Here is a 57,671-nt window from a genome sequence, read left to right as displayed (position 1 = left end):
CGCGACCATCTGTTCCTGTCACAACGTCAGCAAGGGCGCGGTGTGCTGCCAGGTCGAGGCCGGCGTCACCGATCTCGGCGAACTCAAGGCCGCAACCAAGGCAGCTACCGGCTGCGGCGGTTGCAATGCGCTGCTCAAGCTGGTGTTCGATTCCGAACTGGCGGCGCGCGGCGTGGCGGTGGACAAGAGCCTGTGCGAACACTTCGCCTACACCCGTCAGGAGCTCTACGGCATCGTCCGCGTCGAGGGCATCCAGAGCTTCGCCGAACTGCTGGCCAAGCACGGCCGTGGCCATGTCGGCTGCGACATCTGCAAGCCGACGGTGGGTTCGATCCTCGCCTCCTGCTGGAACCAGCCGATTACCGATCCGGCGCTGATTCCGCTGCAGGACACCAACGACACCTTCATGGCCAACATGCAGAAGAACGGCACTTACTCGGTGGTGCCGCGCATCCCGGGTGGCGAGATCACCCCGGATGGCCTCATCGCCATCGGTGCCGTGGCGAAGAAATACGACCTCTACACCAAGATCACCGGCGGCCAGCGCATCGACCTGTTCGGCGCCCAACTGCACGAACTGCCGGACATCTGGGGCGAGCTGATCGCCGCCGGTTTCGAAACCGGCCACGCCTACGGCAAGAGCCTGCGCACCGTCAAATCCTGCGTCGGCAGCACCTGGTGCCGCTACGGCGTGCAGGACAGCGTCGGCATGGCGCTGCGCCTGGAGGACCGCTACAAGGGCCTGCGTGCGCCGCACAAGATCAAGTTCGCGGTATCCGGTTGCACCCGCGAATGCGCCGAGGCGCAGAGCAAGGACATCGGCGTGATCGCCACCGACAAGGGCTGGAACCTCTACATCTGCGGCAACGGTGGCATGCGCCCACGGCATGCCGAGCTGTTCGCCACCGACCTCGACGACGAAGCGCTGATCCGCACCATCGACCGCGTGCTGATGTTCTACGTGCGCACCGCCGACAAGCTGCAGCGTACCTCGGTCTGGCGCGAGAGCCTGGAAGGCGGCCTGGACTACCTCAAGGCAGTGGTCCTCGACGACAGCCTGGGTCTTGCCGCCGAGCTGGAAAGCCAGATGCAGCACGTGGTCGACAGCTACCAGTGCGAATGGGCCAATGCCATCAGCGACCCGGAAAAGCTCAAGCGCTTCCGCACCTTCGTCAACGACGGTCGCGGCGACCCCGACATCCACTTCGTCAAGGAGCGCGGCCAGCGTCGGCCGGTGCGCGCCAGCGAACTTCACCTGATCCCACTTACCCAGGAGGTGCTCTGATGAGCCAGTCCAACGTCGTTCGTCTCGACTCCCGTTCCGCAGCCCCGGCGGCCTGGCAGGCACTGTGCAGCCGTGCCGATCTGGTCGCCAATTCCGGTGTGGTGGCCTGGCACGAAGGCGCCCAGGTGGCGCTGTTCCACCTGCCCGACAACGCCGAAGGCGAGCAGCTGTTCGCCATCGACAACCGCGACCCCAAGTCTGGCGCCAACGTCATCGGCCGCGGCATCGTCGGCAACTTCAAGGGTGAGCTGGTGATCGCTTCGCCGTTGTACAAGCAGCATTTCCGCCTGCAGGACGGCAGCTGCATGGAATACCCCGAACAAAGCCTGCGCGTCTGGCCGGTGCGTCTGGAGGGAGACGAGGTGCAAATCGCCGTTGGCTGATCGCCGCCGTTCACTCGCGCGGCTCACCGCTCCCAAATCGTACCGATCCATGGGAGCGGCCTTGGCCGCGAACCTGACCTCAATTCGCCAGCAATTCACATCGCTCAGCCAGCGCCCCGCGACCGCCGTCGGGGGCTTGGCCCCTTACTGCCATTCAGAGAGACCGCCATGTCCTACATCATCCCCTCCGAGTTCGTCACCAAGATGGTGGACGCCGGTGAATCGAAGATCTTCATGTCCACCCGCGACACACTGATCCGCGCCTTCATGGCTGGCGCCATCCTCTCCCTCGCCGCGGTGTTCGCCGTGGCCGTGACCGTGCAGACCGGCTCGCCGCTGGTCGGCGCGATGCTGTTTCCGGTCGGTTTCATCATGCTTTACCTGATGGGCTTCGACCTGCTCACCGGGGTATTCATGCTCACTCCGCTGGCCCTGCTCGACCGCCGTCCTGGCGTGACCGTGAGCGGCATTCTGCGCAACTGGGGCTGGGTATTTCTCGGCAACTTCGCCGGTGCGCTGGTGGTTGCCTTCATGATGGCCTTCGTCTTCACCATGGGCTTTTCCACCGACCCGGGGCCGATCGGCGAGAAGATCTCGCACATTGGTGAGGCTCGCACACTGGGCTACGCCGAGTTCGGTGCAGCGGGCTGGGCGACCATCTTCCTGCGCGGCATGCTGTGCAACTGGATGGTCTCGATGGGCGTGGTCGGCGCGATGATCTCCACCTCGGTCAGCGGCAAAGTCATCGCCATGTGGATGCCGATCATGCTGTTCTTCTTCATGGGCTTCGAGCATTCGGTGGTGAACATGTTTCTGTTCCCCTCTGCGATGATCATGGGCGGCGACTTCTCGGTGATGGATTACATGCTCTGGAACGAGATCCCCACCGCGCTGGGCAACCTGGTCGGCGGCCTGGCCTTCACCGGCCTGACGCTCTACACCACCCACGTGCGCACCGCACCCAAGCGCACCGTCTACTGACCCTGGAGTGAACGAAGGCCCCGGCTCGCATGCGCGCCGGGGCTTTTGCGCAGATGAAGATGCCCAGCCAACTCGCCATTTCCCTCGGCCAGCATTCGGACCGCGGACGCAAACCGGCCAACCAGGACTTTCACGGCGCCTGCGTGCCCGCTGACGCCCAGCTCGCCAGCAAGGGCATCGCCATTGCGCTGGCCGATGGCATCAGCAGCAGCGAGGTCAGCCATGTCGCCAGCGAAACCGCGGTGGCGAGCTTTCTTTCCGACTATTTCTGCACCTCCGACGCCTGGTCGGTGAAGCAGTCGGCGCAGCGGGTGCTGGTGGCGATCAATTCCTGGCTGCATGCGCAGACCCGCCACAGCCCGCACCGCTATGACCGCGACCGCGGCTATGTCTGCACCTTCAGCGCGCTGGTGCTCAAGTCGGCCAGCGCGCACCTGTTCCACGTCGGCGATGCGCGTATCTATCGACTGCGCGACGGCGGCCTCGAACAGCTGACCGAGGATCACCGCGTGCGCGTGTCCGCGGATACCAGCTACCTCGGCCGCGCGCTGGGCATCGACCGGCACCTGGAGATCGACTACCGCACCCTGCCGCTGGCGGTCGGCGATCTGTTCCTGCTCGCCACCGATGGCGTCTACGAGCACATCGGCGCGCGGGAGGTGGCGCAGCTCGTTGCCGAGCATGGCGACAACCTCGACCTGGCAGCGCGACGGATCGTCGAGCGGGCATTGGCCAACGGCAGCGACGATAACCTCACCGCGCAGCTGGTGCGCATCGACAGCCTGCCGGAGCAGGCGGTCGACGACGTGCAGCGTCAGCTCGGCGAACTGGCGTTGCCGCCGCTGCTGGAGCCGCGCATGCTGTTCGATGGCTATCGCATCGTTCGCGAGCTGCATGTCAGCAGCCGCAGCCATGTACACCTGGCCGTCGACGAAGCCAGCGGCGCCACCGTGGTGCTGAAGACACCCTCGATGGATCTGCGGAGCGACGCGGCCTATCTGGAGCGCTTCCTCCTGGAAGAGTGGATCGCCCGCCGCCTGGACAACCCCCATGTGGTCAAGGCCTGCCCGCCGCTACGGCAGCGTCGCTACCTGTATACCGTGAGCGAATTCATCGACGGCCAGACGCTGGCGCAGTGGATGCTCGACCATCCACAGCCGGACCTGGAAACCGTGCGCGGCATCGTCGAGCAGATCGCCCGCGGCCTGCGCGCCTTTCACCGCCTGGAAATGCTGCATCAGGACCTGCGCCCGCAGAACCTGATGATCGACGCCACCGGCACGCTGAAGATCATCGATTTCGGCTCGACCCGCGTCGCCGGGCTGGCCGAACGCAACGCACCGGGCACGCAGGACAACCTGCTCGGCACCGCCGCCTATACCGCGCCGGAATACTTCCTCGGCGAGGCCGGCACGCCGCGCTCGGACCAGTTCTCCCTCGCGGTGATCGCCTATCAGATGCTCAGCGGCCGCTTGCCCTACGGCGCCGACGTCTCCAGGGCACGCACCAGCGCAGCGCAGAAGCGCCTGTGCTACCAGCCGCTACGCCACGCTCAGCGCGACATTCCGGCGTGGATCGACGAAGTGCTGGGCAAGGCGCTGCATCCCGATCCCGCGCGGCGCTATGCCGAACTGTCGGAGTTCGTCTTCGAGCTGCGCCAGCCCAACCCGGCCTTTCTCAGCCGCGCCCGCCCGCCACTGTTGGAGCGCAACCCGCTGCTGTTCTGGAAAGGCCTGTCGCTGCTGCTGGCCGGTACAGTCGTCGCGCTGCTGTTGCGCTGACCTAGCCCCGCGCCAGGCGCTCGGTGGCACCCTGCGCCTTGCGCGTGAACCAGAGCACCCGGCTGACGCCGCGGGTGATCGCCACGTACCCCAGGCGCAGGCTTTCATCGGCCATGGCCTGGTCATAGCTGTTGCGGAAGAAACCCGAGTAGCCATACAGCGCGTTGCGCAACGGATGCGGCTGCACCGGGGCGCAGTCGTCGACGATGATCGCCACCTCGGCCTGCAGTCCCTTGGCGCGGTGAATGGTGTACGCCTTGACCGGTAACTTGCGGTCCAGCTGCGCCTGGATGGTCCGCAGTGGCTCGTTGCGCCGGCTGAGCAGCAGCACCGCGGTGCGTTCGCGGCTTTGCCGCTCGGCCACATGGGCACATTGCGCGGTGATCGCCTCGATCAGCTTCGGCAGGCCCTTGTTCAGCTCGAAACCGGTGACCAGCTTTACCCCGTGGTCGCCCGGCTGTGTCGGCTTGCATGGCCGGCTGGTCTTGGCCTGCTTGAACTGCACCCCGGCCAGCACCGCCTCGCCATCGCGAATCACCGGCTCGATGGAGCGGTAGTTGGTTTCCAGCAGCAGCGTCTCGCTGCCCTTGGCGCCGCGCCGCGGGAAGTATCTGTCGAAGTCCATGAACAACTCCGGCGAACTGCCGCGCCAGCCATAGATCGACTGCCAGTCGTCACCGATGGCCATCAGGCTCGGGCCGGCCTTCTGGCGCGCCAGCTGGCGATGCAAGGCCTGCAGCCATTGGACGATCTGCGGGGAAATGTCCTGGAATTCATCGATCAGCAGGTGCTCGAACGGCGCAAGGCTGGCCTGGGGCACATCCGTGCCCGAGCCCAAACGCTCGGTGAGCTGTTGAAAGGCCTCATTGAAGGTAATCAGCCCCTGCTCACGCAGCGCGGCCCTGAAGTAGCCATGGAAGCTCACCAGCGCTTCGACGAAATCCCGTTCGCGCGCCGCGCACTGCCGCTTGCCTGGCTGCAGCTGATCAATGCGAATGCCAATGCTCTCGATAAAGCCTGCCTGGGCATGGAAGGCCTCGTACAGCGGCAGCGGCGTGAACTCGCCGGCCAGGGTGAAGGTATCGCCTGGCGCTTTCGGGGCAGCGCGCTTGCCCTGTTCGCTTTCGGTTGGCGGCGCAGGCAGGTCGAGCAGTCGATGCACCAACTCACGGAATGTCGCTTGTTCGGCGTAACACTGCTGATAGGCCTGCTTGAGCAGGCGAACTTGCGCCGGGCGCAGGCGTGTGGCGGCTAGCGGGTTATCCGGTTCGTCCGTCGCGGCGGCCTTGTCGTCCAACTGCTCGAACCACACCGGTCGCTCCAGCACTTCACGCGCCAGCTGCGCCATGGCCGAGTGGAAGGGGCGCACGCACTGGCGTGCCTGCTGCGCATCGAATGGCACCTGCCAGAAGCCGAGCACGCGCACCAGCTGTTCGCGCAGCTGCGCGCAAGAGGCGTTGGTGAACGAGATGACCGTCAGGCGTCCGGGCTCGATACCCATGTGACAGAGCATGAACACCACGCGCAGCAGCAAGGTGGTGGATTTGCCGGAGCCGGCACCGGCGAAGATCCGCGTCACCGGGCTGCGGCTGAGGATCATCGCCCATTGCTCTTCCGACGGTGCACTGATGATGCCGGCGGCCACCGCCTGCTCGACGCGTTCGCGCATGGCCTGGACCTGAGCGTCATCCACTTTCAGTTGTGCCGCGGCGTAGATCCCCTGCGCTGCCGTCCCGCGCGGCTTGGCGGCAGCGCGAGCCGGCCCCTCCGACTTGCTCTTCGGCTTGGCCTTGGCTGCAGGTTTGCCCTTGCGCTTGGCGGCCGCAGCCTTGTTCGTCTTGCCAGGCGCACCGCCCCAGCGACGAAACAACAACTCGTCCTCTTCGCGCAGATGGGCCGAGGTACGTGGAAAACAGCGCTGCAGCACCCCGGCGACCAGGGCCCTGTAGCGCTTGACGGCAGAAAGCATCGGAAATCACCGTGAGCATTGCATATCGTTGATATGGTACGGGTTTTTCCCTGTACCCTGGCCGCTGCAAGGACGAACTGCAGCGAATGGCACCATCAACCTCCTGCCTCGCCGGCACGACTTCCCGGGCAATCGGTTGTCCGAGCTGAACCAGCTCTCGTATGAACCACCCTGCCCTGCCTTCACACCGGATACGGATCGCTACTGATGGACCCAGCAGCACACCTCTCGCCTGACGACTCGAACCACGCATTCCTCCCCGCCGGCGGCGAACTCGGCGCGCTGATTCGCCGCTTCGACTGGTCGCAAACAACGCTGGGGCCTCTGGCTGAGTGGCCGTCGAACCTGAAGACCGTCACGGCCATGCTGCTGCTTTCGCCTACGCCCATCGCGCTACTCTGGGGTGAGCGCGGCATCATGATCTACAACGATGCCTATTCAGAGCTCGCTGGCAGCCGACACCCGCATCTGCTCGGCTCTGAAGTGCGCGAGGGCTGGCCGGAAGTCGCCAACTTCAACGACAACGTGATGAAGGCCGTTCTGGCGGGTGGCACGCTGTCGTACAAGGATCAGGAACTGGTGCTGTACCGCAACGGCCGCCCCGAGCACGCCTGGATGAATCTGGACTATTCGCCGGTGTTCGATGATCAGGCGCAGCCGGCCGGTGTCATCGCCCTGGTCGTGGAAACCACCGAACGGGTAATGGCCGAACGCGAACTGCAAGGCCAGCAGATACGCTTGCAACAGATGTTTGAACAGGCACCCGGACTGATGGCGATGCTGCGCGGCCCCGAACACGTCTTCGAAATGGTCAACCCGGCCTATCTGCGGGTGGTGGGCGAGCGCGACGTCATCGGCAAGCCGGTGCGCGAGGCGCTGCCGGAGGTCGAGCGTCAGGGCTTCATCGATATTCTCGACCGGGTCTATCGCAGCGGCACGGCCTTTGTCGGCACCGGTATTCGCGTCGGGCTGCAGCGCATCCAGGGAGAGGCCGAGGAAGAGCGCCTGCTAGATTTCGTCTTCCAGCCGGTGACCGATGCGAATGGCAATGTTGCCGGGATCTTCGTCGAAGGCTATGACGTGACCGAGCGCGCCGAGGCCGAACAGGCGCTGCGCGAGAACGAACAACGCCTGCGCTTTCTCGATACCCTGGCCAAGGAGACCGCGCGCAGCGTCGACGCCGACGCCATTCTGAGCATCACCACGCGCATGCTCGGCGAGCATCTGGGACTGTCGAGCTGTGCCTATGCCGACATGGACCCTGACCAGGACGGCTTCACCATCCGCGGCGACTGGGCCGCGCCCGGCTGCACCAGCATTGTCGGACGCTATCGGTTGGAGGCATTCGGCAAACTGGCAGTAACCAAACTGCGTGGCGGTGAAGCCTTCATCGTCGACGATCACTGTGCGCAGCTGCCACCGGACGAGGCTGCCACCTTTCAGCAGCTCGATATTGCCGCCACCATCTGTTTGCCACTGGTCAAGGAAGGCCGGCTGACCGCCCTGATGGCCATCCATGATCGCGCGCCCCGTGCCTGGAGCGCCTACGAACTCGCCCTGCTCACTGAGGTCACCGACCGCTCTTGGGCACATATCGAGCGCGTGCGCTCGGCGGCAGCGGTCAGGCAGCGCGAGCAGTGCTTCCTGGAACAGCTCGAAGCCAAGGTCGCCGAGCGCACGGCGGCGCTGGCACGCAGCGAGGCGAACATCCGCGCGGTGCTGGAAACCTCGCACCTGTACAAGGCGATGCTCGCACCGGACGGCTCGATTCTCTACGTCAACGCCACGGCACTGGCCGGCATCGACGCACGCTTCCATCAGTTGGCGGGCACGCCGTTCTGGGACTCGCCCTGGTTCAGTGCCACCCCCGGCATGCAGGAAGCGATGAAGGCAATGACCCTGCGCATCGCTGCCGGCGCCACCGAGCACGGCACCATGACACTGAACATGCCGGGCGGCACGCGCACGTTCGACTTCTCCATGTGCCCGGTGCTGGGTGACGACGGTACTGTCGTCGCCCTGGTCCCGGAGGCGCTGGATATCAGCGAGCGCGTCGCCGCCGAGCAGACGCTGCAACAGCTGCACAAGATGGAAGCGCTGGGCAACCTCACCGGCGGCATCGCCCACGACTTCAACAACCTGCTCATGGCCGTGCTCGGCAGCCTGGAGCTGCTGCGTCGGCGCATGCCGGCCGATCCGGCCCTGCTGCGCCTGGTGGACAACGCCCGCGCTGGTGCCGAACGCGGCGCCTCGCTCACGGCACGCATGCTCTCGTTCGCGCGCAAGCAGGAACTGCACAAGACGCCGATCAATCTGCGCCAGTTGATCCAAGGCATGCAGGCACTGCTGCTCAGCTCGCTCGGCCCGACCATCCAGCTGGAGGTGGAGCTGCCGCAGCGACTGGCGCGGGTCAAGACCGATCCCAACCAGCTGGAAACCGCCCTGCTCAACCTCGCCGCCAACGCGCGCGACGCCATGGCCGGCGAGGGCCGCATTCTCATCGTCGCCGAACAGGTGACGCTGCCCAGCGAGCAACACGGCCTGGCAGCCGGGCGCTACGTTCGCCTGAATGTCAGCGACAGCGGCACCGGCATGGACGAGACGACGCTCAAGCGCGCGGTCGAACCCTTCTTCACCACCAAGGGCGTCGGCAAGGGCACCGGTCTCGGTCTGTCGATGGTGCATGGCCTGGCCGAGCAATCCGGCGGGCGACTGGTGCTGCGCAGCAGCCCGGGCGCCGGCACCACCGCGCAAATCTGGCTGCCAGCACTGGAGGACGAGCCAGCCGCGGAACCGACTCACAACCCGTCACCGCATGACCTCCCGCGCAGGACCACGCGTCCGCTGTCCGTGCTGGCAGTGGATGATGACGAACTGGTGCTGTTCGGCACCGCCGGCATGCTCGAAGCCGCCGGCCACCACGTCTTGACGGCGCGTTCCGCTGCGCAGGCGCTGGAGCTGCTGCAGGTGGCGCAGATCGACATGCTCGTCACCGACCACGCCATGCCGCTGATGAGCGGCGCGCAACTGGCTGCCGAGGTACGGGCAAGCCGGCCGGAGCTGCCGATCCTGCTGGTGTCCGGTTATGCCGAACTGCCATTGGCCACCCCGGCCCTGCCGCTGCAGCGACTGGCCAAGCCCTTCACCCAGGACCAGCTGCTCGATTCCATCGAGCAGCTGCGTGGCACCTCCTGAACATATGGCGCCGGCACGATCCTCAGCTGCCGATCACGCCGCCGTCGTCCTTGGTGATCAGCACCGTGGACGAGCGCGGGCGTGACTGGCCGTCGCTGGCCGGAAAGCTCAGCCCCGGGTGCTGCACGTTGATCCACATGGCACGGTAGTCCGGGCTCCAGGTGATTCCGGTGATCTCGCAGCCCCGTGGCCCGACCAGGAAACGCCGCACCTCGCGCGTTTTCGGATCGGCGCAGAGCAGCTGATTGGTGCCCATGGCCTGCATCACCGATTCGTCATCGTCGAAATCGGTTTCGATCCACAAGCGCCCGTCACGATCGAAGGCCAGCCCGTCCGGCGAGGAAAAGCAGTCGCCGTCGATGGTGCCGATCAGGTTGGCGGCAACCGGCTGGCCCTGGGCATCGCGCGCTCCGCGACGCTCGCCGGCGAGCAGGAAGACTTCCCACAGGAAACGCGTCGCCGTCGGGTCGCCGCCCTCCTCCTGCCAGCGCAGGATCTGCCCGTGCAGATTGTTCGGTCGCGGATTGGCCTTGTCCAGCGGCTGCTTGGTGCCGCGCGCGTCATTGTTGGTCAGGGTGACGTAGACCTCGCGGGTATCGGGATGCACTGCGACCCACTCCGGCCGGTCCATCGGCGTTGCGCCGGCACGGTCGGCGGCGGCGCGGGCGTTGAGCAGCACCTCGGCCTGGCTGGGGAAGCCGTTTTCCGCGGTCAGGCCATGCTCGCCGTGCACCAGCGCCAGCCACTGGCCACTGCCGTCGGCATCGAAACGCGCGACATACAAGGTGCCCTCATCCAGCAAGCGGCGGTTGGCCGCGTCCGCACCGGGCACGAAACGGCCGCTGGGAACGAACTTGTATACGTACTCGCCCTTGGTGTCGTCGCCCGAGTAGAACGCCATGCGCCCGTCCTCGCCCAGCGACAGCACCGAGCACTCGCGGCAGTAGCGGCCGAAGGCGGTGCGCTTGACCGGCGCGCTCTGCGGGTCGAACGGATCGACCTCCACCACCCAGCCGAACCGGTGCGGCTCGTTGACGAAGCCGCCATGGGGCTGACCCGCCTTCGGCGTGGCATCGAAGCGCGGATCGACCGTGCCCCAGCCGTAAAGCTTGCTCATGCCGCTGCCGGCGATGCCGTAGCGGTTGTGCGAGACGCGTGCGGCGAGGTCGTCGGTGTCGTGGTTGACGAAGTAGTTGTGCCAGTTCTCCTCGCAGACCAGATAGGTGCCCCAGGGGGTGAAGCCGCTGGAACAGTTGTTCAGCGTGCCGAGCACCGTCTTTCCTTCCGGGTCGTCCATGGTCTGCATCGCCGCATGGCCGGCCAGCGGCCCGGCAATGGCCATCGGCGTCATGCCGGAAATGCGGCGGTTGTAGGGTGAATCCATCACCCGCCGCCATTCGCCCTGGGCATCCTTGCGCACCTCGATGACACTCAGACCATGGGCCGCCTGCTCCTTGCGCACCTGTTCCAGCGGGCGTCGGCCATCGACCACGGCGATGCCCTTTGGATGCAGCGTCGGGTTGACGTATTCGTGGTTGATAGCCAGCAGGCCGCGGCTGTCGGGCGCGTCGGGGAACGGGAAAAAATGCATGCCATCGTGGTTGTCGCCGGCCTGCCTGAGCTGGGCTTGCCAATCGTCGCTGGCATCCGGCTGCCACTCGGGTGCGTCGGCATGCACCGGATCGCCCCAGGAGAAGAACACCCGGGCGCTGTAGCCCGGCGCCACCTCGACACGGTCGAAATGCGGGTCGAGCTGGGTCGGAATACCTTCGAAGCCGAGCAGCGAATCGCCCCGGGTCGCGGCTCGCGCGCCGGCCATCCCGCCGCCGAGAAAGGCGATGCCGGCCAGGCCGAGCCCACCCTTGAGCAGCCCGCGCCGGCGGTGATCGATCGCCTGCTGCAGCGGCATGTTGCCGCTCGGATTGACCGGTTGGTCGTCATGAGCGCCCACGCTCGCGTGAAAATCGGTGAAATCCTGATTCATCGAAAACGGTTCCTGAGTCGTAACGGCATCATTCGATGCGGTAATGGAAGGTGTTCTTTACATCGGGCACGGCAACCGCGCGGCCTTCGACGATGCGCGGCTGGTAGCGAAAGCTCTTGGCGGCGGTAAGTGATGGGCGGATGAACAGCGGATGGCAGTCGCCGACCACTTCGGGCGAGCGCACGCGACCCTGCACATCAACCGTGTAGCTGACCGTGCAGGAACCCTGAAGCCCAGAGTCCAGCGCCCGTTGCGGGTAGACCGGCGGCTTCTTGGCAATCGGCAGGTATTGCCGGCTGGCCGCTTCGGCCGCAGCAGCCTGTCGTGCGCGCTCAGCCGCTTCCGCGCGTGCCGTTGCCTCGGCTTCGCGCGCCGCCTGCAACCGTGCCTCTTCCTGAGCCATCCGTTCCCGCTCCTGTGCCTGTTCCTGGCGGCGTTGCTCGTCGCGCTGACGCTGCTGTTCGCGCTGGCGTTCCAACTGCTCGCGCTGCTGCTTCAGCTGCTCGGCCTTGCGCTCCTCTTCGGCGCGCTTGAAGGCCAGCTCGGCCTGCTCGAGTCGCTGCTGCTGGGCGTGGGTATCGACCTGCGGCTCGCGCGGCGGCGGTTCGACCGCGGGCTCGACGGGCGGTTCGACCGACACTGCGCTCTCGGTTGGCGCCGGCGGCGGCAGGCTGATCAACTGGGTCTGCATCACCTGGGTGGCGACCGGCATTTCCAGCGCTGGCGACCAGCTGCCGAGCAACAGCGCGAACAGTCCGGCGTGCATCCCGAGGGTCAGCAATGCAGCCCCGGCCGGACCGATCCACTGTCGCGGGACAACTTCGCTGCCATGCGCGGCGGGCGTGCTGAAGGTCATCATCACGGCTGCCCGGCTCCGGCCGGCGCCTCGGTGATCAGCCCCAGGTTGACCACCCCGCCGCGCTGCAGCTCGGCGATACCGGCAACCACGCGACCGTAGTCCGCCGCCTCGTCGGCACGGACATAAACCTGGGTGTCGCCGCGCTCGGCGATGATCGCGCCGACCTTGGCCTGCAGCTCGGCAAGGTCGACGGCGCTGTCGGTCTGGTTGTCGATGTCCAGCTCGCTGCCCAGGTTCCAGTAGAAGCCGCCATCGGCCTTTACCGAGAGCGTGAGGATCTGCCGCTCGTTCTCCACCGGCAGCGCTTCGGCTGCGACCTTGGGCAGCTCGATCTTGACGCCCTGCACCAGCATCGGCGCGGTGACCATGAAGATCACCAGCAGCACCAGCATCACGTCGATGTAGGGCACCACGTTCATTTCCGCCTTGGGCCCGTGTTTGTGCTGTGGTTTGACCAGCATGAAGGCGTCCTCCTCAGGCGGCTGCGGCGACGTTGGGTGAAGCGGCGTGCAGGCGCCGATGCAGGCGCGCCTGTAACTCGTTGCCGAAGGCGTAGTAACGACCGACCAGCGTCTGCCCACGGGCAGCGAAGCGGTTGTAGGCCATCACCGCGGGAATCGCCGCGAACAGGCCGATGGCCGTGGCGATCAGCGCTTCGGCGATGCCCGGCGCGACGGTCGAGAGCGTCGCCTGCTGCACCTGCGACAGGCCGAGGAAGGAGTTCATGATTCCCCACACGGTGCCGAACAGGCCGATGTAGGGACTCACCGAACCCACGGTCGCGAGAAACTGCAGGCCCTTTTCCAGACGCTCCTCCTGCTCGGCGACGGCCACGTAGAGGCTGCGCTCGACACCTTGCGCCACTGCATCCGGCGCGATCCCCGGCTGGCGCTGCAGCTGGGCGAACTCGCCGTAACCGGCGAGGAAGATGCGCTGCAGCGCGGCCTCGTCCGGCAACGGCTGCGCCTGGCCTTCGCGATAGAGCTGGGCAAGATCGCCGCCCTGCCGGAAGCGCTGCAGGAAGCCGCGCTGCAGGCGTTCGGCGCTGCGCAACGCCACACTGCGACGGATGATCAGGTACCAGCTCGAAACCGAGGCCAGGACCAGAATCATCATCACCGCCTGGACCACCAGGCTGGCTTCGCTGATCAGGCCCCAGATGGACATATGCTCGAGAGTCGTTTGCATGAATCGTTTCCTCCTGCCCCGACTGGGGCAGCTGCTATTGGATTGCGGGTCGGTTAGCGGGCGATGACGTCAATCCAGCCCCAGCGCATCGGCGATCGCCGACCAGGGCAGGTACTTGTAGTTCTGCGTCCCCTCGGGCATGCGCTTGCGGCCGTCCTGCACCACCAGCATTCCGCGATTCCAGATGCCGCCGAGGTTGGCCGAGGTGACTTCCAGCCCATCGGTCTCGGACGCTCCGTCGATGCCGCGCTCGGCGTTCAGGCCGATGCGGAAGGCGCCGCGCACCGCGTAGGGAGCCTGGGCATCGAGCACCACGTAGCTGTCGTTGCCCTGACTGGAAATCACCAGGTAGTCGCCACGCTCGCCGTGGTAGATGGCCAGACCTTCGATGTCGTCGTAGACCGGCCCGCCGACACCGATGACCTGCTCCGGCACCGCTGGCACATCGGCGCGGGCATCGACCACCCACACCGCGACGTCTTCCTCGCCGACGAACAGCCGCTCGCTGCGGTCGTCGGCCACGCAGCCCTCGGGCTGACTGTCCAGCTTGAAGCGCCGCACCAGCTCGCCACGCGGCTGGCCGGAGCTGCCATCGAGGCGGTACTGCAGGAAGGTGCCGTCCTTGCCGTTGGCGATGGCGTAGGTAGTGCCCTGGCGATCCTGGAACATGCACAGGCCATAGATTTCGCTCAGCGGCGTGGCGACCTCGCCGACATCGCGGAGCACCCCGCTCGCCCGGTCGATGGCGAACAGGTGCAGGCTGTTGTGATCGCGATTGCTGGCCACGGCCAGGTCCACGCGCTTGCTGCCAAGGCGGAAGCCGCTGCGCACATCGACGTTGTTCAGCCGGCCGGCGCGCAGGTCCTGCACCTGACGGCCGTCCAGGTCGTACACCACCAGGCCGCCCTTCTTGTCGGTGCCTAGCACACGACTCTGCGCCGGATCGCGCGGATGGACCCAGATCGCCGGATCATCGGCTGCATCACCCAGGCTCGGCACCGGGCCGGTCTCCACCGCGGCCGGCAGGCTGACGATCGGCTCGGCTTGCGATAGCGCGGTCGGTTGCCAGCCCAGACGGGCCGACTGCAGGCCGCGTTCATCCGCCAGCAGCAGCTCGACGCCCTCGGCACTGCGGCGCGCGCTGATGCGTTCCGGTTCGTCGAAACCGTCCAGTGCGATGACCTCATCGGCTTGCCAGCCGGCTTCGTTCTGCCGGTATAGATGCAGCACCGAGGCTTCGGGATCGAGCGCCAGCAGTCCGCCCGGCACCAGGGTCATGCCCGCTGCGGCATGGGCCAGGCTGCCGAACGGCTGGCGCAGATCGACCGGCTCACGCTGCAACGGCGCCTCGGCGTCGGCCGAGTAACGCCAGAAGCCGACGGACTCCTCGTTGACATAGAGCTGCCCACTGGCATCGTCCGTCTGGCAGAAGGCGCTTTGCGGCGGCAGGCTGAGCCCGCGCACCCGCCGCGCCTCATCGAGCAGGCGGCCCTGACTGCCGACCAGCCATTGCTCGCCGACGCCCTCCTCACCGAGCAGAAACACGAAGTCGTTGTGCGCGCTGTCGCGGTACAGGCACAGCCCCTCGATGGCGAATGCGGTGCGCGGCAGGTACAGCGGCTGGCTCCAGGCACGCGCGGCATTCAGGCCGAGCAGCATCGCCTGCTGACGTTTGCGCTCGACGGTGGCCAGCAGCAAACCCTGGCGGTCGACGCGATGGTCCAGTCCTTCGAAGCGCCCGGCGTGGCGCGCCAGGCTGTTACCGGCGGCGTCCAGCAGCTGCAGGCCCTGGTCATCGACCTGCACACGGTCGGCACCGGTCCAGGGGGTGTCGCCGTTTAGCAGCTGGGCGTACTCGAGGCCGGCCAGCAGCGGTTCGCTGATGTTCAGCTGGGCCGACTTCGCCGGTGTATCTGGTTGCGTGGACTGGCAGGCCGCCAATGCGATGCACAGGCCGAGCAGCATGGTTTTGGGTAATGCGTTCATGGTGTATCCATTCAGGCTGCCGCCTGCCGGCGCCCGACCGAAAAGGGGAACGGCGGGCACCGGAGCGGCATGGGGTCAGAAGTGGGTGAGGGTCAGGCCGAGCTTGTAGGTCGGGCCGTACTCTTCGTACTGGGCGTTGTAGGCACGGCGGCCGCTGTAGACGTAGTAGGACTCGTCCGTCAGGTTCAGCGCCTCGAAGGTCAGCTGCAGGCTCGGCGTGATGAAGTAGCCCGCCTTGAAATCGACGAACAGCTGATCGTCGACGTACAGGTCGTGCGCCTCGTCGTCGATGCCGGCCACCTCGTAGAGGTAGTCCGACTTGTAGTTCGCAGCCAGGCGCAGGTTGAGTCGGTCGTTTTCCCAGCCGAGCATCAGGTTGCCGACCGTGTCGGAGTGGTTCGGCAGGTCGATGCTGCGCTGCATGCCCTGCCCTTCGATGTCCGCGTCGGACTGGCTGAAGGTGGCGTTGGCGCCCAGCAATAGGCCGTTCCACGGCGCCGGCAGCCAGTCGAGCTTCTGCGAGTAGGCCAGCTCCAGGCCGTAGAGCTTCGCGCTGCTGCCGTTCTGGAAACTGAGCGCTTCGTCGAACGCGGCCCACTGGCCGGTGCCGGCCAGATCGGTGTTGTAGATGAAGTTATCGATGTCCTTGTAGAACAGGTACGCCGACACCACGCCGGCGCGGCCCATGTAGTGCTCGATGCCGAGGTCGTAGTTGATCGATTCCAGCGGCTTGAGATCGGGATTGCCGAACTCGGCGTCGTTGCCGTCGATGACGAAACCGGGCGCCAGCTGGCCGAAGGTCGGGCGCACTACGCTGTTGCTCCAGGCGGCACGGATCATGGTGTCGTCGGTCAGTTGGTAGCGCAGGTGCAGCCCCGGCAGCCAGTGGTCATAACGACTGCTGCTGGAGATCGACTCGAACTGGTCATCGCGCAGGCCGGTGCCCTTGGCGCGAAAGCGCGTGCCCTCGTAGCGCAGGCCGGCGATGACGCGCCAGCGGTCGATATCCACGGTGTTCATCAGGTAGGCGGCGTTGATGTCCTCGTGCATGTCGAAGTCATTGATGCGCGACTCCTCCTCGTCGTAGAACTCGCTGGCATCCAGACCGCCAATCGCGCCCTCGATGGCCGAGGCACTGATGCCCGGGCCGAAGCGGCCGAGCGCATAGTCGACGTTGCCGCCCTGAAAGTCGGCCAGGGTCGGGTCGTCGAAATCGTCGTATTTCCAGACCTCGTTATCGTTGTCCTTGTGCCGGCGGCTGAGCTTGCCGCCGAACTTGGCCTGCGCGGCGTAACCCTGGATGTCGTACTCGCGCGCCAGGTCCAGGCGGATGTTCTTCTCGCGGTCGCGGGTGTCGCTTTTCTCCCACTCCACTTCATCCAGCTCGAAGGACGCCGGGTCGTAGTAGGACGAATCGATCGTCAGGCGCGGCTTGCGGCTGCTGGAAAAGCCGGCATCGGCGAAATCGCCCTCGAAGGTCGCGCTGGCGATGCCGCCCGGATTGCGCTCGCGCGACTGGCTGTAACCGGCCTGTCCGCTCAGGGTCCACAGGCCCATCATGCGTTCACCGCCGAACACGTAGGACTGCACGGTCTGGGTGTCCTCGCGGGACTTCAGCTCGCGCCAGCCCTCGGCGTCACCGGTCTCGCCCGGCAGCTGCGAATCCTCGAAGGCGACACCGGCGGCGTTACGCGTTTCGGTGTCCTTGAAGCGGCTGTACAGCGTGCGCAGGTAGTAGCTGCTGAGATCGTCCGGCTTGTAGTCGAAGTTCAGCCCGAAGCCGGTGCGCTCGCGGGTGATCTCGTAGTCGCGCTGCTCGAGTTCCTCCAGCCGCGCGCCGTCGTCGGCGAAGTCCCACTTGCCGCCGGTCTCGACGTTGTCCGAGCCGAAGTCGCGCTCTTGCCAGCTGACGGCCGCGGCGACACCGAAATTGTCGACGCCATCGCCCAGGCTGAAGCGGTCGCTGATGGCGCCGGAGAATTTCGGGCTCGTCTTGTCGACGTTGTCGTCATAGCTGCCCTCGCCGCTGAGGCTGTAGAACAACCCGTCATGGTCGAAGGCCGACAGGCTCTGTACCTCGATGGTGCCGCCCAGGGAATTGGCATCCATGTCCGGCGTCAGCGTCTTGACCACCGACAGCGACTGCACCAGCTCCGATGGCAGCACGTCGAGCGCCACGGCACGGCGATCGCTCTCCGGCGATGGGACCAGCGTGCCGTTGATGGTGACGCTGTTCAGATCCGGCGCGATGCCGCGCACGCTGACGAAGCGCCCTTCGCCCTGGTCGCGCTCGACCGAAATGCCCGGAATGCGCTGCAGCGCCTCGGCGGCGTTGTCGTCCGGCAGCTGGCCGATGCCGTCGGCGTGAACCACGCTCTTGACGCTGTCGGAATTGCGCTGGTCCTTCAGTGCTTCGTCGATGCTGACGGCCTGGCCGATCACTTCGACATGCTCCATGACCAGCGGCTCCTCGGCCCAGGCCGAACCGGCGCTGACGGCCAGGGCCAGCAGGCTGATGCGGAATCCTGCATGGCGGATGCCGCTGCGGTATGTGCTCATGAACAATCCCCCGAACGGTGTTTACCGGGTCCATCCCGGAACTGCAGCGGACGGTAGGTGGGGGATATGGCGGTTCTGTGACAGGAGGTTCGGGGAGGGCTTGGAAAGGTGGGTTTTGGGGGATTTTGGGGGTGGGGTTGAGCTGATATGACCTGTTGTCAGGGGGGGCATAGGCTAGTCAGACGGCTAGATAGAGCACTTCATTTTCTGCCTACCCCAAGCATCTACTGATGGCTCTCACCTCCTCTGGAAAAATCAATCATCGGTTCTGCCACGCCTCGGCTGGAGCCTGTTCCAGATGCACGACCATCAAGATGACGGAAGAGCGCCAGTCCTTTTTCCGAGTGTTCCGATACTTTTGTTTCGCGCTGCTGCGCGAGTTCCGTTTGGCAATCGCCCGGATGGCCGGCCCCGCCAAAAGGAACCAAAAAGTCTTGCCCCTGCATCCGGCCCCGGCTTCGCCGGGGTTCGTTCTCTCCGCCGTCGCTCCGAGGGTCGCCGTACAAGGGCCATCCATGGTCCTTTACGGGGGGACGCCTAGTTCTCTCGCGGCATCCATGCCGCTCGCCCCTCTCCGCGACGACTCCGTTCACCCTCCTGAAGGGGCGATTGGAGTCGCCTGATAGTTTTCAATCGATCAAAAACTACAAACCAAGCCTCTCTATCTGTCAGGCATCTCGGACTAACTCCCCCGTCAGGAGGCCGAGCGTAGGCGTTGCGCAGGGGGACGCGAGGCAGGACGCCGAGCGAGGAGTGAAGGGACAGGGACGTCCCTTCGTGAGGGGGCGCCGAGCCCGGCCCCCGGAGCAGCGCCGGAGGGAGGGGAGTTTTGCGAAGCAAAACCCGGATGTCGGGGTGGCCTTCTCTTTGGTTACTTTCTCTTGGCCAGGCAAGAGAAAGTGACTCGCCAGCAGGGCGAAACCTAAATCGCCAGGCAACTCGGCAATCGGCATCGACTCGATGCAGCAAGCACCTCGTCCAGAACTGATCCGATCCATCAGGACAAACCACATTCCCGAGCCCCCCACCAAACTGTCCAATCAACCAAAAAAACCCTGAGCCAATTCAACCCCCACCCCATTCATCCAACCGTCACATCCATCTGTTTCCGTGCCCTCACGCACTGGCGCGATCCCTCGCCACGGAGACCCGATGAAATCCCTCCTCAAACTTCACACCCTAACCCTCCTCGGCCTCGCCCTGGCCGCCAACGTCGGCCTGCAGCTGCTCCTCGCCGTCGGCCAGCTCAAATCCTGGGGCGAGATCGACTGGATGGACGTGGTCGGCGAAGGCGGTTGCGCTGCCCTCGCCCTCGCCTGGCTGATCATGCTGCTGCACAGCCGCCCGGCCGGCCGGGTGACGCGGTTGCTGGCGCTGGGGCTGGCCTGCATCTGCTTTTCCTGGTGGATGGACCTGCTCGATGAGTTCATCCAGATCCCCGCCAACATCGCCTGGGACAACTGGCTGGAAACCGCGCCCATGCCGGTCGGCCTGATCCTGCTGACGTTCGGCATCTACCACCTGAACCAGGAACAGCACGCCATCAACGCGCAGATGCACAAGCGCGAACGGCTTTTCCGCGAGCATCGCCTGTTCGACAACCTGACCCCGCTCGGCACGGCCGAGTACCTGCGTCGGCAACTGGACTCGGCCCTGCGCCAGGCCGCCGACGAGCAAAGGCCGCTGTCGCTGCTGGCGGTGGATCTCGACGAGTTCAGTCGGGTCAACCAGCGCTACGGCCAGGAAGAAGGCGACCTCGTGTTGCAGGCCGTGGCGCAGTTGCTGGTGCTCAACCTGCGCCATCAGGACCTGCTCTGCCGCCTCGCCGGGGATCGCTTCGTCGTGCTGCTGCCCGATACCGCCGAGCAACAGGCGCGGCAGCTCGCCGAGGAGTTGCAGACCGCCGTCGCCAGCCTCGCGCACAAGACGCGCCAGCACGGCGAACGCCTGCATCTGCGCGCCAGTACCGCAGTGGTAATGGCCTTCGACGACGATGCCGAGCAGTTGCTCAAACGCCTCAACCTCGGTTTGGCCAAGGCCAAGCAGTCCCTGCCACGCTGCGCCTGAGGCGACCATGGAAAGCCCGTTACGCTGGTACGAATGGGACACCCGCTTCATCGCCGCGCACCACCAGCCGGCGGTGTTGCTCGACCTGGCGCTCTCGCGCGGTATCGACAGCCATGCGCTGCTGCGCGGCAGCGGGCTGTTCTACGAGGACGTCGCCAGCGGCCGCGCCCGCGTCAGCCCGGAGCAGCTGCTGACGCTCATCGGCAATACCGAGCGCTTGTTGGGTGCTGCGGACAGCAGCTTTCTGTTTGGCCAGCGCCTGTTGCCCGGGCACTACGGCGATGTCAGCCTGGCACTGGCCAATGCCGGCAACCTCGAACAGGCGCTGGAGCGTCTTAGCCAGTTCCGCGCCCTGCTCTGCCCGCTGCTGGCGCCAAGGCTGCTGCTGGACGAGCAGCAGCTGCACATCTATTGGCTGGACAACGGCAGCGCAGGCCGCCACCAACGGTTTCTCATCGAAGCGCACCTGACCGCCATCGTCGCGTTGTGCAAGCGCGGCAGCGGCCTGCGCCTGCCGTGGCGTTTCCAGTTCGCCTACCCGCAACCGCGCCATGTCGAGCAGTACTGGGTGCACCTGGGTGACGCGCTGCAGTTCGACCGCCACCTGACCCTGCTCAGCCTGCCTCGCGAGTACCTGCATCAGCCCTGGCCCGATGCTTCGGCCACGGTAGGCCAGGTCGCGCAGCAGGCCAGCCAGCAGCAGATCGAGGCGCTGGAAGGCCCCTGTGCGTTTCTCGATGCGTTCTACCAATACCTGCATGACAACATCCGCGAGCCACTGAACCTGGAGCGCGTCGCGCTGGCGTTCGCCATGAGTCCGGCGACGCTCAAGCGCAAGCTGGCCAAGCACGGCACGCACTTCCAGGAACAGCTCGATCTGGTGCGCACGCACGTTGCGCTCTACCTCTATCAGGCCCGCGGCCTAGGCAACGAGGCCGTGGCGCGGCACCTCGGCTTCAACGACACCACCAACTTCCGTCGCGCCTTCAAGCGCTGGACCGGCGTGGTGCCCAGCGGGCTGCAGCCGCTGTTCGACGCCCCCTGACGGCATGCTAAGGTGCCGTCCGCACTACCTTCGAGGCGAGCGGGCATGGATATCAAGCAGCTGAAGTTTCTCGTGGCGCTGGATGAAACGCGTCATTTCGGTCAGGCCGCGGCGCGCTGCCATGTCACTCAGCCGACGCTGTCGATGCGCCTGCGCGGTCTCGAAGATGAGCTCGGCCTGCAACTGGTGATCCGCAGCCAGCGTTTCGAAGGCTTCACCCCCGAAGGCGAACGCATCCTGGCCTGGGCGCGCAGCCTGCTCGCCGCACAGGACGGCCTGCTGGCCGAAGCCGCCTCCTGCCGTGGCCAGCTGGTCGGCACCTTGCGCCTGGGCGTGGTGCCGCTGGCCGGTTTCGACCCGATGCAATTGGTGCAGGCCTTCGGCGAGCGCCACCCGAACCTGCGCTTCGAGTTGTTCGCGTTGAGCAGCGATCAGATTCTCGAACGGCTCAATCGCAATCTGCTGGACCTCGGCCTGTCCTACCTGGAGCGGCTGGATGACACGCACTTCACCAGCCTACCGCTCGGCGGAACCCGCATGGGGCTGTTGCATGACGAGCGCCATTTTCGCTTCGACGCGCCATCGCTGCGCTGGGAAGCGCTCGCCGATCTTCCGCTCGGTCTTTTGACCGGCGGCATGCACTTTCGCCAGTCCATCGACCACGCACTGCGTAGCCGTGGCCTGAGCCTGGCACCGCGACTGCAGACCGATGCCGTGCATCATCTGCTGCAGGCCGTAGGCGCCGGACTGTGTTGCGCAATCATGCCGCTGGATAGCGGCCTCGAAGCACTGGACAGCCGACTGACCCTGACGCCCATCGACAACGCCAGTACCCTCGCGCCGCTGGGGCTGATCCTGCGTCGCGGCTCACCGCGCTCCGCGCTGGGCGAGGCCTGCTTCAACGAGGCATACGAGCTTTTACAGCGGCAAAGACCAGCCATCCCCTGACGGGCGATCGATACGCTCGATCACCCTATCGAACATAGCGATTGGACGATCCCTCCCTGCGCTTCTAGGCTCCCTGCGTCGACCTGTCGCAGGCCATCGCCATGCAATACGCCACCCTCAACGCCCCAAGCGCCAGTGCTCCGGATCTCGGCGCGGCACCCTTGGCTGACGAATGTGCCTTGGCCATCAGCTACAACGGCCTCAATCAGGCCGTGATCATGGTGACACCGCTGGATCTGGAAGACTTCGTTATCGGCTTCAGCCTGAGCGGCGGCTTGATCGAGCGCATCGATGATCTACGCGACCTGCGCTTGCGAGGCGATGGCTGCGCGCAGCATGCCGAAGTGCAGGTGAGCCCGCGGGCGTTCTGGCACATCAAGCAGCAACGACGGCAGTTGGCCGGCCACAGCGGTTGTGGCCTGTGCGGTGTGCAGGCGCTGGAGCAGGCATTGCCGCAGCTCGCACCACTTTCGCCAATCGATCTGCCGCCCGAAGGACATTTCCACGATCTGCGCCAGCGCATCGCCAACGCCCAGCTGCTGGCCCGCGACAGCGGCGCACTGCACGCGGCGCTGTATGTCGACGGCAACGGAGAGATCGCCCTGTGCCGCGAGGACATCGGCCGGCACAACGCCCTGGACAAGCTGATCGGTGCGCTGACGCTGCAGCGCCGTACCCCGAGCGAAGGCTTCGTTGTGGTCACCAGCCGCTGCAGCCTGGAGCTGATCCACAAGGCCGTGCGCGCCGGCATCGGCACGCTGGTCAGTCTGTCCGCGCCGACCCACCTGACCGTCGAGTGGGCGCGTCGGCATCACCTCAACCTCATTCACCTGCCCCACCACAGCGCGCCACGGGTCTACAGCCCGGCACCTGCGCTGCCCGAACAGAACGGATGCCACCCATGAGCCGCACGTCCCGCTTCCATCCCGCCACCCGTTTCCAGCCCTACGCCGGTCCGGCAGGCGGCTGGGGCGCGCTGCGCAGCGTGGCCAGCGCCTGGCTCGGCAGCGGCAACGCGCTGAAGAACATCCGCGCCATGCTGCGCACCAACCAGAACGGCGGCTTCGACTGCCCCGGCTGCGCCTGGGGTGATTCGCCGGAGGCCGGTGCGGTGAAGTTCTGCGAAAACGGCGCCAAGGCAGTGAACTGGGAAGCGACGCGGCGTCTGGTGGACGCCGCGTTCTTCGCCCGCCACAGCGTCAGCCAATTACGCCAGCAAAGCGATTACTGGCTCGAATACCAGGGCCGCCTGAGCGAACCGGTCCGTTACGACGCCGCCAGCGACCGCTACCTGCCGATCAGCTGGGACGATGCCTTTGCGCTGATCGCCCATCACCTGAACGGCCTGGACAGCCCGCACCAGGCAGCCTTCTACACGTCCGGTCGGGCCAGCAACGAAGCGGCCTATCTCTACCAGCTGTTCGGTCGCAGCTTCGGCACCAACAATTTTCCCGACTGCTCGAACATGTGCCACGAGGCCAGCGGCGTCGCCCTGACCGAATCCATCGGCGTCGGCAAGGGCACGGTGACGCTGGAGGATTTCGATCACGCCGATGCGATCTTCGTTCTCGGGCAGAACCCCGGCACCAACCATCCGCGCATGCTCGAACCATTGCGTCAGGCTGTGGAACGCGGTGCTCAGGTGGTCTGCTTCAATCCATTGCGCGAGCGCGGGCTGGAGCGCTTCCAGCACCCGCAGAAGCCCATCGAGATGCTCGCCAATCAGGACGCGCCAACTCACAGTGCCTACTTGCGGCCCAATCTCGGTGGCGATCTCGCGGTGCTGCGCGGTATCGCCAAGTACCTGCTGCAATGGGAGCAGGAAGCCCAGTCCAGCGGCGCGCCGGCAGTGTTCGATCACGCGTTTCTGGCTGAGCACAGCCACGGGCTGGAGGCCTACCTGGCCGAGGTCGAAGCCACGCCCTGGGCGCTCATCGAGCAGCAGTCGGGGCTCGACCGCGAAACCATTCGCCACGCCGCCGCGATCTATCGCAACGCGGAAAGGGCCATCGTCTGCTGGGCGATGGGCATCACCCAGCACCGTCACTCGGTGGCGACCATCCAGGAAATCGCCAACCTGCTGCTCCTACGCGGCAACCTTGGCAAGCCCGGCGCTGGCGCCTGCCCGGTGCGCGGCCACAGCAACGTGCAGGGCGACCGCACCATGGGCATCAATGAGCGGCCGCCGCTTGCGCTGCTCGATGCACTGCAGCGCCAGTTCGACCTGCCAATGCCGCGCCAGCCCGGCTACAACACCGTGGAATGCATCCAGGCCATGCTCGCCGGGCAGGTCAAGGTGTTCATCGGTCTGGGCGGCAACTTCGCCCAGGCCACGCCGGACACCCCGCGCACGCAGCAGGCGCTGCGCAACTGCGCGCTGACCGTACAGATCAGCACCAAGCTCAACCGCAGCCACCTGACCATGGGCCGCGACGCGCTGATCCTGCCGTGCCTCGGCCGCACCGACATAGACCGCCAGGCCTGCGGCCCGCAGGCGGTCACCGTGGAAGACTCGTTCAGCATGATCCACGCCTCGCGCGGCCAGCTCGAGCCCGCGTCCGCCGAGATGCGCTCGGAGCCGGCCATCGTCGCCGGCATCGCCGCCGCCACGCTGGACAAACGTCCGCTGGATTGGCTCTGGCTGGTGGAGGACTACGCCCGTATCCGCGCGCTGATCGCGGCGACCATTCCCGGTTTCACCGGCTTCGACCACCGTCTGCATCGCCCTGGCGGTTTCTACCTGGGCAACGCCGCCGCCCGGCGCGAATGGAACACCGCCAGCGGTCGCGCCGAGTTCAAGGCGCACCCGTTGCCGGCCGATCTGCTACCCGAGCAGGCCCGCCACGGCGGCGTGGAGGCCGACCTGATCCTGCAGACGTTGCGCTCCCACGATCAGTACAACACCACGCTCTATGGTCTGGATGATCGCTATCGTGGGGTGAAAGGCATGCGCGATGTGGTGTTCGTCAATCCCGCCGACATCCAGCGGCTGGGCCTGGAAGCCGGGCAGCAAGTCGATCTGATTTCGCTGTGGGATGACGGTATCGAGCGCCGCGTGCGCGGTTTCACCCTGCTCGCCTACGACACCCCGCCCGGCCAAGCCGCCGCCTACTACCCGGAAACCAACCCGCTGGTGCCGCTGGAGAGCTTTGGCGAGCGCAGCCACACGCCGACTTCGAAATTCATCGCGATTCGCGTGCTGCCGAACACGCAGAAGACCGAGCAGCCGCTGATCGCCAGCGGCCAATGACGCTCATTCGAAGCGGCTGGAGTCGTCGCGATCATGCTGGTAGCGCCGGATGAGCGGAAACGGCGGCAGCCAGCCTTCGCGACGCACGGTCCAGCATTCGTAGGTCGGCGTCAGTTGGTCGGGTGCATCCAGGGCGCCGAGATGCACCTCGAGTTCATCGGCGAGGCGGGAAAAAACCGACGGGGGGGGGGGAAAAAACCCGGGGAGCCACAGCTCGGGCAGAAATGCCGTCCGGCATATTCGGCCGTCTCGCCCTCGACGGTTACCGCATCCTGCGGGAACACCGCAGCTGCGTAGAACAAAGCACCATGATGCTTGCGGCAGTCCAGGCAGTGGCAGATCCCGACCCGATAGGGCTGCCCCGCCGTCACGATCCGCAGGTTGCCGCACAGGCAGCCCCCAGTTAATGAATTCACGTTCGGCGTCCTCTAATTCAACGAAGGAAGCAGCGAGCCCAGGCTATCGATCACTGAACCGCAGGCTCGACCGCCCGAGAAGCGTAGTCGCCTCTCGGCTGCCGCACTAAAGGAGCGCGTAGCTCCAGGCCTCAGCTTCGCTTGCGCCCCTGGCCGGCGAAACGCTGGATGTCATGGGTCGGGCCCGAAACGATCAGCAGATCACCCGGCAGCACCTGGGTGCTGGGCGTCGCATGCTGAAAATCCTCATTGGCGCGCTTGAGGCCAACAACGGTCACGCCGAACTTCTCGCGCACCCCGGCTGCGGCGAGCGTCGCGTTATGAACGCGTTCCGGCGCATGGATCTTGGCGATGGCGAAGCCGTCGTCGAACTCGATGAAATCCACCATCCGCCCGGAGATCAGATGGGCAACCCGCTCGCCCATGTCCGCCTCGGGGTAGACCACATGATGCGCGCCGATCCGCGTCGCGATCTGTCCGTGCTCGGCGGTCAGCGCCTTGACCCAGATGTCTTTGATGCCCAGCTCGGTCAGCGCCATGATGGTCATCAGGCTTGCCGCCATGTCGGAGCCGATGCCGACGATCGCGTGGGGAAAATCGGCGACGCCCAGCTGCCGCAGCGCCATGACATTGGTGGAATCGGCCTGCACCGCATGGGTCAGCAGGTCGGCCCAGGTGTGCACCGGCTCCGCCGCCTGATCGATACCCATCACGTCATGGCCCAGACGCGTCAATGAGCGCGCCACCGAACTGCCGAACCGCCCCAGCCCGATGACCACCACGCTGTCGCCTTTAGAGAAAGAAAACTGCTCTGAAAACAACAATTTAGCCAACAATTGGGTGTTCCTCCGGATAGCGGTATGGCATGCGGTGCTCCCCCAGTGCGAGGGAAGCGGCCAGCGTGATGGTGCCGACCCGACCGACATACATCAGTAGGGTCAGCATGAGCTGACTGGTTTCCGGCAGGTCCGCGGTAATGCCGGTGGACAGGCCGACCGTGCCGAATGCCGAAATGACTTCGAAGATGACCTGATCGGTCGGGATATCGGTGTCGCGCAGGATGACCAGCGTACCCAGCACCACCAGCGCGCTGCCCAGCACCAGCACGGTGATAGCCTGGCGCTGCGCCGAACTACCGACCCGGCGACCAAACGCCTCGACATCGGGCCGGCCGCGAATCTCGGCGATCACCATCAGCGCCAGGATGGCCACCGTCCCGACCTTGACCCCGCCCGCGGTCCCGGCACTGCCACCGCCAATGAACATCAGAAAATAGTGCAGCGCCCAGCTCTCGTGGGTCAGCGCGCCGATGTCGAGGGCATTGAAGCCGGCTGTACGCGCCGAGACGGAAACGAAGGCCGCCGAGAGCATCTTGTCCGCCCAGGCCATCGGGCCGAGCGTGCCCGGGTTGGACCACTCGAACAGCAACACGGCCAGGAAGCCGCCTGCCAGCAATACCCCAGTCCCGGACAGCGTCAGCTTGGTGTGCAGCGACCAATGCCGCGGATCGGTCCACTTGCTGCGCAGATCGTAGAGCACCGGAAAGCCGATCCCGCCGATCACGATGGCGCTCATCACCGGTGTCAGGACCAGCGCATCGGTGGCATAGCGGACCAGACCGTCGCCGTGAATAGAGAACCCGGCGTTGTTGAATGCCGACACCGCGTGGAACAGCCCGCTCCAGGCTGCATCGCCCCAGGAGAGGCCGTATGTCAGATGCAAACGCAGGGTGAGCAGCAGCATCACCGCCAGCTCCATTACCAGCGTCACCACCAGAACAAGCTTCGCCACGCTGGTGATGTCACCCAGCCCCAGCACGTGGGATTCGGCCTGGGCGATCAGTTTGGTTCGTAGGTGAAACGAGCGGTTGACCAGCAACCCGAGCAGGGTTGCCAGGGTCATCATGCCGAAGCCACCGAGCTGGAACAGCAGCATGATCACCACCTGGCCGAAGGTCGACCAATAGGTGCCGGTGTCGACCACCACCAGGCCGGTAACGCTGACCGCTGACACGGCGGTGAAGAAGGCGGTGATCCACGGCGCCGACTCGCCCTGGGCTTGGGCAGCGGGCAATGACAGCAACGCTGTACCGCAGAGAATGGCGAAGAGAAAAACGAGCGAGACAACCCTGCCTGGGTGCAGCAGTGATTTCATTCGACCCACACTGACGGATCCGAAGAGTGAGAACCGCCGGAATCGGCGGGCCTGAAAGCAGGGCGAGAGGCTAGGCGCATTGCCCGGATACTTCAACTAGCGAGGTGAAAAAGAGAACGCGATTCAAGCGCCTAGTCTTTCATCATCTCGAGCACCCGGGTAGCGAGCACATCTATCGAGAATGGCTTGGTCAGCACCTGCATGCCGGCACCGAGTGAGCTGTTGCCCAACGCGGCGCTCTCGGCATAACCGGTGATGAACAGCGTCTTCAGGCCGGGGCGCACCTGGCGACCGGCATCGGCCATCTGCCGGCCGTTCATCCCACCGGGCAAGCCGACATCGGTGATCAGCAGGTCGATGCTCACATCCGACTGCAGCAGCTTCAGCCCGGCCACGCTGTCCGATGCTTCGATCAGTGTGTAGCCGAGATCGCCCAGCACATCCATCAGCAGCAGGCGCACGGTCGGCTCGTCGTCGACGATCAGAATCGTGCCGCAGGCGCCAGCGAGTGCGGGCGCTGAGTTGGTCTGTGCGGACGTGCCGGTCCCGGCATTGCCGTGGTAGCGCGGCAGGTAGATGCACATCGAGGTTCCGCGACCGACCTCGGAATCGATGCGCACCTGCCCGCCGGACTGTTTGGCGAATCCGTAGATCATCGAAAGCCCCAGCCCGGTGCCTTCGCCAATCGGTTTGGTGGTGAAGAACGGGTCGAACGCTTTTGCAATTACGCTGGGCGTCATGCCGGTCCCTGTGTCGGTGACGGACAGCGACAGATAGTCGCCGGCGGGCAGGTCATAGGCTTGCGCCATCTCCGGGTCGAGCACGCGGTTGGCGGTCTCGATGGTGATCCGACCGCCGTCGGGCATCGCGTCGCGCGAGTTGATGCAGAGATTGAGGATCGCGTTCTCCAGCTGACTGGCATCGACCGACGCCGGCCAGAGGTCGGGCGCACTGATGGTTTCGAGGAGGATGCTCGGCCCCACCGTGCGCTGGATCAGCTCGGTCATGCCCTCCATCAGCATGTTGACGTCCACCGGCCGCGGGTCGAGAGTCTGCCGGCGGGAAAAGGCGAGCAGCCGATGGGTCAGCGCCGCGGCACGCCTGGCGGCACCCTGCGCAGCCGACATGTACTTGTCGATATCGTCCAGCCGCCCCTGGGAAATCCGCAGATTCACCAATTCCAGCGCGCCGCTGATACCGGCCAGCAGGTTGTTGAAGTCATGGGCAAGACCGCCAGTCAGCTGGCCGACCGCTTCCATTTTCTGCGACTGACGCAACTTCTCTTCGGCCTGGATCAGCTCTGCCGTCCGCTCGGCCACGCGCTGCTCCAGCGTGTCGTTGAGTGCGCGCAGCGCAGCGGTGGCGCGATCCCGCTCCGCTTCGATGGAGCGCCGGTCCTCGACGTCGATCAGTACGCCGGGGAAGCTCAGCGGCGTGCCGTCCTCGGCATGATCGACGCGCCCGTTTGCCTCGATCCAGTAGAAACGGCCATCGGCCCGTCGTACGCGGTACTGGTGCGCATAGGCGCCGCCACGGGCAATGACTTCTTCGATTGCAGCGATCAGCCCGTCCCTGTCCTCGGGGTGCACCGTTGCAATGATTTGCTCGAGGCTGAGCCCTTCGCGACCGAGAGCGAGGTCGAGGCCGAAGGCGTTCGCAAAGCCCTCATCCACGGTGAAGCGGTCGGTCGGCAGATGCCAGTTCCAGGTACCGATGATCGCGCCTGCCTCTAGGGCCAGCTGGACGCGCTGCACGTTCTCGCGTGCGAGGGCTTCGCTGATCCGAAGCCGCTCTTCGGCGTTTCTGCGCTCGGTGACGTCGTTGAAGAGAATGGCGATTCGCCGCTCGGCGGGATCGCCGACGCGGACGGCGCGAACATCGAACCAGCGTTCGAACGCTTCAGCATAGTTCTCGAAATTGGCAGGCTCACCGGTCTTGGCGACGTGGCCATAGGCTTCGAACCAGAACTGCTCCAGGTCCGGCGCGAACTCGGTGACCCATTTGCCGCGCAGGTCTACGCCGGCCTGGCGCTCGAACGCAGGATTGGCCTCGAGAAAGCAGTAATCCACGGGATTGTCGTCGGCATCGAACTTGACCTGAACGATGGCGAATGCCGCCTCGATGGTCTCCAGAATGGTGCTGAAGCGTTCCTCACTCTGGCGCAAGGCCGCCTCGGCGGCGCGCATGCGCGTCAGGTCGAGCATCGCGCCAATCATCCGCACGGCCTGGCCGTGAACGTCACGAATCACATGACCGCGGTCGAGGATATCCGCGTAGGACCCATCCAGACGGCGAAAGCGGTACTCGTCGGTCCAGGTCACCTCGCTGCCATCGATGACCGCGTGGATCGACCGATGAATACGTGCACGGTCATCCGGATGGATATGCGCCAGCCACCAGTCACCGGAGCTGTCGACGTTGGCCAGCGGATGGCCGTACGCCTGCTCCAGCGCGTCATTCCACAACACGTGATTGCTGAGCAGGTCCCAGTCCCAGACCGCGTCGTTGGTCGCCTTCGCGGCCAGCCGATAGCGCACCTGGGTGTCTTCCATGGCGAGGCCCGCAAGGTGCTCGCTGGTGCGGTCACGCAGGATTTTCATGAAGCCGAGGTGTGCACCGTTTTCGTCATGGATCGGCGAGAGTTCGCCCGCTGCCCAGAACTGCTGACCGTCCTTACGCAGGTGCCATCGCTCGTCCAGGGCGCGGCCCTCACGTAGCGCGCTCTGCATCTCTTCGCCAAGCCAGTCGCAGGCCCGATCGGCCGGCGTGAAGAACCGCTCGGCGCTTTGCCCGCGCATCTCCTCTGCGGTCCAGCCCATCACCTGCTCGGCGCCGGCATTCCAGTCGGTGATGATGCCTGCGGTGTCGGTCAGGATGATGGCGAAGTCGATCGCACTCTCGAATATCGCGCGCTGACGCGCCTCGCTGCCAGCCAGTGCCAGGAGGCTGGCATGCAACGTTTCAGGGAGATCTTTCGAAACGCCCGACTGTACGGTTGTCGGGTGCTGACGATGCTGCTCGCGGGCGGGCTGGGTATCAAGGGGAACTTGGGACAAGGCCGGGTCTGGATCGATTCCAGCCAGGCCCAGAACCGTGCGCAGGCGCGCCACCTCAGCCACCAGCTCCTCTCGGGTCAGATTTTCCAGAGCTATTTCCACTATGCATCGTGATGAATGGGGCGGGCGGTAATCCCGCAGCGTGCTGCAGGTCATAAAAGCAGAAACCGCCGGGCTTTGCACCCGCAGGTGTTAAGCGGTGGCCAAGAACAATCGGTTTGGCTTGCCTGATTCTGGCGCCCCAGGCGCATGGGACTTCGACGCATCCTGGCGCTATAGGGACGGTTACCGCACGCGAGGCAGCCGCCACTTGGCACTGAATCGATTTGATACAAAGCGGTCCAAAATGCGGGCTCTGTTACGGATTGCCTTCCAGCTATGCTCGCGCACCCGCCAGACGCGGGATCGTCATCACTCACGCTAGAGATCCATATGGAATCGCTTATCCAGCTCTTCTCCGAACCCACCACCTGGGTTGCCCTGGCAACCTTGATAGCCATGGAGGTGGTGCTCGGCATCGACAACCTGATCTTCATTTCGATTCTGACGAACAAGCTTCCGGAGCATCAGCGTGAGCGCGCGAGGCGCATCGGCATCAGCCTGGCGCTGGTCCTGAGGCTGGGCCTGCTCGGCACGGTGGCCTGGATCGTTCAGCTCACCGAGCCAGTCATCGAACTGTTCGGCAACGCGTTTTCCTGGAAGGACATGATCCTGATCGCCGGCGGCCTGTTCCTGCTCTGGAAGGCCACCAAGGAGATTCACCACAGTGTCGACCCGACACCGGGCGGCGACATGTTCGAAGGCAAGCAGCTCGACAATGCCGTCACGATGGGGTTCAGCGCCGCGATTGCGCAGATATTGCTGCTCGACCTGGTGTTCTCGGTGGACAGCATCATCACTGCGGTGGGTATGACCGATCATGTCGCGATCATGGTCATTGCCGTGGTCGTCGCGGTAACCGTGATGCTCCTGGCGGCGAACCCGTTGGCCAAATTCATCAACGAGAACCCGACCGTCGTGATGCTCGCGCTCGGCTTCCTGCTGATGATCGGCATGACCCTCATCGCGGAAGGCTTCGGTGCCCACGTACCAAAGGGCTACGTGTATGCCGCGATGGCATTCTCCGCCGGGGTCGAGGTGTTGAACATGATGGCCCGGCGCGCACGGCAGAAGCAGCTCGGTACCGCTCAAGAACCGAAATAAGCTGACGGCGGGGCCTGCTTCAGCGGATCGAGGTCACGCTGGCGCAGGCCCCTGCACCAAGTTCAACCGCCATTCCGGCCTAGAGACCGGTCCGGTATCACACTCTCTGTTTCGAACCACTTGCGGCATGCAACGACCACGGTCACAGAGCATGCCGCCCTTCATCACGCAGCCATCAAGCTGACAAAAAATGCCTGAACTTTTGCCAGGAGCGACTGTCAGTCAGCTGATGCACCCTACGGAGCGCCTGCGTTTTCGTGCCGTTTGCACGTCGGCCTCCGGCCCGTGGCTGCCACCGACTCCGGCCACGTTCAGCGTGCTTCTCGCTGCGCCCGAGTCTGCGTCTCGCGCGCCAGACAAGCCGACCTCACTACCCTCACGCTTGGGTCCTATTCTTCCAATAACGCGAACTTTTCATGTCCATATCTCTTCATCTTTTCGCCTTGCTCTCCCGGTTCAGTTTCCCCCAGCCGCGCCAAGTCATCGGCGCCAGTCTATTGGGTGCCCTGCTTGTTGCCGGCCCCGTAAACGCCCAGGAATCGTCCGATAACGCGCGCTGGGTCAGCGACAGCCTGAACACCTACGTGCGCAGCGGCCCCACGGATGGCTATCGCATCGTCGGCACGCTGACCTCGGGGCAGAAGGTCGAGCTGATCAGCACCCAGGGCGATTACAGCCAGGTACGCTCGGAGTCCGGCAGCAACGTCTGGATTCCCAGCAAGGAACTGCAGGATGTCCCCGGCCAGGCCGAGCGTCTTCCGCAGCTCGAACAGCAAGTCGCTGAACTGAGCGAGGAACTCAAGACCATCGACGATAGTTGGAAGGTGCGCGTGCAAGGCATGCAGGAAACCCTGGACTCGCGCAAAGCCCTGATCGACGAACTCGACGCCCGCCGCATCGCCCTCGAGGCGGAGCTGACCGAAGCACAGTCGGAACTGCGTACGACCCAGGCGCGGCTCGGCGACGAGAACAAGCAGGTGCTCATGCAGTACATGGTCTATGGCGGCAGCATCGCCGGTGCTGGGCTGCTGGTGGGCCTGATCCTGCCAATGCTCACCCGCGGCCGTAAGCGTAACGATCGCTGGTTCTAACTTGATCAGCCGATGAGCGCTGCCGCTGTGTAGTAGAGCGCTGCACCGAACAGCATGCTGCCAACCAGACCGACTCGGCCGCTGATGGCGAGCAGCGCAACACCCAATAGTGACGTCGCAGCAGCAGCCGGTGCAGCGCTGATTTCGCTGTATGCGACGTAGACTGCGAGATTGATGAACACCGCGGTCGGCAGAATCTGCCCGACTATGCGTAGACCGCCCGCGCCGAGCGGCATGCTGACGAATACTGGCACGACTCTGACCAATAAGCTGGTGATCAGCAGCGCGGCGGTGGCAATCAGGACCGCCTCGTTCATGCTCGGACTCCGTTCAATAGCAAGGCTACGAGCAATACGCCGGGAATCCAGAAGTACACAGGGCCAAGCGCCAGGATCAGGCCGAGAGAAGCTGCGGCACAAAGACAGATCAAAGCTGCCCCGGCGACCTGATGGCGCCGAATGTGCGCTCGCCGTGCCTTCAGCTGCGACAAGGCGAGGTAAAACAACACAGCGCTCGCCGGAAATCCGAGGTTGAAATCCTTGCTGAGCCATTCTTCAGGCAGGACCCCACCGATCGCAGCGCCAAAGGCTCCTGCCAGTACCCAGGTTAGAAATATCGCGCTGCGTATCTGCAGCATCCGGTCGATCGGCTCGTCGTCCCGTTCACAGGCGTAGGCTTCGTCGCCTAGCATGTGCGCACTGCAGGCGCGCGCGAATGCAGATCGAGGCATCCGTCGTATAGTCGAGATCGCCATCGGCAGGTAACGACAATTGATCGATGCGGTTACAAGCAGCAGCGTAAAGAACCCCGTGCCACTTTCGGATAGCGGCAATGCTGCAAACTGCCCGCTGCCAGTGAAACCTAGCAAGCCGAGCAGCAAAACATCCAGTACCGACCAGCCGGAGCGTGCGGCAAGCACGCCAAACAGCATGGCAACCGGCATGACCGACAATGCCGCCGGAAGGGCCTGTTTCAAAGCGCTGCCGGTTACGAGCGGGGGCGCCGCCGGGTCCGCGTTCTCTACTATTTCTGACAATTACTCCACTCCGAGCTGCGCGATGACATGCCCTGCGAAGTGTGAGTAGTGCCGCCGAAGGATTCTTGTACGATCGTGCAACCGCGCGCTGACCTCAGCTCAGCCGCATCAACCGTGCCCAGTGTGCAGGGGTAAGTCCATAGGCTTGTTTGAAGTGGCGACTCATGTGGCTCTGGTCGTTAAACCCCGAAACGAGTGCGGCGTCGGCCACTGATATCCCGTTCGAAAGCAACCGCCGAACATGATCTAGGCGGCGTAACGTCAGGTAGCGGTATGGGCTGGTGCCATACAGGGCACGAAAATCACGCGACAGGTTCCAGCGATCCCGGCCGGAAACCCGCTCGAGTTCGTCAAGGCTGAGAGCTCTATCCAGATGGTGGTGCATGTACTCCCGAGCCAGTTCGGCGGCGCGGAAGTCGGCTCGTCGTCGATTGACTCTTCTCCCGGCTACGACGGACATGACCTGGGCCAGGTCAAACAGCGCATCCTGCTGCTCCAACTCTTCTATCGGGTTGTCCAGGCAAGACAGCAGCGCCCAGACGACACGCCGCAAGCGTGGATCACGGGATATCCCGTCATTGATGAAAGGCAATGGCTGCCCACCGAGCGGCCCCTGCAGCATCGCAGGCTGGACATAGATTATCCGGTAACGGAAACCCGCCTCGCTCCCCGCCTCGCCGTCGTGCAACTCGTCGGGATACACCACGAAGGTATTTCCGGGGAGGCTGTAGCGGGCGCTCTTGCGGTAGTTGAAACGGTGCACGCCGGCGAGCGTACAGCCGATCGCATAAGTGTCATGCCTGTGGGGAGCGTAACCGTAGCCACTGAAGTAGGCCTCAAGCCGCTCAAGGGGCCCGGGCTCGTCAGGGCGCCGTATCCAATCGTTATTGCCCTTCATTACTACTCCCAAGCCCCGAACGATGCACGTCTCACAGTAGCGGTCCACAGCTACGACGAGCAACTCACCAAGCGCCCCACCGCCTCCGCTTCAAGGCTCGTGCTTGAGCCGCTCCGTTCGTCAAACCGCCATCGCTTAAGCCGTGCGGGCGAACTATGCTTGCCGTAGAGCACTGCTAGGAAGCCAGGCACACATGGGCGCAGTATGGCGGTCCGACAATACATCCCAGGATGGGCGTAACAAGCGCGCCCCTTCCCCCAAATCATCCCGCACATCAGCTAAAGGCCGTCGCAAGACGGCACGCCGATTGGCGCTGCTCGTCGGCATTTCGCTGCTGGCAGGCGGTGGCTATCTCGGCTGGCAAGAGCTGGACAGCGCCCGGTGGCAATCGCACTGGTTAAGCCGCTATGCGGCCGATCTGGACTACACGGTCAAACCCGGACCGAGCCCACGCATTCAGTTCCCCGAGGACGGTCCGTTCGACCGCCGCCTGGGCTACGTCGATCTGCCGCGCTTCATCCAACAGCTGTCACAGCGCAACTTCAGGATCGAGGAGCAGGCACGCTTCTCGCGGGCACTGCTGGATTACACCCACCGCGGATTCTTTCCACCCTACCCCGAGGATTCCCAGGCCGGGTTGACCATCAACGACTGCCGCGGCGTGCCGATCTACACCAACAGCTATCCACGCCAGTATTACGAGCGCTTCGAGGACATCCCACCGCTGGTGGTGATGAGCCTGCTGTTCATCGAGGACCGTGGCCTGCTGGATGCCAGCCGCCCCCACGCCAACCCGGCGGTGGACTGGCCGCGCTTCACCAAGGCGGCGATCAGCCAGCTGGAGAAGCGCCTTGGCCTCAGCGGCCAGGCCGCCGGCGGCAGCACCCTGGCCACCCAGGTCGAAAAATATCGGCATTCGCCCGAAGGCCGCACCGGCGATCCGCAGGAAAAGATCCGGCAGATGATCTCCGCCAGCGTGCGTACCTATCGCGAGGGCCCGCAAACCCTGGCCACCCGTCAGCGCATCGTGCGCGACTACCTAAACAGCGTGCCGCTCTCCGCGGCGCCCGGACACGGTGAAGTGCATGGCATCGCCGATGGCTTGCGACTGTGGTTCGGCGCCGACTTCCGTGAAGTCAATCGCCTGCTCGATCCACGCAGCGCCGACGAGGTCGATCCGCAGGCGCGCGGTCTGGCGCTGCGTCAGGTGCTGTCGCTGCTGATCGCACAGCGGCGTCCGTCGTACTACCTGGGTGCCGGCCGCGAGGAAATGGCAACGCTGACCGACAGTCACATCCGCCTGCTGGCCAACGGCGGCATCATCAATGCCGGCTTGCGCGACGCAGCGCTGGGCCAGCGCGTCCTCGGGCAAAGCCCGAGTCGCGACTCGGCGATCCGGCAGGTGGACGCCACCAAGGGCATCACCGTCGCGCGCATGCGCCTGGCGGGACTGCTCGGCTTGCCCCTGTATGACCTGGATCGCCTGGACCTCACCGCCAGCACGCCGCTGCAGGGTGATCTGCAGGCACAGATCAGCGAGTACCTGGTGCGCCTGGCCGATCCCGCTTTCGCCGAATCGGTCGGGCTGTTCGGCGATCGCATGCTGTCCCCGGAGAAAACCGCCGCGGTGCGTTACAGCTTCACGCTGTTCGAGCGCGGCGAGGAAGGCTTCCAGGTGCGGGTGCAGACCGACAACACCAACCAGCCGTTCGACATCAACGAGGGCAGCAAGCTGGAGCTGGGTTCAACCGCCAAGCTGCGCGTGCTGACCACCTATCTTGAGGTTATCGCCGAGCTGCACCAACGCTACTCGGATCTCACCCCAAGCGAGCTACGCAAGATCGACACCAAGGCCAATCTAAGCCGCTGGGCCATCGATTACCTGGCCACGCACAGCGACCGCAGCCTGGAGCGTATGCTCGACGCCGCGCTGGATCGGCGCTACTCGTCCAGCCCTGCCGAACGCTTCTTCACCGGCGCCGGCATGCACCGCTTCGGCAACTTCCGCCGTGAAGACGACGGGCGCATCCCCACCGTGCGCGAATCGCTGCGCGAATCGATCAATCTACCCTTCGTACGGCTGATGCGTGATCTGGTGAGTTACAGCACCTACGAAACCATCAACAGTGCCGAGCTGCTGGGTGACGACAAGGACCCGCGCCGCCAGGAATACCTGACCCGCTTCGCCGATCGCGAGGGCTCGGTGTTCCTGCAACGTTTCTGGAAGAAGTACCGCAACAAGAGCGCCGAGCAGCGCATCGAGACCTTCCTGCAGGGCATGCGGCCGACACCCGTGCGCCTGGCGGCCGTGCATCGCTACCTGATGCCGGATGCCGAGCGGCCGGTCTTCGACAGTTTTCTCAAGCAGCATCTGCCGGACTCCGATCTCAACGACAAGAAGCTGGATGCGCTCTACACCCGCTATGGCCCGGGCGCCTACAGCCTGCCCGATCAGGCCTACATCGCCCGCACGCACCCGCTGGACCTCTGGCTGCTGGGCTACCTGATCGCCCACCCGCAGGCGACGCTCTCCGAAGTGGTTGCCGACAGCCGCGCGCAGCGCCAGGAAATCTACGGCTGGCTGTTCCGCAGCCGGCACAAGAGCGCGCGCGACAGCCGGATTCGCATCATGCTGGAGGTCGAGGCCTTCACCGACATTCATCGCCGCTGGCAGCGGCTGGGCTATCCGTTCGACAACCTTGTGCCGTCACTGGCGACCGCGCTGGGCAGCTCGGGTGATCGGCCGGCTGCGCTGGCCGATCTGATGGGCATCATCCTCAACGATGGTGTCCGCCTGCCCAGCGTGCGCATCGACAACCTGCACTTCGCCCAGGGCACGCCCTATGAAACCCGCATGGGCCTTGCCACCGGGACCGGCAAGCGGGTGATGCCGGTCGAAGTGGCCCGCGCGCTACAGGATGCACTGGCCAATGTGGTCGAAGGCGGTACCGCACGGCGCCTGCAAGGCAGTTTCGTGCAGCAGGACGGCAGCGCTTTGCGAATGGGCGGCAAGACCGGCACCGGTGACAACCGCATCCAGAGCGTCGGCGCTGGCGGCCGGCTGATCAGCTCGCTGGCGCTGAACCGCACCGCCACCTTCGTCTTCTATCTCGGGCCCAACCACTTCGGCACGCTGACAGCCTATGTGCCAGGGCGCGCCGCCGACAGCTTCCGCTTTACCTCGGCGCTGCCCGTGCAAACGCTCAAGGGCATGGCGCCCATCCTGCAACCCTACCTGCAAGGTCATAACACGCTGTGCCGACCGGATGACCTCCCGGCACTGACCAGCGGCATGCTTTCGGCCGAGAACTGATCCCCCAAACGCCCGTGCCGGCGCCCTTTCGCGGCGCCGGTTTCGGCGCGTGCGCCGGCAAAATCTGGACGTAATCCAAATTCGTTTGCGACGCTTCGCCTGATTGCCTGTCGAATACCCCGGCCCTGGAACCAATCTGGAGTGCACACCTGATTGCCGAACTGATCGGCCACAACGGGAAATGTCATGATCGAAGGGGTACTGCTGCTCACCACGGGACTCTTTGTGCTGGTCACACTCCTGCCGCTCTGGCGGCATCGCGCCTGGTGGGTGCGCGTATGGGAGTTTCCACGCCTGCAGCTCGGCGCACTGCTGGTCGCCCTGCTCGTCGCTCAAGGCATGCTGCTCGACTACAGCCAGCCGTGGCATTACCTGATCTCTGCCTTGGCCGGCGCCTGCCTGGTATACCAGCTCGCATGGGTCGTGCCCTACACACGCCCCTGGCGCAATGAGGTTCGCCGGGCGGAGACAGATGCCGCAGGGCCGCGCATCCGGGTGATGTCATCCAATGTGCTGGGGCCGAATCGGCAGTCCGATCGGCTGCTGGCGCTGGTTCGCGAGTACCGCCCCGACGTGCTGGTGACCCTCGAATCGGACCAATGGTGGGAAACGCAGCTCGAGCAACTCGCCGAGCAATACCCGCACAGCATCCGCTGCCCACTGGACAACCTCTACGGCATGCATGTGTTTTCACGTCTGCCGCTGGAAGAGCCGGAGCTGTGCTTTCTGGTGGAGGACGACGTGCCCTCCATGCATGCTCGGGTGCGTGTCAGCGACGAGCTCACGGTGCGCATGCACTTCCTGCATCCCGCACCGCCCAGCCCGACCGAGAACGAGGAATCCACCGAGCGCGACGCGGAGTTGCTGGTGGTCGCCAGGAGCATCCAGGACAGCGATGACCCGATCATCGTCAGCGGCGACCTCAACGATGTCGCCTGGTCGCCCACCACGCGCCTGTTCCGCAAGATCAGCGGACTGCTCGATCCACGGGTCGGCCGCGGCATGTACAACACCTTCCATGCCCATCACTGGTTTCTACGCTGGCCGCTTGATCACTTTTTTCACAGCGCGCATTTCCGCTTCATCCGCCTGCTGCGGCTGCCTGATATCGGCTCCGACCATTTCCCGGTGTTCATCGAGTTGCAGTACGACCCCAAGCACACTGAAGAGCAGCATGGCCTTGAAGCCGATCGCGACGACGAGCAGCAGGTCGAGGAAACCATCGACAAGGAGCCCGTCACCCCGGGCGAGGTACCGCAACCTGCGGCCGGCCGGCCGGCCCGCGACGCTGAGCCGCTGGCCATCAGCCGCGGCGATAGGCCTATGCTGGAAAATACCGCGCGCCCAGTTCAGACGAGAGAGCCTGCATGACGCCTGCATCCGAACGCCCCGCCATCACCCCGGAAACCCTGCGCCAGCTCGCCTTTGACCAGTCCATCCGCTGGACCAGCCAGAACGATGACCTGTGGCAGCTGATCGATAACGATCTGTGGCAGCTCACGCGCAATCCCAGCCTTGTGCTCAGCACGGTACCGCTGCAGAAGCTGGAAGCACTGCTGCAGCGCGCTGAATGCCATCGTCTGGTGGAGGGCATCGTCGAAGCTCAGCAGGCACGCCTGGAGCGGACGACCTGGTTCGCCAGTCAAAGTCACGGTGACCAGAGTTACAGCGAACAACTCGCGCGAGTCGCCTATTTCTCCATGGAGTACATGCTCAGCGAGGCGCTGCCGATCTACTCCGGCGGGCTCGGCAATGTCGCCGGCGACCAGCTCAAGGCCGCCAACGACCTCGGCGTGCCGATAACCGCAGTAGGCATGCTCTGGCAGCACGGCTATTTTCGCCAGAGCATCGGCCCGGATGGTCGCCAGCAGGCGCTCTACCCGGTCAATGACACCCGGCAGATGCCCATCGAGCCGCTGCTCGACGCCAGCGGAACAACATTGCGTTTCGCGATCCAGCTGCCCGGCGTGCAGATCTGGCTGCGCGGCTGGCAGGCCAGGGTCGGCCGCCACCGCCTGCTACTGCTGGACACCAACGACCCTGCCAACCCGCCCATCGCGCGACTGATCACCAGCGAACTCTACGGCGGAGACAACGAAATGCGTCTGCGCCAAGAGCTCGTGCTGGGCATCGGCGGCTGGCGGCTGCTCGAAGCCGCCGGGCTGCAGGCCGATGTGCTTCACCTGAACGACGGCCACGCCGCCTTCGCCGTCCTGGAACGCGCCCGCAGTTACATGGCCAGGGAGCGCGTGTCCTTCGAAGTGGCGCTCCACGCAACCCGCGCGGGCAATCTGTTCACGACCCATACGCCCGTCGAAGCCGGCTTCGACCGCTTTCCGCCGGAGCTGCTGAGCAAATACCTGGAGCGCTATGCCGAGTACGAACTGGGCATCCCGCTGCAGGCGCTGCTGGCCATGGGACGCAAGCATGTGCACGACCCACACGAGCCATTCAACATGGCCTACCTGGCAACGCGCGGGGCCGGGGCGGTCAACGCCGTCAGCCAGCTGCATGGCCGCACCAGCCGCTACATCTTCCGCGAGCTTTATCCGCGATGGCCGCTCGAGTCGGTGCCGGTCGGTCATGTCACCAATGGCATCCACCAGCCGACCTGGGTATCGCCGGACGCCGAAGCGCACTGGTATGAGCTGCATGGCGATGAGATCCCCTGGCGCGGCACCGACCAGGCTTCCGTGGACGACCTGCTGGCCCAGGTCGATGACCGCTGGCTGTGGCAGATCCGCCAGCATGCCCGTGGCGAACTGCTCAGCTTTGTACGCAGCCACCTGGCCCGCAGCCTCGCGGTGCACGGCGCCTCGCCTGCGGAGATCGAGTTCGCCGGCTCGCGCCTGCATCCGCAACGGCTGACGCTCGGCTTTGCCCGGCGCTTCGCCGCCTACAAGCGTCCCAACCTGCTGCTGCAGGACCCGGAGCGGCTGGCGCGCCTCCTCACCCATCGCGATTACCCGGTGCAGCTGCTGGTTGCCGGCAAGGCGCACCCCGCCGATCGCGCCGGCCAGGCGCTGCTCAGCGAATGGCAGCAGTTCGCCGCGCGCCCCGATATTGCCGGCCACGTGGTTTTTCTCGAGGACTACGACATGCGTATTGCCCGGCACATGGTGCAGGGCGTGGATGTCTGGCTGAATACTCCCCGCCGCCCGTGGGAAGCCAGTGGCACCAGCGGCATGAAGGTCCTGGCGAACGGCGGGCTGAATCTTTCACAGCTCGACGGCTGGTGGGCCGAAGCCTATGCCGCCGACCTCGGCTGGGCGGTCGGCGACGGCCTGGAGCACGAACCCGAACACGATGCCGCGGACGCCGAACAGCTGTATCGGCTACTCGAAGAGCACGTCGTGCCCTGCTTCTACCAGCGCGACCAGCACGACATCCCCACCGCCTGGGTGAAACGCATGCGCCGCAGCATGAGTGCTCTGGTGGAACGCTTTTCCGCCGACCGGACGGTGCGTGAATACACCGAGCGCTATTACCTGCCGCTGTCAGGCCGCTACCGACAGCGCTGCGCGGATGGTTCTGCGTTGGCCACCGAGATGTCGCGCCGAATCACCAGCCTGCGCAGTTACTGGCACGAGCTGGCCTTCGAACAGCTTGAGTGGCGGCGCGAGGGCGATGCCCAGCAGATTGAGGCTCGACTGCACCTCGGCCGAATCGAACCGGAGCAAATTGCCGTGCAGCTGTTCGCCGAATCGCAGGGAGCGGAGCCGGCCGACGTCCACACGTTGCAACTCCAGCATCACGAAGGCTCATACGCCACCTACCGGACCGAGCTGAGCACCCAGCGCCCTGAGGCCGAATACACGGCACGGGTCGTCCCCAGCCCCGCGCTGGGCCTGGCGGTGCCGTTGGAGCTGCCGCTCATTCTCTGGCAGCGATGAACAGCCGGAACGCTACCCGCACGCCGCAGTCATCTATAAACCACCCGCATAGAGGATGCCGCGTCATGATCAAGCAAATGTTCGACAAAACCGCCCCACAGAACGTCCACGGCTGGGAGCGCGCCGCGTCGCTGGCGGGCGGCCTGGTGATGATGGGCAAGGGGCTACGCCGTGGTGGATTGATCGGGATCGCCGAGCTGGCCATGGGCGGTATGGCGCTGGCTCGTGGTATCAGCGGTCGCTGCGAGGCCAAGCGCATGCTCGCGGAGATGGAAAGCAAGCCGGCGCTGCCGAGCCAGCGCTACAGCCATATGCCGATGGATTCCGAAGTGCACAGTTCGGACTTCACCGATACCAGCGTACAAATGCCGGACTCCACCCCCATGGGCAACGAAAGCCGCACCACGCCGCGCGTCTGATCGACCGGGCAGCGCCTCGATGATGCGCTGCTCGCTAACAGCCTCCACAAGCCCAAAAGTGCAAATCTCACGGCGCTCTAGCGGCGTCGTGGCTGCAATGCGGTCAATCATCGATAACTACTGGCCCAACAATCGGTCCTGATTCTGCTGCGCCATTTCCTTCAGGTAATCCCAGGTCGTGCGCATGCGCGCCAGGTCCTTGAACTCGATCGGCATCAGCATCCAGAAGGTGCGTGTAAAGCTGACCTCCTCTGGCAGCAGCAGTCGCAGCCGTGGATCGGCGTCGGCGGAAAACCCCGGCAGGATCGCAATCCCCGCCCCCATCGCCACTGCTTCCTGCTGCGCCAGCAGGCTGGTGCTGCGCAGGCCGATGGAGCGGGCGTCGGCGATGCCATCGAGAAACAGCAGCTCCTTGCTGAACAGCAGGTCATCCACGTAGCTGACGAAGCGATGCGCGGCCAGGTCCTCGCGGCTGCGGATCGGCGGGTGTTCGTCGAGATACGCCGGCGACGCATACAGCCGCAGCACGTAGTCGGTGAGCCGGGTGATGATGAACGGTCCACGCTCCGGGCGTTCCAGGGTAATGACGATATCCGCCTCGTGGCGCGACAGGCGCACCGCCCGCGGCAGCGCCAGCAGGTCGATGTTCAGGTGCGGATAGCGCCGGCTGAGCCCAGTTAGTTGGCCGGCAAGCATCACCGTGCCGTAACCCTCCGTCGCGCCGATACGTACCTGCCCGGAAAGGCCATCACCCATGCTCGGCAACGAATGCTCGATGGCCACGCTGGCGCTTTCCATCGCCTCCACTCGCGGCAGCAGATTGCACCCGGCTTCGGTGAGCTTGTAACCGCCCGGCTCACGCAGGAAGAGCTGCAGGCCCATGCTTTTTTCCAGCGCCTGCAAACGACGGGACACGGTGGTGTGGTCGACAGCAAGCCGGCGCGCCGCGGTCGTCAGCCGCCCCGCTCGGGCGACCTCGAGGAAATAGCGCAGATTGTCCCAGTCCATGGTTGAAGCCTCCATTAGCTCCTGTGCATTTATGCAGAACGACTCTGCAGTCGATCGCATTGTAATGTGGTTTTTTGCATTGCTACATTCGGTGCAACTGGTCGCAGCCGTCCGCGAGCCATAACAACAACCGTGCCTTCTCAGGCGGAGAGCCTTATGACAACGTCCAGCTCCATTCCTACCGTCAAATTGCTGATCGACGGTGAATTTATCGAATCGACCACCCAGGACTGGCGCGATGTCGTCAACCCGGCGACCCAGGAAGTCCTGGCGCGCGTGCCTTTTGCGACTGCCGAGGAAATCGACCGTGCCGTCGCCAGCGGCCAGAAAGCCTTCAAGACCTGGCGCAAGACACCGATCGGCGCGCGGGCGCGCATCTTCCTCAAGTACCAGCAGCTGATCCGCGAAAACATGAAGGAGCTGGCGGCGATCCTCACCGCCGAACAGGGCAAGACCCTGGCCGATGCCGAAGGCGACGTGTTCCGCGGCCTGGAAGTGGTCGAGCACGCTGCTGGCATCGGCAACCTGCAGCTCGGCGAGCTGGCCAACAACGTCGCCGCGGGCGTCGATACCTATACCCTACTGCAGCCGCTGGGCGTCTGCGCCGGCATCACCCCGTTCAACTTCCCGGCGATGATTCCTCTGTGGATGTTCCCGATGGCCATCGCCACCGGTAACACCTTCGTCCTCAAGCCGTCCGAGCAGGACCCGATGGTCACCATGCGCCTGTGCGAACTGGCGCTGGAAGCCGGCGTGCCACCGGGCGTGCTCAACGTGGTGCACGGCGGGCCGGACGCGGTGAACGCGATCTGCGACCACCCGGATATCAAGGCGGTGTCCTTCGTTGGCTCGACCAGGGTTGGCACCCACGTCTACAACCGCGCCAGCCAGGCCGGCAAGCGCGTTCAGTGCATGATGGGCGCGAAGAACCACGCCATCGTGCTGCCCGATGCGCACAAGGAACAGACCCTCAACAACCTCGCCGGTGCCGCCTTCGGTGCGGCCGGCCAGCGCTGCATGGCGCTGTCGGTGGTGGTGCTGGTGGGTGAAGCGCAGGCCTGGATTCCCGATCTGGTAGCCAAGACGCAGACGCTCAAGGTCAACGCCGGTGTCGAGGCCGGCACCGATGTCGGTCCGCTGGTTTCCTGCGCGGCGCTGGATCGCGTCAGCGGGCTGATCGAACGCGGCGTACGCGAAGGCGCCAAGCTGGAGCTGGACGGCCGCAACCCGAGCGTCAGCGGCTACGAAAAGGGCAACTTCGTCGGCCCGACGATCTTCTCCGGCGTTACCCGCGAGATGAGCATCTATCAGGAAGAAATTTTCGGCCCGGTCCTCTGCGTCATGGCGGCAGCGACCATGGACGAAGCCATCGAACTGATCAACGCCAACCCGAATGGTAACGGCACCGCCATCTTCACCCGTTCCGGTGCCGCGGCGCGGCACTTCCAGGAAGAGATCGACGTGGGTCAGGTCGGCATCAACGTACCGATCCCGGTGCCGGTGCCGATGTTCTCCTTCACCGGTTCGCGCGCTTCCAAGCTCGGCGACCTCGGCCCCTACGGCAAGCAGGTGGTGCAGTTCTACACCCAGACCAAGACCATCACCGAGCGCTGGTTCGATGAAAACGAGGTCGGCGGCCCGGTCAACACCACTATCAACCTGAAGTGACATCACCCACCGGGCCGGCGGACGCGCCGGCCCTCAAGGACGCTGAAATGACATTCGAAACCCTGCTCGTCGACATCCAGGAGCGCGTCGCGCTGATTACCCTCAACCGGCCGCAGGCGCTCAACGCGCTAAACGCCCAACTGATCAGCGAACTGAACCAGGCCCTGGGCCAGCTCGAGGCCGATCCGCAGATCGGTTGCATCGTCCTGACCGGATCGCCCAAGGCGTTCGCCGCCGGCGCCGACATCAAGGAAATGGCCGAGCTGTCCTACCCGCAGGTCTATCTCGATGACCTCTTTGCCGAAGCCGACCGCATCGCCACGCGCCGCAAGCCGCTGATTGCCGCCGTCGCCGGTTACGCCCTGGGTGGCGGCTGCGAGCTGGCATTGCTCTGCGACATGATCTTTGCTGGCGACAACGCGCGTTTTGGCCAACCGGAAGTCAACCTCGGTGTGCTGCCGGGCATCGGCGGCACCCAGCGTCTGACCCGTGCAGTGGGCAAAGCCAAGGCCATGGACATGTGCCTGACTGGCCGCCAGATGGACGCCGCCGAAGCCGAGCGCGCCGGCCTCGTCGCCCGTGTGTTCCCAGCCGAAAGCCTGCTGGAGGAAACTCTCAAGGCCGCCCGCGTGATCGCCGAGAAATCCCTGCCGGCCACCATGATGATCAAGGAAAGCGTCAATCGCGCCTTCGAAACCACGCTGGCCGAAGGCATCCGCTTCGAGCGTCGTGTGTTCCACGCGGTGTTCGCCACTGCCGACCAGAAGGAAGGTATGGCCGCGTTCAGCGAGAAGCGCAAGCCTGAGTTCACCAATCGCTAAGCCGCATCTGGCCATAACAAGAAGAGGAAACACGCCATGCATATCGGATTCATTGGTCTCGGCAACATGGGCGCGCCCATGGCCCACAACCTGCTCAAGGCAGGTCACCAGCTCAGCGTTTTCGACCTCAACGCCGCGGCCGTCGAAAGCCTGGTCGGCGCTGGCGCGCTGCCGGTCGATTCTCCGACCGCCATCGCCCAGGGCAACGCCGAGCTGATCATCACCATGCTGCCGGCCGCAGCCCATGTGAAGAGCGTGTACCTGGGCGCAAACGGCCTGATCGCCCACAGCCGCGCGGGTGTGATGCTGATCGACTGTTCGACCATCGATCCGCACAGTGCCCGCGAAGTGGCCAAGGCCGCTGCCGAGCATGGCAACCCGATGCTCGACGCACCGGTCTCCGGCGGCACCGGCGGTGCAGCAGCCGGCACCCTGACCTTCATGGTCGGTGGCAGCGACGCGGACTTCGACCGTGCGCAGCCGATCCTCGCGGCCATGGGCAAGAACATCGTGCACTGCGGTGCAGCCGGCAACGGCCAGGTGGCCAAGGTCGCCAACAATATGCTCTTGGGCATCTCCATGATCGGCGTCGCCGAAGCCATGGCACTGGGCGTCGCGCTGGGCATGGATGCCAAAACCCTGGCTGGTGTGATCAACACCTCCAGCGGTCGCTGCTGGAGCTCGGACACCTACAACCCCTTCCCTGGCGTGCTGGACAACGTTCCGTCCTCACGCGGCTACAGCGGCGGCTTCGGCAGCGACCTGATGCTCAAGGATCTGGGCCTGGCTACCGAGGCGGCGAAACAGGTGCGCCAGCCGGTAGTACTCGGCGCGCTCGCCCAGCAGCTCTACCAGAGCTTCAGCGCCCAGGGCCACGGTGGCCTGGATTTCTCGGCGATCATCAATCAGTACCGCAAGGACACCTGAACATGCCTGCAATCGAACGCCCCGTGCTGGCCGCCGTACGCAACCACGTCGGTCACCTCACCCTCAATCGCCCGGCCGGGCTGAATGCCGTGACCCTGGAAATGGTCCGTCTGCTGCAGCAGCAGCTCAGCGCCTGGGCGGCCGATCCGACGATTCATGCCGTGGTGCTGCGCGCCAATGGCGAGAAGGCGTTCTGCGCCGGCGGTGACATCCGGTCGCTGTACGACAGCTTTCAGCGCGGCGATACCGAGCACGAAACCTTTTTCGAGGAGGAATACGCCCTCGACCAGTACATCCACGCCTACCCGAAGCCGCTGCTGGCGCTGATGGATGGCTTCGTCCTCGGCGGCGGCATGGGCCTGGTCCAGGGTGCGTCGCTACGCGTGGTCACCGAGCGCGTGCGCATGGGCATGCCGGAAGTCGGCATCGGCTATTTTCCGGATGTCGGCGGCAGCTATTTCCTCTCGCGCCTGCCGGGTGAACTCGGCACCTACATGGGCGTCAGCGGCCTACAGATCCGCGCCGCTGATGCTTTGCACGTTGGCCTGGCGGACTGGTGCGTCAGCCACGACCAGATCGCCGAGCTGGATCGCTGCCTGGACCGCATGAGCTGGTCGGTCCATCCGCAGGAAGCGCTGCGCACCCTGGTTGCAACCCTGGGCAGCAACAAGCTCCCTGGCTCTGAGCTGAGGGCCCTGCATCAGGCCATCGACGAGCATTTCGGTAAGAGCGATGTGGTCGCTATTCGCGCCTCGTTGGCCGCCGAAACGCGCCCGGAGTTTGCCGACTGGGCCGAGGAAACGCTCAAGGTACTCGACAGCCGCTCGCCTCTGGCGATGTGCGTGACCCTGGAGATGCTGCGTCGTGGCCGCGAGCTGCCGATCGCCGACTGTTTCGCCCTGGAGCTGCACCTGGATCGTCAATGGTTCGCCAAGGGCGACATCATGGAAGGCGTGCGTGCGCTGATCATCGACAAGGACAAGTCGCCGCGCTGGAATCCAACGACGCTGGCAGGGGTCACGCCGGAGCGCGTGCAGGCGTTCTTCGACGGCTTCAAGGCGGCCACCGGCAAGACCCGCCTCAGCGCCACGGCCTGAACCTCTTTTGCAGCACAACAACAAGAAGAGACCGCGCAATGCATGACCTCGAACTCAGCGAAGACCAACGCATGATCCGCGACATGGCGCGCGACTTCGCCCGCCGCGAGATCGCCCCCCATGCACAGGCCTGGGAAAAGGCCGGCTGGATCGACGACGCCCTGGTCGCCCAGATGGGCGAGCTTGGCCTGCTCGGCATGGTCGTCCCGGAAGAATGGGGCGGCAGCTACATCGACTACGTCGCCTACGCGCTGGCCGTGGAGGAAATCTCCGCCGGCGACGGCGCCACCGGCGCGTTGATGAGCATCCACAATTCGGTGGGCTGCGGCCCAGTGCTGAACTACGGCTCGCAGGCGCAGAAGGACGAGTGGCTGGCGGAACTGGCCAGCGGTCGCGCCATCGGCTGCTTCGCCCTCACCGAACCGCAAGCCGGCTCCGAGGCGCACAACCTGCGCACTCGCGCAGAGCTGGTGAACGGCCAGTGGGTACTCAACGGTAGCAAGCAGTTCTGCAGCAATGCCAAGCGGGCGAAGTTGGCCATCGTGTTTGCGGTCACCGATCCGGAACTCGGCAAGAAAGGCCTTTCCGCCTTTCTGGTGCCTACCGACACCCCCGGCTTCGCGGTGGAGCGCAGCGAACACAAGATGGGTATCCGCGCTTCGGACACCTGCGCGGTCTCGCTCAGCGACTGCCGAATCCCGGAGACCAATCTGCTTGGCGAGCGCGGCAAGGGCCTGGCGATTGCGCTGTCGAACCTCGAAGGCGGCCGTATCGGCATCGGCGCGCAAGCCCTGGGTATCGCCCGTGCGGCCTTCGAAGCCGCCCTGCTCTATGCCCGCGAGCGCGTGCAGTTCGGCAAGCCGATCGCCGAGCACCAGAGCATCGCCAACATGCTCGCCGACATGCAGACCCAGCTGAATGCGGCACGTCTGCTGATTCTGCATGCCGCGCGGCTGAAGAGCGCCGGCCTGCCATGCCTGTCCGAAGCCTCGCAGGCCAAGCTGTTTGCCTCGGAAATGGCGGAGAAGGTCTGTTCGCAGGCGGTGCAGATCCACGGTGGCTACGGCTACCTCGAGGACTACCCGGTCGAGCGCTACTACCGCGATGCGCGTATCACGCAGATTTACGAGGGTTCGAGCGAGATTCAGCGCCTGCTGATCGCACGGGAGCTGGCGAACTACGCGCTTTAGTAGATACGCCGCGAGGCTGGGGGCGTGAAGCTGCTGGGATCAGGAGCGCTTGCTCCTTGCGGCGTTTGTTGGTGGGCTGAAGCCCACCCTACGGTGCATACCCCCATGCAACGCCGGACTCCCACCTAAGCGTCTACGGACTTGTAGGGTGGGCTTCAGCCCACCAATCCCGCCTCCGCCCCCGCTGGTAATTCGCAACAACCGTTAACTGCGGCCAATAAAAAGGGGAGCCGTTAGGCTCCCCTTCAGGTCATGTTGCTTTGTTCTTCTTCTGCTGACGGGCTTGTTGTTTTTGTTGGCAGCCCGGTCGGACATCGTCCGAGTAGCAGTCCCATAAGGGACATAAAGAACAAACGGATTATTTTGGTCGCTGATGTTGCCACTACCCTCGCGGGCTCAACCGGTTCTGGAGCTGCCTCAAGGCAGTTTTATTGTTCTCGGTCCGGTCGACAGGAAACCTGTCGGGCAATTCCTCTCCAAAAGAATCAGTTTGCTACGTCTCCCACCTGCTTGTTTTTATTGTGTCGGAGTCGCTACGTGTTGTTTTTGTTATTGGATGTGCTTTCTTGTTCTTGTTATGCCAATAACAAAGCATTCGTCGTGCCAGTTTTGATAATTCCATATTTTTCAATAGTTTACGATTTGGATATGCACAGAGAGCACAGAATCCGCGCCTGATTCGTTGCCGCCCACCTCAGTGACCGTTACGCTGTACGAAAGGAGTAACACCTTTGGGTAACCGCCTCTGTGCGCGGCGACGCGCAAGAGAGCGATAGTGATATGAAAGGGCCCGCCAGCCGATGCAGGGCTGCATAACGCAGGACACCCCGGCAGTGGTTCACTGTCAGGGTGTCTATCGCTCAATGGGCATAAAAAGGTTCTTCGGCTGGTTAGCGCCTGTGTCGTATCAGGCGTCTGCTGTCTGCACAGCAGTTTCCTTGCGTCTGGCTAGGTAATCGCAGGCCATGATGGCGAGCAAAGGGACGACACCTACACTGAGGGCAGCGTGCCAGGATCCGACGAGGGCCACGAACAGCATCCCTACGACAACGATCGCAGCGACGCAGTGGGCCAGAAAACGGCACAGTTCAAGTGCAACTACTTGTTGTTCGGCATCATTAATCATGACGTTGTACTCCCCGTTTTTGTTGTAATAAGCAGCCTCCGTTTTCATAGTAGTCAGCTGGTGCCAACTCGCAAACCAAAACCGACGTGCGGCACGTCTAGGCCGCGCTTTACGGGCGCTGCACACTACTTTGGTCGACCCCGAATGATTACTTTGAACAGTGTTGCGATATAAGCGTTATATATTCAGGAATAAATTTCCTGACTGCTTGCCCAATAATGGACGCGCTTTTTTCCGCAGCATGAAAGTCGTCGACTTCGATACTCTCGCGCAAGCCTGCGTGCCTCGTAACAGTGCTTACCGTCAGCTGTGCAGCTCAGTCCCACCCCTCTTCCGCACCGCAACGTAACGTCCGCCTCGCCTTGCCAGGCGTGCGGGAAAAACGCGGCGCCGGTGCTGCCTGCAGCTCACCCTCAAGGTCCTGGTAAACGCCACGCTGGCGCAGATGCGGGTGCTGCGCCGCTTCTTCCAGTTCAAGCACGGGCGCGAAGCAGGCGTCGCTGCCCTCGAGCAAGGCGCACCACTCGTCTCGCGTGCGGGTCGCGAACAGCTGCTCCAGCAGCTCGCTCTGCGCAGGCCATTCGGCCGGATCGGCACAGCCCGCCCAGAGCGCTTCCGGTGCGTCTATTCGCTCCAGCAGCTCGTGCCAGAACTGCGGCTCCAGCGGCCCGATTGCAATCTCGCGACCATCGGCGCAGCAATAGCAACGGTAGTTCGGCGCAGCGCCAGCCAGCGGATTGCGTTCGCGTTGCATGTCGATCCGCCCGCTCGGCAGCAGGCCGGCGAAGAAGGTCATCAACGACGACACGCCATCGACGATCGCCGCATCGATCACCTGCCCCTGCCCCGAACGTTCGCGCTCCCACAGCGCGGCGAGGATGCCGACGGCGAGATAGAGCGAGCCGCCGCCGAAATCACCGACCAGGTTCAACGGCGGAATCGCCGTCCCGCTCTCGCCGCGGATTGCCGCCAGCGCGCCGGTCAAGGCGATGTAGTTTATGTCGTGCCCGGCAGCCCTGGCCAACGGCCCAGTCTGCCCCCAACCGGTCATGCGTCCGTAGATCAGCCGCGGATTGCGCGCCAGCAGTTCGTCCGGGCCCAGCCCCAGCCGTTCCATCACCCCGGGGCGGAAGCCTTCGATCAGCACGTCGGCGTCCACGGCCAGCGTCAGACAGCGCTCTCGCCCAGCCACACTGCGGATGTCGAGGGTCAGCGTCTTGCGCCCGCGATCGACCACCGGGTTCGGCCAGCCATTGCCGCCTTCGCGCTCGATGCGCAGCACCTCGGCGCCCATGTCGGCCAGCAGCATGGCGCAATGCGGGCCGGGGCCGATGCCGGCGAACTCCAGCACGCGCAGGCCGCACAGCGGTCCGCTACGGGTGGCGTCGTGTTCGTTCATGGGTCGATCTCCTTGATGCACACGCACGCAGACGCGCCCCGCACCGAAGCACGGAGCGCGTATGGGTAACAGGCGTTACTGGTTCACGGCGCTGGGCTGGTTCTCGACCAGATGGTTGCGATAGCGCTCGCGCAGCACCTTCTTGTCGATCTTGCCGGTGGCGGTCAATGGCACCGCGTCGAAGATCACCGCGTCCGGCATCCACCACTTGACGATGTTCGGCTCCAGATGGGCGAGGATCGTCTCGACCGTAACCTCAGCATCGACATGCGGCTCGATCACCAGTACCGGGCGCTCCTCCCATTTGGGGTGGAATACGCCGACCACGGCTGCCACCTTCACCCCGGGACAGGCCGCCGCGACGTTCTCGATATCGATGGAGCTGACCCATTCGCCGCCGGACTTGATCACGTCCTTGCTGCGGTCGGTGATGCGCATGAAGCCATCGGCATCCAGCGTGGCGATGTCACCGGTATCGAACCAGCCATCCTCATCCAGCGCGCTTTTTTCGCTGCGGTAGTAGCGCTCGACCGTCCAGGGGCCGCGCACCTTGAGGCTGCCAGAACTGACGCCATCGCATGGCAGCTCGCGCCCTTCCTCATCGACGATCTTCAGCTCGATACCGAATTGCAGGCGGCCCTGACGGGTCCAGATGGTGTCGTTGGTCGCTTGCTGACCACGTTCGGCCAGTTTCGGCGTCGGCGTGGCCACAACACCCAGCGGGCTGGTCTCGGTCATCCCCCAGAGCTGGCAGACCGCGACGCCGTACTTGGTCTGGAAGGTTTCGGCCATCGCCCGCGGCACGGCGGAACCGCCGATCACCAGCCGCGCCAGACTGCCGGAATCCTCACCGCTACGTTCCAGATGGGCGAGGTACATGGTCCAGATGGTCGGCACGCCGCCGGACAGAGTCACGCCCTCGGTCTTGATCAGTTCCTGCAGGCTCGCGCCGTCCATCTTGTCGCATGGCAGCACGAACTTGCAGCCATTGATTGCAGCGGCAAATGGGATGCCCCAGGCGGTGCCGTGATAGAGCGACGAGCACGGCATGATGCAATCGAAGGCGGACAGGCCGAACGCGCCGGACAGGCCGGCGGCCATCGCATGCAGCACCACCGAGCGGTGGCTGTAGAGCACACCCTTGGGGTCTCCAGTGGTGCCGGAGGTGTAACAGAGCACCGCGCCGGCGTTCTCGTCGAACTGCGGCCAGTCCAGCGGCTGCTCGTCGGCGATCAGCTGCTCGTAGCCCAGGACATCCTCTAGGCCAGAACTCGGTTGCGCAGCCAGTTCAATGAAATGGCGGATATTGCCCAGACGTGGCCGCAGCCGGGCGACGCATGAAGCAAAGCTGCTGTCGAACAGCAGCACCTGACTGCCGGCGTGGTTGATGGTGTAGACGATCTGTTCGTCCGACAGCCGCGGGTTGGCCGTGTGCAGCACGGCGCCGATGCCGGGCACGGCGAAGAACAGCTCGTAGTGACGGTGAGTATTCCAGGCCAGCGACGACACGCAATCGCCGGGGCCGATGCCGAGCTTGGCCAGCATGCTGGCGGCCTGCGCCGAACGGGCGGCGAGCCCGGCATAGTCATAACGCCAGAGGGGTTCGTCGACCAGCCGCGAGACGATTTCGCGATCACCGTGAGCACGGGCGGCGTGGGTGACGATGCTGCTGATCAACAGGGGGGCGTTCTGCATCAATCCTGGTTGCATGTTTCCTACCTCTATCTTGTTTTTATTGTGCAAGTGCCGGTCGAGGAAACGGCGTTCTACCGACACCACTGAAATCACGTATCGATGCGCCGCATGGCACGCAGGCGCAGCGGGTTCAGGTCAGGCCGGCCCCCCGAGGTTGCGCGCGATGACCAGGCGCTGAATATCGCTGGTGCCTTCGTAGATCTGGCAGACCCGTACGTCGCGGTAGATGCGCTCCACCGGGAAGTCGGACAGGTAGCCGTAGCCACCCAGAGTCTGGATCGCTGCCGAGCAGACCTTCTCCGCCATCTCCGAGGCGAACAGCTTGGCCATCGACGCCTCCACCAATGCCGGCCGTCCGGTTTCGCGCAACGCGGCGGCGTGATGCACCATCTGCCGCGCCACGGCGATCTGGGTGGCCATGTCGGCCAGGCGGAAGGCCACGGCCTGATGCTCGATGATCGGCTTGCCGAAGGTTTCGCGGTCGCGGGCGTAATCACGCGCTGCTTCGAAGGCGGCGCGGGCCATGCCCACTGCCTGGGCGGCGATTCCGATGCGTCCGCCTTCGAGATTGGCCAGGGCAATGCGATAGCCCTCGCCCTCCTCGCCCAGCCGGTTGGCCACCGGCACGCGCAGGTCCTCGAACGCGATCTGGCAGGTATCCGACGCGTGCTGACCGAGCTTGTCCTCGACCCGTATCACCTGATAGCCCGGGCTGTCGGTCGGCACGATGAAGGCACTGATACCGCGCTTGCCGGCGTCCGGATCGGTGACGGTGAAAACGATCACCGTGCCGGCATGCTTGCCCGACGTGATGAACTGCTTGGCACCATTGAGCACGTAGTCATCGCCGTCGCGCCGGGCGCGGGTGCGCAGGCTGCTGGCATCGGAACCGGCCTGAGGTTCGGTGAGGGCAAAGGCGCCGATCTGCTCGCCGCGCGCCAGCGGGCCAAGGAAATCGCGCTTCTGCTGATCGTTGCCGAAACGCAGGATCGGCACGCAGCCCACCGAGTTGTGCACGCTCATGATGGTCGAGCAGGCGCCGTCACCGGCGGCGATCTCCTCCAGCGCCATGGCATAGGCCAGATAGCCCGTGTCGCTGCCGCCCCACTGCTCCGGCACCAGCATGCCGAAGAAGCCGAGCGCAGCCATCTCGCCGATCGCCTCGGCCGGGTAACGGTGCTCGCGGCTCCACTGTTCGGCGAAAGGCCTCAGGCGTTCCTGAGCGAACTGCCGGGCCATCTCGGCGATCGCGCATTGATCCTCATTGGGCAACATGCGCGCCTCCTCAGACCAGTTCGACGGCCATGGCGGTGGCTTCGCCGCCGCCGATGCAGATCGCCGCCACGCCGCGGCGCAGGCCACGGGCGCGCAAAGCCGAAAGCAGCGTCACCAGGATTCGCGCGCCCGAAGCACCGATGGGATGCCCGAGCGCACAGGCGCCACCGTTGACGTTGACCTTCGCGTGATCCAGGCCCAGCTCGTGCATGCTGGCCATGGCGACCACGGCGAAGGCTTCATTGATCTCGAACAGATCCACGTCTTCGGTGGACCAGCCGGTGCGTTCCATCAGCTTGCGGATCGCGCCGATTGGCGCCGTGGTAAACAGATTCGGCGCATCGGCGTAGGCCGCGTGACCGTGGATCACCGCCTGCGGCTGCAGACCCCAGCGCTCGGCCTCGGAGCGGCGCATGAGCAGCAGCGCAGCGGCGCCGTCGGAAATCGAACTGGAATTGGCCGCGGTCACCGTGCCGCCCTCGCGGAAGGCCGGTTTGAGGCTGGGAATCTTCTCCGGCATCGCCTTGGGCGGCTGCTCGTCGTCACGAATCTGCCGCTGCTGTTTACCCTGGGTGACCTCCAGCGTGACGATCTCCTCGGTGAAACGCCCCTCGGCTATGGCCGACTGGGCGCGGCGCAGCGATTCCAGCGCGTAGCCATCCTGCTCCTCGCGGCTGAAGCCGAAGGCGTCGGCGCACTCCTCGGCGAAAGTGCCCATCAGCCGGCCTTTGTCGAACGAATCTTCCAGGCCATCGAGGAACATGTGGTCGAGTACCCGGCCGTGGCCCATGCGGTAGCCGCCGCGGGCGCGGTCGAGCAGGTACGGTGCGTTGCTCATGCTTTCCATGCCGCCAGCAACGACGATATCGGCGCTGCCGGCGAGCAGCTGATCGTGGGCCATGATCACCGTCTGCATGCCCGAGCCGCACATCTTGTTCACCGTGGTGCAGGTAGTGGCGCGGGTCAGTCCGGCGCTCAGTGCCGCCTGCCGTGCCGGTGCCTGCCCCTGGCCGGCAGGTAGCACGCAGCCCATCAGCACGTCCTGCACGTTCTCGGCCGGCAGCCCGCTGCGTTCCACGGTGGCGCGGATGGCGGCAGCGCCGAGCTGCCAGGCGGTCATGCCCTGCAGGTCGCCCTGAAAGCCGCCCATGGGCGTGCGTGCGCTGCTGACGATTACGATCGGATCATCTTTCATCTCTGCTTCCTTCATTTGGCGGCCATGCGCAAGGCGCCGTCGAGACGGATCACCTCGCCATTGAGCATGCTGTTCTCGAAGATGTGCCGCACCAGCGCGGCGTATTCGGCCGGGTGGCCCAGGCGTGGCGGAAACGGCACGCCGGCGGCCAGCGAGTCGCGGATGTCCTGGGTCATCCCGGCCATCATCGGCGTCTCGAACACGCCGGGGGCGATGGTCATCACACGGATGCCGAAGCGCGCCAATTCGCGGGCGGCAGGCAGGGTCATGCTGACCACCCCGCCCTTGGACGCGGCATAGGCCGCTTGGCCGATCTGGCCGTCGAAGGCAGCGATCGAGGCGGTATTGATGATCGCGCCGCGCTCGCCACCCTCGTCAGACGCGTTCTCGGCCATCGCCTCGGCGGCCAGCCGCAACATGTTGAAGCTGCCGATCAGGTTGATGCCGACGATGCGGCTGAAGCCGTCCAGACTGTGCGGGCCGTTGCGGCCGAGGACCTTTTCGCCGCCGGCGACGCCGGCGCAGTTGACCAGCCCGTGCAGGGCGCCGAAATGTGCGCGGGCGGTGGCGACGGCATGCCGCGCGGCCTGCTCATCACGAATATCGGCAGCGACACCCAGGGCGTTCGGCCCCAGCGCCTCTGCCATGGCGTTGGCCGCGGATGCGTCCAGATCGACGAGTACGACCTTGCCGCCCGCCTCCACCAGCGCCTGCGCCGCCGCAGCGCCGAGGCCGGAAGCGCCCCCCGTAATGAGGAATACCTTGTCGCGAATCTGCATGGCGCTCTCCCGTGCTTGTTGTTATTCGGTGCGAAGCCGGGAGTTATCTTTGGACAGCCACTCGGGTGCGGCAATGGTCGATGTTCTCAACCTGCCTGACCGTTTTGGCCAATGGCAAACCGCGATCACGCTGCGCCACAGCGCACATCGGCGGGACTGACGTCTGGAGGCGGGAAATCAGCGCCGCGCCGGCGCCAGAATCAGATTGCGGTAGTGGCCGGGATTGATACCCGTCCACTTGCGGAACGCCTTGTAGAACGAGCTGACATCGGCAAATCCAAGCCTCTCGGCAATTTCGCCGTAGCTGATGGCAGCGTCGGCCAGCCACTCGGTGGCCATCTCCTGACGCAAGCCGTCCTTGATCGCCTGGTAGGGCTGCCCCGCTTCTGCCAGACGGCGACGCAGCGTCGAGGCCGACATGCACAGGGTCTGCGCCAGCGTCTCGCTGTCCGGCCAGCGTTCGGCGGGCAGGCTGCGCAGGTGCTGTTTGATGCGGCTGGGCAGGCTGGGGGGGGCGCGATAACGCACCAGG

43 protein-coding genes and 1 pseudogene (1 of these 44 running past the window's edge) are annotated in these 57,671 nt (G+C 64.8%); 22 read left to right on the top strand and 22 right to left on the bottom strand.

The annotated features are described in order from the left end of the window. The 4 genes from nirB to F753_RS25770 all read left to right on the top strand — a co-directional run. Positions 1-1,285, top strand: the 3' portion of a protein-coding gene (nirB, locus tag F753_RS25785; protein ID WP_023443715.1) for a nitrite reductase large subunit NirB. 1,274 nt of this gene lie to the left of the window's left edge; 1,285 of the gene's 2,559 nt are visible here — the last part of the coding sequence; its start codon lies off the left edge, out of view; the stop codon is at positions 1,283-1,285. After that, positions 1,285-1,668 carry a nitrite reductase small subunit NirD gene (gene nirD, locus F753_RS25780; protein ID WP_023443714.1) on the top strand — a complete coding sequence of 128 codons (384 nt, stop codon included), beginning with the start codon at positions 1,285-1,287 and terminating at the stop codon, positions 1,666-1,668. The genes nirB and nirD overlap by 1 nt, the downstream gene beginning before the upstream one ends. Before the next feature lie 168 nt (positions 1,669-1,836). Beyond that, positions 1,837-2,649, top strand: a complete 813-nt coding sequence (locus tag F753_RS25775) for a formate/nitrite transporter family protein (protein ID WP_014820396.1) — start codon at positions 1,837-1,839, stop codon at positions 2,647-2,649. Between the two features lie 59 nt (positions 2,650-2,708). After that, positions 2,709-4,430, top strand: a complete 1,722-nt coding sequence (locus F753_RS25770; RefSeq protein WP_245218612.1) for a bifunctional protein-serine/threonine kinase/phosphatase — start codon at positions 2,709-2,711, stop codon at positions 4,428-4,430. Between the two features lies 1 nt (position 4,431). Here F753_RS25770 and F753_RS25765 read toward each other — a convergent pair whose 3' ends face one another. Then, positions 4,432-6,399 (bottom strand): DEAD/DEAH box helicase, encoded by a 1,968-nt coding sequence (locus tag F753_RS25765; protein WP_023443712.1) that lies wholly within the window; start codon positions 6,397-6,399, stop codon positions 4,432-4,434. Positions 6,400-6,606: 207 nt separating this feature from the next. Here F753_RS25765 and F753_RS25760 point away from each other — a divergent pair, with 207 nt between their 5' ends. Next, the gene (locus tag F753_RS25760; protein WP_023443711.1) at positions 6,607-9,594 is read left to right on the top strand and encodes a PAS domain-containing protein; all 2,988 of its coding nucleotides are present in this window, start codon (positions 6,607-6,609) and stop codon (positions 9,592-9,594) included. Between the two features lie 22 nt (positions 9,595-9,616). On the opposite strand, the gene F753_RS25755 is transcribed toward F753_RS25760, so the two are convergent. From F753_RS25755 to F753_RS25730, 6 genes are all read right to left on the bottom strand, one after another. Beyond that, the gene (locus F753_RS25755) at positions 9,617-11,578 is read right to left on the bottom strand and encodes a PhoX family protein (protein ID WP_023443710.1); all 1,962 of its coding nucleotides are present in this window, start codon (positions 11,576-11,578) and stop codon (positions 9,617-9,619) included. Positions 11,579-11,606: 28 nt separating this feature from the next. After that, on the bottom strand, positions 11,607-12,437 hold the full coding sequence (locus tag F753_RS25750) for an energy transducer TonB (RefSeq protein ID WP_023443709.1): 831 nt from the start codon (positions 12,435-12,437) through the stop codon (positions 11,607-11,609). Beyond that, positions 12,437-12,898: a protein TolR gene (gene tolR / locus F753_RS25745; RefSeq protein WP_003300066.1), complete on the bottom strand. Its 462-nt coding sequence runs from the start codon at positions 12,896-12,898 to the stop codon at positions 12,437-12,439. The genes F753_RS25750 and tolR overlap by 1 nt, the downstream gene beginning before the upstream one ends. Before the next feature lie 13 nt (positions 12,899-12,911). Beyond that, complete coding sequence (gene tolQ, locus F753_RS25740; RefSeq protein ID WP_031297089.1) at positions 12,912-13,625, bottom strand: protein TolQ; 714 nt, start codon at positions 13,623-13,625, stop codon at positions 12,912-12,914. A gap of 69 nt (positions 13,626-13,694) precedes the next feature. Further along, complete coding sequence (locus F753_RS25735; RefSeq protein WP_023443707.1) at positions 13,695-15,611, bottom strand: phytase; 1,917 nt, start codon at positions 15,609-15,611, stop codon at positions 13,695-13,697. 75 nt (positions 15,612-15,686) lie between these two features. Continuing rightward, positions 15,687-18,170: a TonB-dependent receptor gene (locus tag F753_RS25730; RefSeq protein WP_023443706.1), complete on the bottom strand. Its 2,484-nt coding sequence runs from the start codon at positions 18,168-18,170 to the stop codon at positions 15,687-15,689. A 1,152-nt stretch (positions 18,171-19,322) separates the two neighbouring features. Here F753_RS25730 and F753_RS25720 point away from each other — a divergent pair. From F753_RS25720 to F753_RS25700, 5 genes are all read left to right on the top strand, one after another. After that, positions 19,323-20,237, top strand: coding sequence for a GGDEF domain-containing protein (locus F753_RS25720; protein ID WP_023443704.1), 915 nt, complete (start codon positions 19,323-19,325; stop codon positions 20,235-20,237). Between the two features lie 7 nt (positions 20,238-20,244). Then, positions 20,245-21,282: an AraC family transcriptional regulator gene (locus tag F753_RS25715; RefSeq protein ID WP_023443703.1), complete on the top strand. Its 1,038-nt coding sequence runs from the start codon at positions 20,245-20,247 to the stop codon at positions 21,280-21,282. Positions 21,283-21,327: 45 nt separating this feature from the next. Beyond that, positions 21,328-22,230 carry a LysR family transcriptional regulator gene (locus F753_RS25710; RefSeq protein ID WP_023443702.1) on the top strand — a complete coding sequence of 301 codons (903 nt, stop codon included), beginning with the start codon at positions 21,328-21,330 and terminating at the stop codon, positions 22,228-22,230. 101 nt (positions 22,231-22,331) lie between these two features. Continuing rightward, positions 22,332-23,135, top strand: coding sequence for a formate dehydrogenase accessory sulfurtransferase FdhD (gene fdhD, locus F753_RS25705; RefSeq protein ID WP_023443701.1), 804 nt, complete (start codon positions 22,332-22,334; stop codon positions 23,133-23,135). Then, on the top strand, positions 23,132-25,480 hold the full coding sequence (locus F753_RS25700) for an FdhF/YdeP family oxidoreductase (RefSeq protein ID WP_023443700.1): 2,349 nt from the start codon (positions 23,132-23,134) through the stop codon (positions 25,478-25,480). The genes fdhD and F753_RS25700 overlap by 4 nt, the downstream gene beginning before the upstream one ends. Positions 25,481-25,483: 3 nt before the next feature. Here F753_RS25700 and F753_RS25695 read toward each other — a convergent pair. From F753_RS25695 to F753_RS25680, 4 genes and pseudogenes are all read right to left on the bottom strand, one after another. Continuing rightward, positions 25,484-25,896, bottom strand: a pseudogene (locus F753_RS25695) (GFA family protein). Between the two features lie 131 nt (positions 25,897-26,027). Then, a complete protein-coding gene (locus tag F753_RS25690; protein ID WP_031297088.1) occupies positions 26,028-26,732 on the bottom strand; it encodes a potassium channel family protein in 705 nt (234 codons plus the stop codon). Beyond that, positions 26,722-28,050, bottom strand: a complete 1,329-nt coding sequence (locus F753_RS25685) for a TrkH family potassium uptake protein (RefSeq protein ID WP_023443697.1) — start codon at positions 28,048-28,050, stop codon at positions 26,722-26,724. Before F753_RS25685 ends, F753_RS25690 begins: the two co-directional genes overlap by 11 nt. Before the next feature lie 131 nt (positions 28,051-28,181). Then, the gene (locus tag F753_RS25680; protein WP_023443696.1) at positions 28,182-31,007 is read right to left on the bottom strand and encodes a PAS domain-containing hybrid sensor histidine kinase/response regulator; all 2,826 of its coding nucleotides are present in this window, start codon (positions 31,005-31,007) and stop codon (positions 28,182-28,184) included. On the opposite strand from F753_RS25680, the gene F753_RS49890 reads away from it, so the two are divergent. The 3 genes from F753_RS49890 to F753_RS25670 all read left to right on the top strand — a co-directional run bounded on the left by F753_RS49890 (position 31,002) and on the right by F753_RS25670 (position 33,400). Then, positions 31,002-31,220 carry a hypothetical protein gene (locus F753_RS49890; protein WP_023443695.1) on the top strand — a complete coding sequence of 73 codons (219 nt, stop codon included), beginning with the start codon at positions 31,002-31,004 and terminating at the stop codon, positions 31,218-31,220. The two genes, F753_RS25680 and F753_RS49890, sit on opposite strands and share 6 nt — an antisense overlap. Before the next feature lie 318 nt (positions 31,221-31,538). Continuing rightward, positions 31,539-32,309 (top strand): TerC family protein, encoded by a 771-nt coding sequence (locus tag F753_RS25675; RefSeq protein ID WP_023443694.1) that lies wholly within the window; start codon positions 31,539-31,541, stop codon positions 32,307-32,309. Positions 32,310-32,725: 416 nt separating this feature from the next. Continuing rightward, a complete protein-coding gene (locus F753_RS25670) occupies positions 32,726-33,400 on the top strand; it encodes a TIGR04211 family SH3 domain-containing protein (RefSeq protein ID WP_023443693.1) in 675 nt (224 codons plus the stop codon). Positions 33,401-33,405: 5 nt separating this feature from the next. On the opposite strand, the gene F753_RS25665 is transcribed toward F753_RS25670, so the two are convergent. From F753_RS25665 to F753_RS25655, 3 genes are all read right to left on the bottom strand, one after another. Beyond that, entirely contained in the window at positions 33,406-33,717 is a 312-nt protein-coding gene (locus F753_RS25665; RefSeq protein WP_023443692.1) for a hypothetical protein, read from the bottom strand. Beyond that, on the bottom strand, positions 33,714-34,436 hold the full coding sequence (locus tag F753_RS25660; protein WP_023443691.1) for an AzlC family ABC transporter permease: 723 nt from the start codon (positions 34,434-34,436) through the stop codon (positions 33,714-33,716). The genes F753_RS25665 and F753_RS25660 overlap by 4 nt, the downstream gene beginning before the upstream one ends. A gap of 94 nt (positions 34,437-34,530) precedes the next feature. Continuing rightward, on the bottom strand, positions 34,531-35,334 hold the full coding sequence (locus tag F753_RS25655; RefSeq protein ID WP_023443690.1) for an AraC family transcriptional regulator: 804 nt from the start codon (positions 35,332-35,334) through the stop codon (positions 34,531-34,533). Positions 35,335-35,527: 193 nt separating this feature from the next. Between F753_RS25655 and F753_RS25650 the strand changes: the two genes are divergently transcribed. The 4 genes from F753_RS25650 to F753_RS25635 all read left to right on the top strand — a co-directional run bounded on the left by F753_RS25650 (position 35,528) and on the right by F753_RS25635 (position 42,959). Continuing rightward, a complete protein-coding gene (locus F753_RS25650; RefSeq protein ID WP_245218610.1) occupies positions 35,528-38,647 on the top strand; it encodes a transglycosylase domain-containing protein in 3,120 nt (1,039 codons plus the stop codon). Between the two features lie 186 nt (positions 38,648-38,833). After that, entirely contained in the window at positions 38,834-40,018 is a 1,185-nt protein-coding gene (locus F753_RS25645; protein ID WP_023443688.1) for an endonuclease/exonuclease/phosphatase family protein, read from the top strand. Then, positions 40,015-42,540, top strand: coding sequence for an alpha-glucan family phosphorylase (gene glgP / locus F753_RS25640; RefSeq protein ID WP_023443687.1), 2,526 nt, complete (start codon positions 40,015-40,017; stop codon positions 42,538-42,540). The genes F753_RS25645 and glgP overlap by 4 nt, the downstream gene beginning before the upstream one ends. Positions 42,541-42,605: 65 nt before the next feature. Further along, entirely contained in the window at positions 42,606-42,959 is a 354-nt protein-coding gene (locus F753_RS25635; protein WP_003300491.1) for a YgaP family membrane protein, read from the top strand. 117 nt (positions 42,960-43,076) lie between these two features. Here F753_RS25635 and F753_RS25630 read toward each other — a convergent pair whose 3' ends face one another. Then, entirely contained in the window at positions 43,077-43,967 is an 891-nt protein-coding gene (locus tag F753_RS25630; RefSeq protein WP_023443686.1) for a LysR family transcriptional regulator, read from the bottom strand. A gap of 156 nt (positions 43,968-44,123) precedes the next feature. Here F753_RS25630 and F753_RS25625 point away from each other — a divergent pair, with 156 nt between their 5' ends. Genes F753_RS25625 through F753_RS25605 form a run of 5 tightly spaced genes read left to right on the top strand, consistent with a single transcriptional unit; the run spans position 44,124 to position 49,670 of the window. Continuing rightward, positions 44,124-45,635, top strand: a complete 1,512-nt coding sequence (locus F753_RS25625) for a CoA-acylating methylmalonate-semialdehyde dehydrogenase (RefSeq protein ID WP_023443685.1) — start codon at positions 44,124-44,126, stop codon at positions 45,633-45,635. Between the two features lie 47 nt (positions 45,636-45,682). Beyond that, positions 45,683-46,456 (top strand): enoyl-CoA hydratase, encoded by a 774-nt coding sequence (locus F753_RS25620; RefSeq protein WP_023443684.1) that lies wholly within the window; start codon positions 45,683-45,685, stop codon positions 46,454-46,456. A 36-nt stretch (positions 46,457-46,492) separates the two neighbouring features. Continuing rightward, entirely contained in the window at positions 46,493-47,383 is an 891-nt protein-coding gene (gene mmsB, locus F753_RS25615; RefSeq protein ID WP_023443683.1) for a 3-hydroxyisobutyrate dehydrogenase, read from the top strand. A gap of 2 nt (positions 47,384-47,385) precedes the next feature. Further along, complete coding sequence (locus F753_RS25610; RefSeq protein ID WP_023443682.1) at positions 47,386-48,480, top strand: enoyl-CoA hydratase/isomerase family protein; 1,095 nt, start codon at positions 47,386-47,388, stop codon at positions 48,478-48,480. Between the two features lie 38 nt (positions 48,481-48,518). After that, complete coding sequence (locus tag F753_RS25605) at positions 48,519-49,670, top strand: acyl-CoA dehydrogenase family protein (protein ID WP_023443681.1); 1,152 nt, start codon at positions 48,519-48,521, stop codon at positions 49,668-49,670. Between the two features lie 907 nt (positions 49,671-50,577). Here the strand turns inward: F753_RS25605 and F753_RS25600 are convergent. The 7 genes from F753_RS25600 to F753_RS25570 form a co-directional block, all read right to left on the bottom strand. Next, on the bottom strand, positions 50,578-50,844 hold the full coding sequence (locus F753_RS25600) for a hypothetical protein (protein WP_014820432.1): 267 nt from the start codon (positions 50,842-50,844) through the stop codon (positions 50,578-50,580). Positions 50,845-51,112: 268 nt separating this feature from the next. Further along, complete coding sequence (locus tag F753_RS25595; RefSeq protein WP_023443680.1) at positions 51,113-52,195, bottom strand: CaiB/BaiF CoA transferase family protein; 1,083 nt, start codon at positions 52,193-52,195, stop codon at positions 51,113-51,115. A 75-nt stretch (positions 52,196-52,270) separates the two neighbouring features. Continuing rightward, the gene (locus F753_RS25590) at positions 52,271-53,890 is read right to left on the bottom strand and encodes a long-chain fatty acid--CoA ligase (protein WP_023443679.1); all 1,620 of its coding nucleotides are present in this window, start codon (positions 53,888-53,890) and stop codon (positions 52,271-52,273) included. Positions 53,891-54,025: 135 nt separating this feature from the next. After that, positions 54,026-55,165, bottom strand: coding sequence for an acyl-CoA dehydrogenase (locus tag F753_RS25585; protein ID WP_023443678.1), 1,140 nt, complete (start codon positions 55,163-55,165; stop codon positions 54,026-54,028). 10 nt (positions 55,166-55,175) lie between these two features. Beyond that, positions 55,176-56,360, bottom strand: a complete 1,185-nt coding sequence (locus F753_RS25580; protein WP_023443677.1) for an acetyl-CoA C-acyltransferase — start codon at positions 56,358-56,360, stop codon at positions 55,176-55,178. A gap of 11 nt (positions 56,361-56,371) precedes the next feature. After that, positions 56,372-57,139, bottom strand: coding sequence for an SDR family NAD(P)-dependent oxidoreductase (locus tag F753_RS25575; RefSeq protein WP_023443676.1), 768 nt, complete (start codon positions 57,137-57,139; stop codon positions 56,372-56,374). Positions 57,140-57,316: 177 nt separating this feature from the next. Next, on the bottom strand, positions 57,317-57,671 hold a 355-nt coding region (locus F753_RS25570; protein ID WP_023443675.1), incomplete at its 5' end, for a helix-turn-helix transcriptional regulator.

The sequence above is a fragment of the Stutzerimonas chloritidismutans AW-1 genome, from assembly GCF_000495915.1.
In the GTDB taxonomy this organism is placed as follows: Bacteria; Pseudomonadota; Gammaproteobacteria; order Pseudomonadales; family Pseudomonadaceae; genus Stutzerimonas; species Stutzerimonas chloritidismutans.
This window is presented reverse-complemented; position numbering and strand designations above follow the sequence as displayed.

What these genes read in the sequence shown, in the direction of transcription:
- F753_RS49890 (WP_023443695.1), top strand. Translation starts at nt 31,002, where the DNA reads ATGCAACGTTTCAGGGAGATCTTTCGAAACGCCCGACTGTACGGTTGT.
- F753_RS25720 (WP_023443704.1), top strand. Translation starts at nt 19,323, where the DNA reads ATGAAATCCCTCCTCAAACTTCACACCCTAACCCTCCTCGGCCTCGCC.
- glgP (WP_023443687.1), top strand. Translation starts at nt 40,015, where the DNA reads ATGACGCCTGCATCCGAACGCCCCGCCATCACCCCGGAAACCCTGCGC.
- F753_RS25765 (WP_023443712.1), bottom strand. Translation starts at nt 6,399, where the DNA reads ATGCTTTCTGCCGTCAAGCGCTACAGGGCCCTGGTCGCCGGGGTGCTG.
- F753_RS25650 (WP_245218610.1), top strand. Translation starts at nt 35,528, where the DNA reads ATGGGCGCAGTATGGCGGTCCGACAATACATCCCAGGATGGGCGTAAC.
- fdhD (WP_023443701.1), top strand. Translation starts at nt 22,332, where the DNA reads ATGCAATACGCCACCCTCAACGCCCCAAGCGCCAGTGCTCCGGATCTC.
- F753_RS25590 (WP_023443679.1), bottom strand. Translation starts at nt 53,890, where the DNA reads ATGCAGAACGCCCCCCTGTTGATCAGCAGCATCGTCACCCACGCCGCC.
- F753_RS25735 (WP_023443707.1), bottom strand. Translation starts at nt 15,611, where the DNA reads ATGAACGCATTACCCAAAACCATGCTGCTCGGCCTGTGCATCGCATTG.
- F753_RS25580 (WP_023443677.1), bottom strand. Translation starts at nt 56,360, where the DNA reads ATGAAAGATGATCCGATCGTAATCGTCAGCAGCGCACGCACGCCCATG.
- F753_RS25575 (WP_023443676.1), bottom strand. Translation starts at nt 57,139, where the DNA reads ATGCAGATTCGCGACAAGGTATTCCTCATTACGGGGGGCGCTTCCGGC.
- F753_RS25610 (WP_023443682.1), top strand. Translation starts at nt 47,386, where the DNA reads ATGCCTGCAATCGAACGCCCCGTGCTGGCCGCCGTACGCAACCACGTC.
- F753_RS25620 (WP_023443684.1), top strand. Translation starts at nt 45,683, where the DNA reads ATGACATTCGAAACCCTGCTCGTCGACATCCAGGAGCGCGTCGCGCTG.
- F753_RS25730 (WP_023443706.1), bottom strand. Translation starts at nt 18,170, where the DNA reads ATGAGCACATACCGCAGCGGCATCCGCCATGCAGGATTCCGCATCAGC.
- mmsB (WP_023443683.1), top strand. Translation starts at nt 46,493, where the DNA reads ATGCATATCGGATTCATTGGTCTCGGCAACATGGGCGCGCCCATGGCC.
- F753_RS25665 (WP_023443692.1), bottom strand. Translation starts at nt 33,717, where the DNA reads ATGAACGAGGCGGTCCTGATTGCCACCGCCGCGCTGCTGATCACCAGC.
- F753_RS25670 (WP_023443693.1), top strand. Translation starts at nt 32,726, where the DNA reads ATGTCCATATCTCTTCATCTTTTCGCCTTGCTCTCCCGGTTCAGTTTC.
- F753_RS25655 (WP_023443690.1), bottom strand. Translation starts at nt 35,334, where the DNA reads ATGAAGGGCAATAACGATTGGATACGGCGCCCTGACGAGCCCGGGCCC.
- F753_RS25710 (WP_023443702.1), top strand. Translation starts at nt 21,328, where the DNA reads ATGGATATCAAGCAGCTGAAGTTTCTCGTGGCGCTGGATGAAACGCGT.
- F753_RS25775 (WP_014820396.1), top strand. Translation starts at nt 1,837, where the DNA reads ATGTCCTACATCATCCCCTCCGAGTTCGTCACCAAGATGGTGGACGCC.
- F753_RS25645 (WP_023443688.1), top strand. Translation starts at nt 38,834, where the DNA reads ATGATCGAAGGGGTACTGCTGCTCACCACGGGACTCTTTGTGCTGGTC.
- F753_RS25595 (WP_023443680.1), bottom strand. Translation starts at nt 52,195, where the DNA reads ATGAACGAACACGACGCCACCCGTAGCGGACCGCTGTGCGGCCTGCGC.
- F753_RS25635 (WP_003300491.1), top strand. Translation starts at nt 42,606, where the DNA reads ATGATCAAGCAAATGTTCGACAAAACCGCCCCACAGAACGTCCACGGC.
- F753_RS25600 (WP_014820432.1), bottom strand. Translation starts at nt 50,844, where the DNA reads ATGAAAACGGAGGCTGCTTATTACAACAAAAACGGGGAGTACAACGTC.
- F753_RS25715 (WP_023443703.1), top strand. Translation starts at nt 20,245, where the DNA reads ATGGAAAGCCCGTTACGCTGGTACGAATGGGACACCCGCTTCATCGCC.
- F753_RS25770 (WP_245218612.1), top strand. Translation starts at nt 2,709, where the DNA reads ATGCCCAGCCAACTCGCCATTTCCCTCGGCCAGCATTCGGACCGCGGA.
- F753_RS25630 (WP_023443686.1), bottom strand. Translation starts at nt 43,967, where the DNA reads ATGGACTGGGACAATCTGCGCTATTTCCTCGAGGTCGCCCGAGCGGGG.
- tolR (WP_003300066.1), bottom strand. Translation starts at nt 12,898, where the DNA reads ATGCTGGTCAAACCACAGCACAAACACGGGCCCAAGGCGGAAATGAAC.
- F753_RS25760 (WP_023443711.1), top strand. Translation starts at nt 6,607, where the DNA reads ATGGACCCAGCAGCACACCTCTCGCCTGACGACTCGAACCACGCATTC.
- F753_RS25685 (WP_023443697.1), bottom strand. Translation starts at nt 28,050, where the DNA reads ATGAAATCACTGCTGCACCCAGGCAGGGTTGTCTCGCTCGTTTTTCTC.
- F753_RS25585 (WP_023443678.1), bottom strand. Translation starts at nt 55,165, where the DNA reads ATGTTGCCCAATGAGGATCAATGCGCGATCGCCGAGATGGCCCGGCAG.
- F753_RS25605 (WP_023443681.1), top strand. Translation starts at nt 48,519, where the DNA reads ATGCATGACCTCGAACTCAGCGAAGACCAACGCATGATCCGCGACATG.
- F753_RS25700 (WP_023443700.1), top strand. Translation starts at nt 23,132, where the DNA reads ATGAGCCGCACGTCCCGCTTCCATCCCGCCACCCGTTTCCAGCCCTAC.
- F753_RS25755 (WP_023443710.1), bottom strand. Translation starts at nt 11,578, where the DNA reads ATGAATCAGGATTTCACCGATTTTCACGCGAGCGTGGGCGCTCATGAC.
- tolQ (WP_031297089.1), bottom strand. Translation starts at nt 13,625, where the DNA reads ATGCAAACGACTCTCGAGCATATGTCCATCTGGGGCCTGATCAGCGAA.
- F753_RS25750 (WP_023443709.1), bottom strand. Translation starts at nt 12,437, where the DNA reads ATGATGACCTTCAGCACGCCCGCCGCGCATGGCAGCGAAGTTGTCCCG.
- F753_RS25625 (WP_023443685.1), top strand. Translation starts at nt 44,124, where the DNA reads ATGACAACGTCCAGCTCCATTCCTACCGTCAAATTGCTGATCGACGGT.
- F753_RS25675 (WP_023443694.1), top strand. Translation starts at nt 31,539, where the DNA reads ATGGAATCGCTTATCCAGCTCTTCTCCGAACCCACCACCTGGGTTGCC.
- nirD (WP_023443714.1), top strand. Translation starts at nt 1,285, where the DNA reads ATGAGCCAGTCCAACGTCGTTCGTCTCGACTCCCGTTCCGCAGCCCCG.